The organism is Pseudoxanthomonas sp. 3HH-4 (genome assembly GCF_006716465.1).
Classification (GTDB): Bacteria; Pseudomonadota; Gammaproteobacteria; order Xanthomonadales; family Xanthomonadaceae; genus Pseudoxanthomonas_A.
This window is the reverse complement of sequence record NZ_VFPB01000001.1, coordinates 1,511,400-1,566,504: the sequence shown is the minus strand read 5'-3', so window position 1 is coordinate 1,566,504 and position 55,105 is coordinate 1,511,400. Positions and strand designations below refer to the sequence as shown.

Here is a 55,105-nt window from a genome sequence, read left to right as displayed (position 1 = left end):
GATGTAGCCGGCCGCCGGCCCTGCGAGGAAGGCGACCGCATTCGCGATGTCGGCCGGCTCGCCCAGGCGGCCCAGCGCGATCTGTTCGCCGAGCGCCTTCTTCGTTTCTTCGGGCAGGTCCTTGGTCATGTCCGTGGTGATGAAGCCGGGAGCGACCACGTTGACGGTCACGCCACGGCTGCCGATCTCCTTCGCCAGCGACTTGGAGAACGCGATGATGCCGGCCTTGGCGGCGGCGTAGTTCGCCTGCCCTGCGTTGCCGGTGACGCCGATCACCGAGGCGATGTTGATGATGCGGCCCTTGCGTGCCTTCATCATGCCTCGCATCACCGCCTTGGACGTGCGGTAGACGCTGGTGAGGTTGGTATCGAGGATGGCCTGCCAGTCCTCGTCCTTCATGCGCATCAGCAGGTTGTCGCGGGTGATGCCGGCGTTGTTGACCAGGATGGAGATGCCGCCGAATTCCTTTGCGATGGCATCGATCAGGACATCGACCGCCGCACCATCGGTGACGTTGAGTTCGCGGCCGTGGCCACCGGATGCGGCCATCCGTTCACCGATGGCCTGCGCCCCGGAGGCGGTGGTCGCGGTGCCGATGACGGTGGCGCCCTGGGCCGCCAGGGTGTCCGCGATCGCGGCGCCGATGCCGCGGCTCGCGCCGGTGACCAATGCGATTTCACCCTGCAGGGGCTTGCTCATGATGATGTCCTCGGAACGGCTCCGCGCAAGCGCGGAAGGTCAGGATAAGGGAAAGAAGCCGCGCGGGCGTCAGGCCTGCCAGTCGGCAAGCGCGCCCTGGAAGTCGCCCACGCCGCCGATAGCGCGCGCGTCCAGGCCCTTGTCGATGCGCTTCACCAACCCGGTGAGCACCTTGCCGGGGCCGCATTCGGCGATACGGGTGGAACCGTTGGATGCCAGCACCTGCACGCATTCGGTCCAGCGTACCGGCAGGTACAACTGGCGAACGAGTGCATCGCGGATGGCAGCGACATCGCCCTGCACCTTCGCATCGACGTTCTGCACGACGGGCAGCGATGGGGCGCGCCAGCCGAGACCCGCCATCACCTCGGCGAGGCGATTGGCCGCTTCGCGCATCAGCGGCGTATGCGACGGCACGCTGACCGCCAGCTTCACCACCTTGCGGATGCCGCGCTCGGTAAGCAACGCGATCGCACGATCGACCGCTTCGGCGTCGCCGCCGATCACGATCTGGCCCGGCGAGTTGAAGTTGGCGGGTACGACGACCTTGCTGTCGGAAGCCTGCGTGCAGACCTCCGCCACCATTGCATCCTCTGCGCCGAGCACGGCGGCCATCGCACCTACACCCGCCGGCGCTGCATCCTGCATCAGCTGGCCACGCAGGCGCACGAGGTGCGCGCCATCGTTCAGCGACAACGCTCCCGCCGCCACCAGCGCAGTGTACTCACCGAGGCTGTGGCCGGCGAGCTGCGACGGCTGCAGGCCGCCCTGCTGCTGCCATGCGCGCCACACAGCAATGCCGGCTGCGAGCAGCGCCGGTTGCGTGTATTCGGTCCGGTTGAGCATTTCCTCGGGGCCGCCCTGCGACAGTGCCCACAGGTCGACACCGGCACCCTCGGACGCTTCGGCGAACGTCTCGCGCACGATCGGATGCAGTTCGGACAGCTCGGCCAGCATGCCGACCGACTGCGAGCCCTGGCCCGGGAAGACGAAAGCGAGTTGCGTGGAAGTCACTCGGACACCCTGCGTGAAATCAGGCGGCGATGATACGGGCGAACCCGCTCGATTGTCTGTACCGGTGCGTATGCGCATGCGACGCCGCGTCGCACGCAGCAACGCCATGTGCAACGGAAACGCAGCGCCGGAAACGAAGAAGGCGATGCCTCCCGGCATCGCCTTCCATCGTCGCAGGGGTGCGGACCTCAATAGCGCAGCAGCACCGAGCCCCAGGTGAAGCCGCCGCCGAACGCTTCCAGCAGCAGCAACTGGCCACGTTCGACGCGGCCCGACCGGACGGCCGCATCCAACGCCAGCGGCACGGACCCGGACGATGTGTTGCCATGCTTGTCGACGGTCACGATGACCTGGTCCATCGACATGTCCAGCCGCTTGGCGGTGGCTTCGATAATGCGCAGGTTGGCCTGGTGCGGGATCAGCCAATCCAGGGCGTGCTTGTCCAGGCCGTTGGCCTCGAGCGTCTCATCGACCACGCTGTCGAGCGCCTTCACCGCATACTTGAAGACGTCGTTGCCCTTCATGTGGATGCGGATGCCGTTGTTCGGCTCGTCCGGCTTGAAGCCGGCCGACACGCCGACCGGGTTCCACAGCAGTTCCTTCTTGCTGCCATCGGCATGCAGATGGGTGCTGAGGATGCCGGTATCGCCGTCGGCCTTCAGGATGGCCGCGCCGGCACCGTCGCCAAACAGCACGCAAGTGGTGCGCTCGGTCCAGTCGACGATGCGGCTGAGCGTCTCGGTGCCGATGACCAGGGCCGTCTTCGCATCGCCGCAGCGGATGAACTTGTCGGCCACGCTGAGGGCGTAGATGAAACCCGAGCAGGCCGCATTGACGTCCAGCGCCGCGCAGCCCGCGATACCCAGCCGCGCCTGGATCAGGCAGGCGGTCGAGGGGAAGATGAGGTCGGGCGTGGTGGTGCCCACCACGATCAGGTCGATCTCGGAGGCATCGACGCCGGCTGCTTCGAGGGCGCGGAGCGCCGCCTGGTAGCCGAGGTCGCCAGCGGTTTCGCCTTCGGCAGCGATGTGCCGCTCACGGATGCCGGTGCGGGACTGGATCCATTCGTCGCTGGTATCGACCAGCTTCGACAGGTCTTCGTTGGTCAGCACCTTTTCGGGCAGATAGCTGCCCGTACCGGCGATGCGCGCGTAAATGCGCCCCTTGTTACCCGGCTCGCTCATGCACGCTCCCATTGCCGGCCCGACGAAGGGCCCTGGTTGTCATTGATCATGCGGGAAGCGCGCCCTGCGGGAGGGCGCGCCGCACGGATCAATCTTCTTCGACGGCCGTCGTTTTGGTGGCGATGACCTTCTTGCCGCGGTAGTAACCGTCGGCGGTCACATGGTGGCGCAGATGGATCTCGCCCGTGGTCGGGTCGGTCGACAGCTGCTTGGCGGTCAGCGCGTCGTGCGAACGACGCTGGCCACGACGGGACGGGGTGACGCGGGATTTCTGCACAGCCATGGGATTGCTCCAGCTCTTGTATCTGTTGGTGAACCTTGCGGTTCGTATTGCCAGACCGCCGTAGCGGCTAGTTCTTCTTCAGCGAGGCCAGCGCCGCGAACGGACTGGTCTTCGCCACCTCTTCTTCGTCAGCGGCCCACTCACGTTCGACCGCCTCTGACATCGGATCCACGGGCACCACCGGCACGGCCAGGACCAGCTCGTCCTCCACCAGGTCGGCGGGGCGAAGCATGCCGTCCTCCGGCACCAGCAGGGCCTCGTAGCCCGGTGGCAGCGCGGATTCCTCATCCTCGCTGCGCACCAGCCCCAGCCGCTGCTCGACCGTCACCGGCAGCACGAACCGCTTCAGGCTGCGCTGGCATACCAGCGGCAGTTCCGCTTCGATCCGCAACCCGATGAAAGGCACCTGCAACGCGTCGCGATCGAACTCGATCACGTAACGCACCTCGCCCTCGGTATCGACCAGAAGGCCCTGCAATCGGGTCATGGAGGACAGCGGCAGGCGGCCTTCAAAGCTGCGCCGGGCCGCGACCATGCGCCAAGCATCCAACATCTCGGGCGTATTCGCGGACATAAGCCGCTGAATGTTAAGGATGAAGGACCGAACTGTCAAACCACCCCCTCCGACGAGGATGGCTTGCCGGGCGCCCCGCCGCCCGTCAGACTCCCCCGCCCGCCCCTGCCGGTCACCCAACGCCATGCCGCTGATGCTTGCCTCGACTTCCCGCTACCGCCGCGAACTGCTGGAGCGGCTGCGCGTGCCGTTCCATATCGCGCGCCCGGAAGTGGACGAAGCGCTGCTGGACGGCGAATCCGTGCCGGCCATGGCCAGCCGCCTGGCCCGGGCCAAGGCCGATGCCATCGCCCACCAGCACCCGGGCAGCTGGATCATCGGCGCGGACCAGGCTGCCGAACTCGACGGACAGCCTCTCGGCAAACCCGGCCAGCGCGAGGCCGCCATCGCCCAACTGACCGCGATGTCGGGCCGGGAGGTCCGCTTCCACACGGCCGTGTGCCTGGTACGCGATGAACAAGTCCTGCAGGCGCAGGATGTCACCACCGTGCGCTTTCGCCACCTGGATTCTGCCGAGATCGAGCGATACGTGGACGCGGAGCAGCCCTTCGACTGCGCGGGAAGCTTCAAGTCGGAAGGGTTCGGCATCGCGTTGTTCGATGCCATCGAATCGTCGGACCCTACCGCCCTGGTCGGCCTGCCCCTGATCGCGGTGGCGCGGATGCTGCGCGAGGCCGGCTTCGAACTTCCCTGAAGCGCGTCACTGCACCACGACGGGCCGTTCCGCCCACGTTTCCACGCTGCCGTCTCCGCCGGTCACCCGCAACCCCAACCAATGCCGGCCCGTCGGCAACGTGCCGACGTCCACCTCGACATTGAACTGCACCCGCGGCATGCGCGGATCGCGCGAGGCGCCCTTCAGGAAAACGGTCAGCCAGTCATTGGCGATGGCGTCCTTGGCTTCGGCGACGACCCGGCCGTCCATCAGCACTTCCACCTTCGTCACGCCCACCACATCCTTCACGGCCCAGCCTCCCACGCTGAAGCGCCGGCCGACAGTGGCACCCGCTTCCGGCATGTCGATGTTGGCGACGACCGGCGTGATGCATTCGCCGCCCGCAGTTTGTGCGGGCAGCGCGAACAGCAGGAAACGGCGCGCGCCGTGATCGATGTTCACCGCTTTCGCCGGCGGCAACGGCCCCACCACGGCGCACAGGCGCTGGTAGTGCGCGAGCAATGCGCTGAACTTCACGTCGGTGGCGGCGACCACCAGCAAGGTGGGCGCGCTGCGCTTGCCATCGTGCTCCAGGCCCCACAACTGGAGCTGGGGTGCCCGCCCGTGCTTGCGATTCAATGGATGATCCAGGGTCGGGATATCCGCGTCACCCAGCGCGAAGCCGAGTTCGGCGCCGGTCTTGAAGCTGTCCGCGAGCAGCACGGTCCCCTCGGGCAGCCCTGCCTGGGCCTTGCGTACTTCCGCTGCCAGCGTGTCCCAGCCAGCGAAGTTCTCGGGGTAATACTTGCTGCCGGCCATCTGCGTGCGCAGTCCAGGCAGCGATACCACGACGTAGTAACCCAGCATCAGCATCGCACCGATCCCGGCGAGCCCCCAGGTCGCTTTCCGCCGCACGGGAGACCACGCACGCAACAGAAGCGGCACCACCACGACAAGGGCGAGATAGCCCGGCAACGGCCAATGGAAACTGACGCGTTCGTTGTCGGCGAAGAAGCCGATGAGGAAGAAACCAAGCGTGGAGATCGCGCCGAGCAGCGCGAAATAGCGCCAAGCGGTGCCGGCCTCTTTGCCACCGCGCAAGCCGCGCAGCGAAACGACGAGCATGGCCCAGAACAGCAACGGTGTGACCATCGCCGCCTGCACCAGCAGGAAGCGTGCGCCATCACCGTGGAAGGCCCAGGGATGGCGATCAAGCAACTGGAAACGCAGGCCGGCATCGGCGTATTCGAGGTTCCACGCGAGCAATGGCGCCCAGGCGAGCAGGCCCACCGCAAGCGCAACCCAGACCCGCGCATCACGGAGCACCTTCCGGCCCTCGGGCAACCACAGCAGGGCGACCAGACCCACGCCGATCACGCCCACGAAACGGTAGTGGCTCAGCGCGCCCAGCATCAGTCCAAACGCCAGTTCGGTCGCGGACATCGCATCGACTTCACGCAGCAGGCGTGCACCGGCATCGGCGCAGAGCACGGTTGCGACCGCCATCGGCACATCCGGCAACGCCAGCAGGCCCAACGTGCCCGACAGCGGCATCAGCACGGTCAGCAAGGCCGCCTGCCATCCCACTGCAGCACCAAACCAGTGTGCTGCGCTCCGGGCCACCAGCCATGGCAGCACCGCCGCCAACAGCAGGAAGGGCGCGCGCACCGCCAGTACGTGATGTCCGCCGAACTCGGTTCCGAGGCGCGTCAACCATGCGGTCAATCCCGGCAGGTCGGAATACGCCGCCGCCAGATGCTGGCCTTCCTGCCAGTAGAACGCTTCGTCCACGAACAACGGCAAGCGTGCGGCGATCGCGATCTTGACGACCGTCACGATTGTCCACACCGCAAGGAACCATCGGCGCGCGCGTTGTTCTTCTTCCATCTCGCTACACTTCCCTGAAACCATGATCGGAAACCGAGAGCGCGATGTCCGCCATTCCCAGCACCCGCCCTATGCTATCCGAAGGCTTGGCCGACGCCCTCAAACGCGCCCAGGCACAGGTCAACTCGCTGGTGCTGGGCAAAGTCCATGAAGTCCGCCTCGCCTTTGTGGCGCTGCTCTCCGATGGCCATCTGCTGATCGAGGACCTGCCGGGGCTCGGCAAGACCACGCTGGCGCACGCACTGGCGGCCACGCTGGGCCTGACGTTCCAGCGCGTGCAGTTCACTTCGGACCTGTTGCCGGCTGATGTCCTCGGCGTGTCGGTTTACGATGTCCAAGCGCGTGCCTTCAGCTTCCATCCGGGACCGGTCTTCACCAACGTGCTGCTGGCCGACGAGATCAACCGCGCGCCTCCGCGCACGCAAAGCGCGCTGCTGGAAGCCATGGCGGAACACCAGGTCACCCTGGATGGCGTGACCCACGCGTTGCCGGAGCCTTTCTTCGTGATCGCCACGCAGAATCCCGTGGACCTCTCCGGCACCTATCCGTTACCGGATTCGCAACTGGATCGCTTCCTGCTGCGGCTGGCCCTCGGATATCCGAATGCGGAATCCGAGCGCGCGCTGCTGGCCGGCACCGACCGGCGGATGATGATCGCGCAGGCGATGCCGCTCTTGTCGTCCGAAGAAGTGGTGGCGCTGCGGCAAGCCGTTGGCGAAGTGCATGCCAGCGATGCCCTGATCGACTACGTACAGGCGTTGCTGGCCCGCAGCCGGCAGCACCCCGGCGTGCGGGTCGGCCTGTCGCCGCGCGCGGGCATCGCCCTGCTGCGCGCTGCCCGAGCCTATGCGTTGTTGGTGGGCCGCAACCACGTGCTACCCGAGGACGTGCAGACACTGTTCCTGGCCGTGGCCTCCCACCGCATCGTCACTGAAGCCGAAACCGGTCAGGCGGTCGCGCTGACCAAGGCCATCCTGCACGCGGTGCCCGTGGACTGAGCATGGCAAGCACGCCGCGCGCACGCCTCGCCCGCCGCTTCGCCCGGCTGGCGCGACCCCGTCGACCAGAACCCCTGCCCGTGCAGCTGGACCGCCGGCGCATCTATGTGCTGCCCACGCGGTTCGGTCTTTTCTTCGCGGCGCTGGTATTCACGATGGCGCTGGGGGCGTTGAACTACAACAACAATCCGGGGTTGCTGCTGGCGCTGTTGCTGGGTGCCACGGCGATGGCCAGCCTGATCTTCGCGCACCTGCAACTGGCGGACCTGCGGATCGATGCGATCGCCGCCGACCCCGTCCCGGCAGGCACCCCGCTGCGGCTTCAAGTGGCGTTGTCTTCACGCGACGCGCGCGCGCGCCATGGCCTGCGCGTGGATGCCTGCGACAGGCACGTCTTCGCCATGCTGGCGCCATCTGACGGCGCCGTGGCGGAACTGTCACTTCCGACTCGGCAGCGCGGATGGTACGACCTCGACCGTATCCGCCTGTCCACCACCCAACCACTGGGACTCGCGCGCGCCTGGGCCTGGGTATGGCCCTCCTCCCCTCTGCTGGTCTACCCGACTCCCGAGCCGCAAGGTCCACCGCTGCCTGACATCTCGGGTGCCGGAAGCCGCACGCGCCCGCATCCCGGTGGCGAGGACGTGCACCAGTTGCGCAACTACCGTGCGGGCGATGCACGGCGTTCCATCGCATGGAAACCGTCGGCTCGGCAAGATCAGCTGCTGGTACGCGAATACGAACAGCCGCTTGGGCAGGAAGTGGAACTCGCATGGACCGCATTGCCATCGCTGCCGCACGAACACCGCATCCAGCGCCTGGCGCACTGGATCGAGCTTGCCGAACGCGAAGGTCGTCGGTACCGCCTGCTGCTGCCTGGCCAACCTCCGCTCGGTCCCGGCGCAGGCACCGCCCATCGACATCTTTGCCTGCGCGCGCTGGCGCTGATGCCCCATGCCGTCTCCTGAGCCCCTGGCGCTGGATCCGGCAAGTCGCCGATGGACGCTGGCGACGGCGGGCGTTTGCCTGTTCGCCCTGCTGATCCACCTGCCGCCCACCCTGGCGGCGGGCTTGGGCGCAACGGGCCTCATGCTCGCCTTCGTCTCATGGAAGCGTCCGCTGCCCGCACTTCTGCGTGCGCTGCTGGCCATCGCGATGGTGGTCGCCGTGATGGCCTTCGCCGGCATGCAGTTCGGCCGCGACACGGGTTGTGCGTTGCTGGCGGCGATGCTGGCCATCAAACCCACCGAAACCCGCAGCCTGCGAGACAACCGCAGCCTGCTGGGTTTCGCGCTGTTCGCACCTTTCGCTGCGTTCCTCCTCGACCAGGGACCAATGAGCATGGCCCTGGGGCTGGTCGGCGTATTGAGCGGCCTGGTCGCGCTGCATCGCCTTGCCGATGCCGAGGCGACCTCGCTCGCTGCCCCGGCGCGGCCCCTGCAGCAACTCCGCCAGGTCGGGAAACTCGTGCTGCTCGGTGTGCCGCTGGTGATGGCGGCATTCTGGCTTTTTCCGCGCTTTCCCACGCCGCTGTGGGGTGTGCCCGAGCGCGCGCTTTCCAAGCCCGGCCTGAGCGACGAAATGTCCCCCGGCGGCTGGCTGGACCTGATCGCCGACGACACCCCGGCCCTGCGCGTGCAGTTCTTCGGCGCAACGCCACCGACCTCCCAGATGTACTGGCGCGGCCCGGTGCTGGCCGACTTCGACGGGCGGACCTGGACCCGCGGCAATCCGCTGGCCGGCTGGCCGCCGGCACCAAGCACGCGTGCGCCTACTGTGTGGGACTACCAGATGGACGTGGAGCCTACCGACAATCGCGACCTGGTGATGCTGGACCTTCCAGTCGCCGCGCCGGAAGGCACCAGCCTGACACGCGACTACAGCGCGCGCACGCGACTTCCATTGAATGCGCTGAGCCGCTGGCGCGTTCAATCGTCGGCGCCGACCCGCTTCGATGTCCAACTGCCCGACGCGTTGCGCCGGCAGGCGCTGCAGCTGCCCGCCGGCTTCAACCCGAGGACGCGCGCGCTCGGCGCGCAATGGCGACGCGAGGCCGGTGGCAATGACGCCGTTCTGGTCGGGCGTGCACTGAACTGGATCCGCTCCAGCTTCGCCTACACGTTGAACACACCCTTTCCCGGGCGCGACACCGTCGATGAATTCCTCTTCGACCAGCAGGCAGGATACTGCGAGCACTTCAGTTCGGCCTTCGTCTTCCTGATGCGCTCCGGTGGCGTTCCGGCGCGCGTAGTCACTGGCTACACCGGTGGCACCTACAACCGGCTGGGCGATTACTGGATCGTCCGCAACATGGACGCGCATGCATGGGCCGAGGTCTGGCTGCCGCAGAGGGGCTGGGTTCGCGTGGACCCCACCGCTGCGGTCGCACCGGAGCGCATCTACGACACACTCGAGGACAGGCTTGGCGATGCCCGTGCCGGCGGCGCCGGATTGATCAGCATGGATGGCCTTGGCCAGGTGAGCGACTGGCTGCGCCGCGGCTGGAACGACATGGTGCTGGGGTTCGATGCCAGGCGGCAGGCGCGCATGCTGCAGCAGTTCGGTGCGCAGCGACTGGGTACATCCGGACTGGCCGCGCTGTTCGGCGTATTTGCAATGATCGCGGTGGGCTGGATGGCCTGGCTGCTGGCCCGAGGCGAGCGCCAGCGCGACCCGCTGCTGCGTGCCTGGCACCGCCTGGGGGCACGCTACGCCCGGCTGGGCCTGGGACGGGAACCACACGAGACAGCCGGCGCCTGGGCCCGCAGAGTGGCCACCCAGCGCCCCGAAGGCGCCGACTCGCTGGTTTCGCTCAGCCGGCGTTTCGCCGCAGCGCGCTACGCTGCGGATGAGGGGGACCACCGCGCACTGATCGAAGACCTGCGCCGGCACCGCCCATAACCCGCTGGAGACTGGCCATGAAACTTCGCTTCGCCGTTGTCGTCGCAGCCGCCGCGCTGCTCTCCGCCTGCGCTACGGCACCCGCGCCGCTGCAGGGCACTTTCACCCCGGTCAACCCGCGGGATTCCGTCGGTACGCCGCAGGTGGGGGCGCCGGTGCGATGGGGCGGCCGCATCATCAGTACCACCCCGGCCCAGAACGGCACCTGCTTCCAGCTTGTATCGCGTCCGCTCGCCGCCACCGGCCGGCCGCTGTCCTCGGCACCGGACGCGACCGATGGCCGCTTCATTGCGTGCCGCGCGGGTTTCTACGACCCGGCCGTGTTCTCCGAGGGTCGTGAGGTGACCTTCGTTGGCAAGATCGAGGGCTACGAAAGCACGCGCATCGGCGACTACGACTACCAGCTTCCCCGTGTCGCGGCGGACGTGGTGTATCTGTGGCCGGAAGTGCGCGAAGTGGAGGTCCGCCCCTACCCGTACTACGATCCCTTCTGGGGACCGCGCTGGGGCCGTTGGGGCTGGTGGTAATACCTCGCGCCGGGAAGGAAAAAAGCCGCTCTACGAGCGGCTTTTTTCTTGCGTGGTCGAAATGGCGGTCTTTCAGGCCTGCGTACCGAAGCGGCCCAGTGCCGCACCGGCAAGCAGATGCAGGTGGATGTGGAACACGGTCTGCCCTGCATCCTCGCGACAGTTCATGACCACCCGGTAGCCATTCCCGGCGAAGCCCTCCTGGCGTGCGTACTCCGCGGCGGCCAACGCCAGCTTGCCTATCAGGTGCGCCTGGTGCGGCTGCACGTCATCCAGCGTGGGGATGGCGTCGTTCTTCGGGATGAAAAGCACGTGCACGGGCGCCTGCGGTGCGATGTCCTTGAAGCCCAGCACCTCATCGTCCTCGTAGACGATGGCGGCGGGAATCTCGCGGCGGATGATCCTGGCGAAAATCGTGTCGGTCATGGTGCTTGCGCGTCCTCGTGTGAGTGCGGTCAGGTCATTTCACTGCGGCCGCCGAACGCGTGCGCCAGCGTGCCGCGGTCGACGTATTCCAGTTCGCCGCCCAGCGGCACGCCATGGGCAAGCCTGCTCGGACGCACGCTCTGCTGCCGCGCCAGCTGCGCCAGGTAGTGGGCCGTGGCTTCACCTTCGACGGTGGGATTGGTGGCGATGATCAGCTCGGTGACCTCGCCCTGCGCCAGCCGCGCCGACAGCGCATCCAGCCCCAGTTCGCGCGGTCCGATGCCGTCCAGGGGCGACAACCGGCCGTGCAGGACGAAGTAGACGCCGCGGTATCCCGTCGCCTGTTCGATCGCCAGGCGATCGGACGGTGACTCCACCACGCACAGCTGGTGACGGTCGCGACTGCCGCTCACGCAGAGCGTACAGACCTCACCTTCGGTGAAATCGCGGCACTGCACGCAATGACCGATATGGTCCAGCGCTTCAGCCAGCACGCCCGCCAGACGCTTGCCGCCGTCCCGCTCGCGATCGAGCAGGTGGTAGGCCATGCGCTGCGCTGTCTTTTGCCCCACTCCGGGCAGGACGCGCAGCGATTCGATGAGCTGTTCGAGCAACGGACTGGACATGATCGTCATCGGGACCGGCGATGGCGGGCGGGCCGCACAGGCCGGCCACGGTCGAACATCAGAACGGCAGTTTCATGCCCGGCGGCAATGGCATGCCGGACGTCGCTGCGCCCATGCGCGTCTTGGATTCAGCGTCGACCTTGTTGGATGCGTCATTGAACGCGGCTGCGATAAGGTCTTCGAGCATCTCCGCGTCGGACAGCAAAGAGGGGTCGATGCGTACCTTGCGGCATTCCTTGGCGCCGGTCAGGGTCACGCTGACCATGCCGCCGCCGGCATTGCCGGTCACTTCGAGCTTGGCGAGTTCTTCCTGGGCGCGCTGCAGGTTCTCTTGCATCTTCTGCGCCTGCTGCATCAGTTGGGCGATGTTTCCACGCATGTCGTGATCACTCTTCGTAAGGTCGGATGGAGTCCGGGACGAGCCTGGCGCCATGCTGCTGCATCAACTGCCGTACGTCCGGATGATTCATGAAGGTTTCTTCGGCCTCGCTCTGGCGTTCGTCGCGTTGCCGATGGCTGCGCTCCTTCAGCGTTTCGGCATCGCTCGCCGCCGTGGCGAACGCCAGGCGGGGAGCCACGCCGTAACGACTGGCGATGGCGTCGGCAAGCTCGCCGAGCGTGCGCTCGGAGCGCAGGTAATCGAAGCCACTGTCCAGCGCCAGCGTCATCGTGCCATTCGCGTAGCCCGCGAACGCGACATTGTCGACCAGTTGCTTGCCGACGCCCTTCAGCCCGCAGCTGCCCGCGAAGTGCAGCCACGCCTCGGCGTCGGTGATGCCGATGTCCGCGGGCATGGACGTGGCAGGTGACGGTTTCGTCTGCGCAGGAAGCCAAGGCGGCGCGTCCTCGGCGACAGGTGTCGCCATGCGCGGCGGAGTCGGAGCTTCTTCGCGCGCCATCTGTTGCGGCTGCGCCAGGGATTCGGGCGCAGGTGTCGTGCGAGCAGGGCTGGCAGTGGGTGCGGGGGCCGTGGTCTGGCCAGGCGCGGCCGTTGCCGTTGCCGCAGCGCGAGCATCGCCGCGCATTTCACCTGTTTGCGCTGGACGGAACGCCAGCATGCGCAGCACGCTCATCTCGAAGCCGGCGCGCCCGCTGGGCGCTAGATGCAGGTCGCGACGACCATTGATCGCCATCTGGTACCAGAGCTGGACCACTTCGGGCCGCAGCTGTCCGGCGAAAGCCTCGATATCGACCCCCTCCGCTTCCACACTGGCCGACGGCACCAGCTGTCGCACCTGGATGCGATGCAGCGCTTCGGCCACCGCATCCAGCACGCCAGCCCAGTCGGGGGAGAACTCCGCCAGCCGTGCGACCACCTGAAGCAATGCCTCGCCGTGGCCCTGCGCCAGCGCCGCCAGCATAGCGCTGACCTGGGTCCGGTCCACAGTGCCAAGCATGGTGCGCACACCATCCTCGCTGAGCGCGCCACCGGCATAGGCGATGGCCTGGTCGAGCAGCGATAGGCCATCGCGCAACGAGCCATCGGCCGCGCGTGCGAGTTGGGCGATGGCGGCGTTATCGGCTTCGATCGCTTCGGCGCCGAGGATCTTGGTCATCTGGCCGCGGATCTGTTCTTCATCGAGCCGCTTGAGGTTGAATTGCAGGCAGCGCGACAGCACGGTGACGGGCAATTTCTGAGGATCGGTGGTGGCGAGCAGGAACTTCACGTGCTCCGGCGGCTCTTCCAGCGTCTTCAGCAGCGCGTTGAACGCCGCCTTCGACAGCATGTGCACTTCGTCGATCAGGTAGACCTTGAACTTGCCGCGCGAAGGCATGTACTGCGCGTTCTCGATCACCTCGCGCACATCGTCCACGCCAGTGTTCGACGCGGCGTCGATCTCCAGCAGGTCGATGTAACGGCCGGCATCGATGTCGAGGCACGCCGCGCACTGGCCGCACGGGTCGGCGCTGGTGCCCTTCTCGCAGTTCAGCGATTTGGCGAAGATGCGCGCGATGGTGGTCTTGCCGACCCCGCGCGTACCGGTGAACAGGAAGGCATGGTGTACACGGCCGCTATCCAGCGCATTGGTGAGCGCGCGGACCACGTGTTCCTGGCCCACCAGTTCGGCAAAACGCTTGGGGCGCCACTTGCGGGCGAGGACGAGATAGGACATGCCGACATTGTGCCACGCCCCCGCCCGCCGTCTCTCCGCTCGCGGATGCTGCAAGGCTTCGCTTGTGGCCGGCCTCGGCGAAGGCTAGAATTCACGGCCCTGAAAGCGGCTCATGGCTGTGTTCAGGTCCCGGAGAGGTGTCCGAGTGGTTGAAGGAGCACGCCTGGAAAGTGTGTAAGCGTCTAAACCGCGCTTCGGGGGTTCGAATCCCCCTCTCTCCGCCAGATTCATCCATCCCGAGCCATCGGGATGAACGACGCAGCCGCGCCCGAGCGCGGTTTCGTTTTCTATGGTGGCCCCGTCGGCCCCTCGCGACGCTAGGTTGAAAACTCCGCCAGGGCCGGAAGGCAGCAACGGTATCGACTGACGCGGGCGCCGAGGCCAGCCGGCGGGGTCACCGCCTTTTCGGGCATGCGATCCCCGGGGAATCACTCCCTAATCCGCGACGATGCCCAGCGCATCCGGTTCGCGGCCGGTGACCCAGTAGTCGACCACCTGCCAGCGCTGCGTGTCGATCACCGCGATCCTGTCGCCGCCACTGATCGCGACATAGGCACGCGGGCGGTCCGCCGCGACTGCAATCCCGATCGGCAACGCAGCATTGCCCAGCATCGTGGGCTGATAGGTCATGTCCTCGCGCGACAACGACAGGGAGGCCACCGGCACCCGGGTGCGCGTGTTGAATACGGCCAGTGTCGCCGCCCGTGCATTGGTGACGAATGCCAGTGCGCCATCGGGCGAGAACACGACCCGGATGGGGAAACCCTTGCTGCTCATGCGCCGCTTGACGACCAGCGTCCGGGGGTCGTGCACGGTGATGGTGCCGTCCTCGCGATTGGTCACCCAGACTTCGGCGCCATCGGGGCGGACCGCGACACCCTCCGCGCCCTTCCCGGCAGGCCGTTCCACGGTCTTCACGCCCGTCTGTAGGTCGATGCGGCTCAGCGTGCCGGCCTGGATCTTGGTGAGATAGGCCACATGCCCGTCTGGCGACACCGCCACCATGTGCCCGGTGCCGCCGCCCACTTCGATCTCGCGCACGATCTCGCCGCTCGCCACGTCGACCACCAGCAGGCTGGCCGATCCTTCGGTGGTGACCAGCACCTGACGGCCGTCCGGCAGGAAACGGAGCCCGTGCGGGGCGCTGTGCTGTCCAAGATCGATGGAGCGCGTTGGCTTGCCGCCCCGCAGGTCCAGCACCGAAAGCGAGTTGCCAGATTCCGCGGCACCGTAATTCGTCACCACGGCGAGACGGCCATCCGGCGCCACCGCGATTTCGTGCGGCGCCGCGCCGGTGCGGAACTCGCCGATCCTGCGCCCGTCGCGCAACGACAGGCGCCAGACGGTATCCGCGGACTTGTTGCCGACAAGAAGTTCCGCCGCGCGACCGACCTGCGCGGCGAGGCAGGTGACCGCAGCCAGACCCGCAGAAAGAAGAACGGTTCGCAGGGGACTCAAGGCCCGTCTCCCATCGGATGCAGCCAGTCCGCATCACCCTCACGGTAATGCTCCCGCTTCCAGATCGGGACGCGCTGCTTCACTTCATCGATGATGTAGCGGCAGGCATCGAACGCGGCGCCGCGGTGCGCAGCGCTCACACCCACCCATACCGCCAGGTCCCCTATAGCGAGCGCGCCCACGCGATGCACGCAGCTCGACGCCACCACATCGAACCGCGTCATCGCTTCGGCCAGGATGCGCCCGCCCTCGATCTCGGCCAAGGCGGCATAGGCTTCGTAGTCGAGGCCATCCACCGCACGCCCGGCATGATGATCACGCACCCATCCCTCGAAGCTGGCATATCCGCCGGCGCGCGCATCGATGAGGGACCCGCGCAGTGTGGGCACGTCGAGTGGAACCTCGGAGAGTCGGAAACTGTGCACCCTCAGCCTCCACTCACCGGGGGAATGAAGGCGATCTCGCTGCCCTCCGTGGGTGCATCACGCCAGTGGGCGAACTCGCCATTCATCGCCACCCGCAGATGTTCGCGCGGCCAGGCGATGCCATGCCGTGCCTGCACTTCGGCATAGAGCCCGGCGAGATCATGGGCGCTGGTATCGACCGTCTCGCTGGCAGCGCCTGCGCGCTCGCGCAGGCTGGCGAAATAGAGCAATGTCACGGTGACCATCAGATCCTTCCCACGTCGTGCTTGCCGCCCCGCTTGCCCACCAGCTTCGCGGGACCCAGAACGATGGCATGCGACAACGCCTTGCACATGTCATAGACCGTCAGCGCGGCGATCGTGGCGCCGGTGAGCGCTTCCATCTCCACGCCGGTCCGGTGGACTGTGCGCACGTGGCAATCGATGCGCAGCGCGGACTCCCCGTCCCAGTCCACGGTCAACCGGCAGCCGTCGATCGGCAGCGGATGGCAGAACGGGATCAGCTCGTGGGTGCGCTTCACGGCCATCGTGCCGGCGATGATGGCGGTGTCGACAATGCCGCCCTTCGCGCTGCGCAAGCGGTTCTGCCTGAGCTGGCGTGCGACCTCCGCCGGGAAGCGTACGCGGCAGGTGGCACGCGCTTCGCGTGCGGTGGCTTCCTTGCCGGATACATCCACCATCGCGGGTCGGCCGTCGGCGTCCAGATGGGTCAGGGCTTTGCGAGGCATGCGGATCCTGATGATTCAACCGCCGATAAGATACATCTCGACACGCCGCCGGTCCCGCACTTCCGGGCTGCCGCGGAGTTCGCTGTAGCGGTCGCCGCGTGCGCTCCATAGCCCCGCGACATGCGCGGCCAGCACCTCCTCGCCCTGTCCCACCATCGCGCGCAGGTCGGCGCCTTCCGAGGCGAACAGGCAGGTGAAGAGCCGGCCATCGGCCGACACGCGTGCCCGGTGGCAGTCGCCGCAGAACGGGGTACTGACGGAGCTGACGAAACCGAGTTCACCGCCCCCGTCGTCGAAGGCATAGCGTTCGGCCACTTCGCCGCGATAATCCGCCTGCAGCGCATGCAGCGGCCAGCGCGCGCCGATCCGATCGCGCAGCACGGAGGACGGAACCATCCGGTCGCGACGCCAATCATTGCTGTCGCCGACATCCATGAACTCGATGAAACGTACCACGTGTCCCGTGCCGCGGAAGCGTTCGACCAGCGGCAGCACCTGCGCTTCGTTGACGCCACGCTGGACGACGACGTTGATCTTGAGGTGGGTGAACCCGGCCGCCGTGGCCGCCTCGATACCGGCCAGCACATCGCCTACCTGTCCGCGTCGCCCCGACATATCGGCAAACACTTCGGGGTCCAATGCATCCAGGCTGACCGTGATGCGCCGCAGGCCCGCATCGTGCAGCGCACGCGCCTGTGTCGAAAGCAACATGCCATTGGTGGTCAGCGCGATGTCTTCAAGTCCAGCGATGCCCGCCAGTCGCCGCACCAGGTCGGGCAACCGCTTGCGCAGCAGCGGCTCGCCACCGGTCAACCGGAGCTTGCGCACGCCGAGCCGTGCGAAGGCGCGGACCAGCGTTTCGATTTCGTCGAAGGAAAGCCGCTGCGAGGCGTCGGTACCGTAGTCCTCGGGCACGCGGTCGGCCGGCATGCAGTAGCCGCACCGGAAATTGCAGGCATCGATGACCGACAGGCGCAGGTCGTGCAACGGCCGTCCCAGGAGATCACGTGGCAGTGCGGAGATATTCACGGCAGCATCGTCGGGAGGGGCTGCGCCAGCGGGATCACCTCATCGGGCATCGCCACGCGATGACCACGGGCGCGCAGTGCCACACCTTCTTCCGCACTCGCGTAGTGGTACAGCACGCAGCGGGCCAGCAAGGACGCCGGGTATTCGCGTTCCAGATCGTCGATACCGCTGTGCGAAGGGTTGCCGTGCAGCGCGCAGTCGTGGGCAATCAGTTCACCGGCATCGGCGTGGCGCGCCAGCATCTCCGGGATCGGGCGCGTGTCGCCGGTCCAGACCACGCTGCCGCGCAGACGCAGTCCGAATGCCGTATCAGGCCAGTGATGGCGCACGGGAAACACCTCCAGCCGCTGGCCGTCATGCCAGAACGCGTCGCCCACCGGCACCAGGTGGAACGCATCCCAGAAGTTCGCACCGCCCTCGGCCAATACATTCGGGTAACTGGCGATGCGCTGATGCAGCAGCGGCACCAACGGTGCCGGGACATAGAGGCGGACCTTGCCCCGCCGCGCGGCGTCGAAATAGCTGGCCACGAACAGGCGTTCGAAACCGGCGACATGGTCCAGGTGCAGGTGGGTGACGAAGACCGCATCGGGCATCGCGCCATAGCGGGCCTGGTACGCCGTCAGCCCTTCGCCGCCGCAGTCGATCACCAGCCAGGGCTGCCCACCGCGTTCGAGCGAGGCCATGGCCGAACCGAGTTCGACGGCGCTGGCGTTGCCGACGCCCAGGAAGCGTAGCGCCCAGTCCATGTCAGTAGCCTCGCGACCAGGCAAGGTCGTAGGCGCGGCGCAGGTGCGCGAACTCGTGATCCACTTCGTCCGCGCTGCGTTCGCCGCGCAGCTTGAGCAGGGAGCGCTTGAGCCGCGCCAGGTTCTGCTCGCGCCAAGCCGTGGCCGGGATGCGCAACCGGCCGCGGTCGAAATCGATCAGCCAGCCATGCCCGCTCCCGTCGAAGAGGATGTTCTGTGCGTTGAGGTCGGCGTGGTCCAAGCCCGCGCGATGGAAGCGCGCCACCAGCTTGCCGGTGCTTTCCCATGGCGCATGGCCATCGGTCTGGCCCGCGATGTCGGCCAGCGTGCGCACCTCCATCACGCGCTCCAGAAGGATGGCGGCGCGATAGAACATGCCGTCGCGCACATAACTCGCGGCCACCGGGCGTGGCACCGGCAGTCCGCGCGCCAGCAGCGCGCGCGTCAGCCGGAATTCGGCGAAACTGCGTGTGCGGTCCGGGCCGTGCCAGAGGTAGCGGTCCCGGCTGAAACGCGCGGCCAGGCCGCCACGCCGATAGTGGCGCAGCACGCACTGGCTGGAGGGTGCATCGATGAACCAGGCCCCGCCCCGCCCACCACTGTCGACCGGACGGGCGCGGTCTCCCCACTTTTCCGGTGCGAACCAGTCGGGATCCGCTTGCCGCAGGTGTTTGCGGTCGAACAGAATCGCACCGTATCCGCTGCCTTCGCGGAACGGCGTCAGGGATTCCGAGGCGTCAAATCCGACCATCCAGCGAGTCTAACAACACTTGTCCACGATTCCCCAATCACTCTGCCTGCTTCGCCTGTCCGCACTCGGCGACGTGACCCATGTCGTGCCGTTGGTGCGCACCCTGCAGCGGCACTGGCCCCGGGTGAACCTGCATTGGGTGATCGACAAGGGCGGATTCAAGCTGCTTGAAGGACTGGAGGGCGTGACCTTCCACACCTACGACAAGAAGACCGGGCTGGCCGGCATGCGGGCCTTGCGCCGCGCGTTGCCTGCCGGAGGATTCGACGCATTGCTGCAGATGCAGGTAGCGCTGCGCGCCAACCTGTTGTCCGCCTTCATTCCTGCCAGGCGCCGGATCGGCTACGACCGCAGCCGCTCGAAGGACCTGCATGGCATCGTCATCAACGAACGCATCCCTGACCGGCCCGGCATCCACGTGCTCGACGCGATCGGAAGCTTCTGCGAACCCCTCGGCCTGAAACAGACCGATGTGGTGTGGGACCTACCGGTACCCGCTGACGCGCACGCCTGGGCGGCCGCGCAGTGGAGCGCCGACGGGCAACGCACGCTGGTGATTTCGCCCTGCTCCAGCCACGAACGGCGCAACTGGTACGCCGACCGCTACGCCGCAGTGGCCGACCACGCCGTCGCGCAGGGCTGGCGCGTCGTGGTGTGCGGAGGCCGCAGCGACCTGGAGCGACGCACTGCCGACGCGATCATCTCGGCCATGCGCTCGCCGGCACTGGACTTGGTAGGCAAGGACACCCTCAAGCAGCTGCCGGCCCTGCTGGCGCGCGCGGACCTGGTGATGACGCCGGATTCCGGTCCCATGCACATCGCCAACGCGATGGGTACGGCCGTGCTGGGATTGCATGCAGCCAGCAACCCGCTTCGCAGCGGCCCCTACTCCAGCATCCGCTATTGCGTGGATCGCTACGATGATGCCGCGCGCCGCTACAAGGGCCGGCCGGCCGCGGCACTGAAGTGGGGAACCAAGATCGAGCACGATGGCGTGATGGAACTGATCACCGTGGAAGACGCCATCGCCGCCTTCGAACGTCGCCGCAACGATCTTGACGGGTAGCCCGGGGTCCTGTCAGGACGTGCTGCCGCCCCGGTAGTCCTGGTACGACTTCTCTTCCACGTAGCTGGACCCCAGCGCGAGGTTGATCGCCTTCTTGATCCGCGCCCGCTCATCGTTCTCGATATAGACGCTGCGGGCCAGGCGAATGAAATCCTCGTCGAATGCCTGCGCCTTCTCCTTCAGGCGTACATCATCCTCGATCACCCACAGGCGCTCGTTGACGGCCTTCAGCTGGGCCCGCAGTTCGGCGATGTTGTGGCCGGCGACCGGATGCGCCATCCAGCTGTGTTCCAGCGCAGCCAGTTCATCGCGCACGTGGGCGAGCTTGGCGGGGTCGCTCATGCGCTCGGACTTGATCTGGAGAATGGCGATCTTGTCCAGCAGCTCACCGAAGGAAACGGGGACGAGGATTTCGGACATGACGGCTCCCGGGCAAAGAATGCCATTCTAGGCGCAGCCGCTTGCGCGGGCAGCCGCGGGGGCGCTGGATTCCACGCCCAGCAATGCAAAAGCCCCCTTGCGGGGGCTTTCTTGAAACTGGCGGAGAGGGAGGGATTCGAACCCTCGATACGCTATTAACGTATGCCTGATTTCGAGTCAGGTACATTCAACCACTCTGCCACCTCTCCGGTGGCCCCGGGCTTCCCCGGGGCCGTGAATGATACGTGGCGGACCGCATCCGGACAAGCCGACGGCCCCGATCCGCATCACCTCGTCACTCCGCCTGCACCTGGATGAACCCTTGTTGCCCTTTGGAAGCACATCAACCTTGCCCGATGTCCTGTCCGACCGGATCATTGCGTAAGACCGGATAGGCGAAATCCGTCCGAACAGACAGGGCACCATGATCGAATTCGGCCACATCTCCCACGTCGGGCTCCGGCGCGAGCTCAACGAGGACACCTACTACGGCGACAGCGAGCTCGGGCTCTGGCTGGTGGCCGATGGCATGGGAGGCCATGCCTGCGGTGAGGTGGCCAGCGCGCTTGCGCGGGAGACCATCGTGCGCGAGATCCGCGACGGCACGCCGCTGGCCCAGGCCATTCGGATCGCCGACGAGGAGATCATCCGCACGTCGCGCCGCCGCAACGACACCCTGCCGATGGGCACCACCGTGGTGGCCGCCCGCATCCAGGGCAACCGGTTCGAAGTGGCGTGGGTCGGCGACAGCCGCGCCTACCTGTGGCGGGAAGGCCAACTGGCGCAACTGAGCCAGGACCACAGCTACGTGCAGGAACTGATCGCGCAGGGCGCGCTCACCAGCGAGCAGGCCCGCACCCACCCCCACCGCAATGTCGTCACCCAGGCTTTGGGCGTCACCGACCCCAACCATCTCAACGTGGAAACCATGACCGGCGAACTCCGGCCCGGCATGCAGCTCCTGCTATGCAGCGATGGGCTGACCGAAGAAGTGGATGACCGCAGCATCGCCGCGACGTTGAAGTACGACGACTGCAGCGCCCAGGAATGCGTGGATACCCTGATCGCCGCCGCGCTGGATGGCGGCGGTTCGGACAACGTCACTGCCGTCCTGGTGCGTTGCCACTGACGCATCAAGGGCCGCTCAACCGGCCTCGAATGCGGGCGGGTCCCACAGGCACCGCCCACCCGCCTTCTTCCGCAGGGTCGCCAGGCGCGCTTCGTGCGCGGCCAGTTCGTCCGCCGTTGGCGACACGCGCGGACGCGCGCCTGCAATGGCCGAATCGAACTGATGCACGACCATCGTGGAGGTTCCGGGCGCTGCATCTTCCGCTCCCCCGAACCCGATTTCGCTCTGGCCGGCGGTGAGGTTCAGGTACACGTCGCACAACAGCTGGGCGTCCAGCAGGGCGCCGTGCAGCTGACGGTGGGTGTTGTCCACGCCCAGCCGCTTGCAGAGCGCGTCCAGCGAGTTGCGCTGGCCGGGATAGCGTTGCCGCGCCAGCAGCAGCGAATCTTCGACGGTGACGCGGTCGGCCAGGCGGCCGTAGTGCTCGCCCAATCGCGACAACTCGTAATCCAGGAAGCCCACGTCGAAGGCGGCGTTGTGGATCACCAGCTCCGCACCGTCGATGAAGGCCAGGAACTCGTCCGCGATGGCGGCGAAGAGCGGCTTGTCGGAGAGGAACTCCAGGCTGAGCCCGGTGACTTCCGCCGCTCCCTGCTCGAATTCGCGCTGCGGGTTGATGTACTGGTGGTACGTACGCCCGGTGGGTCTGCGTTCCAGCAGTTCGACGCAGCCGATTTCGACCACCCGGTTGCCTTTCCTCCATTCCAGGCCGGTGGTTTCGGTGTCGAGGATGATCTGGCGCATCAGGCGTTGGCTTCCGTAGGGACGTTCAGGTGAAACAGGTCGAGCGCATGCTCGACGTGCGGCAAGGCGACCATTCTCTCGAATTCGAATCCCAGCTTCTGCAACAGGCCGATGGAGGCTGCGTTGTCCGGATTGACGATGGCCTGCAGCCGGGAGATGCCGAGCCGGGCCCTCGTATCGGCGATCACCGCGCGCGCCGCCTCGCCTGCGTAGCCCCGGCCGCAATGATCTGGCAGCAGTGCATAGCCCAGGTCCGGCCCATCCAGACCCTCTCGCCGCACCAGCCCGCAGTTTCCGATCAGCACCCCGGTGTCCTTCAGCTGGACGGCGTACATCCCGAACCCATGTTCCGCATAGCTGCGCAGGGCGCCGTTCCGCAAGTAGTCGCGCGCCTGCTCCAGCGTGCGTACGCCACGGTCCGCGATGTTGCGGATGAAGGCGGCATCGTTGAGCAGTGCCAGCATCAGCGCTGCGTCGGCGTGCGCGTCATCGGACATGGCGTACAGGCGCAATCGGTCTGTCTGGGCGACGACCTGTCCCGGCAGGAGCGGCGCGGTCACGCCACGGCGCCGCTGCGGAAACGTACGGCCGCGTTGCGCGCAAGCACGTCCACGCGTTCGTTGTCGGGGTCGCCGTTGTGGCCCTTGACCCACTTCCAGTCGATCTTGTGGCGAGCCGTGGCCGCGTGCAGGCGCTCCCAGAGGTCGCGGTTCTTCACCGGATCGCCGCCGGCGGTCTTCCAGCCGCGCCGCACCCAGCCGGGCATCCATTCGGTGATGCCCTGGCGGACGTATTGCGAATCGATGTGCAGCGTGACTTCGCAGCCTTCCGTCAACACTTCCAGCGCAGCGATGGCAGCCATCAGCTCCATGCGGTTGTTGGTGGTCTGCGCCTCGCCGCCGACCACTTCGCGTTCCTTTTCGCCGTAGCGCAGGAGCGCTGCCCAGCCACCTGGGCCTGGATTGCCCAGGCAGGAACCATCGGTATGGATGCTGACGTGCTTCATGTGTCCTCTTGGTCGAATGTCAGGCTGCGGGCGCGGTGCGCCACGCGCGCGCCACCGGCGCGGGGGGGATCAGGCCGGCCACGCGCTTCTCCGCCTCCAGCAGGCGGGCGGCGCGGAACGGCGCAGGGCCGTTGCCGGGGGCGTCCGGCATGCCGCGCCAGACCGGGCCGTAGTACAGCACGTGCTGCGACATCGTCAGCCCCGCCGCCGTCAACTGGAGGCGCCACTGGTCCAGCGCACGCGGCTTCAACCCGCTGCCGCGCCAGCGCAAGCGGTACGGGCTCCATGGGTTGAGGACGAACAACCACAGGCGCCCCCCGGGTTCCAGCACCCGGGCACATTCCTGCAACAGCGGTTGCGGATCGCCAGCGTCCAGCGTGTGCTGCAGCACAATCACGCCCACGGCCTCGGTTGGCAGCGGCAAGGGCAACCCGCACTGGACGGGCCCGGACAGGCGGTGCGAGCCCGCTGTCGCCCTCAGCCGCAACCCGCGCGTCGCGGGGACGGTGATGGACGGGTCTGCGCCCTCCGGCAATACCCAGAGCCAGGGCTGGGGGATGCGACTGGTGAGCGCCTGGTTCACCCGAGCATGCTCCGACGCGAGGATCGGCCCGCCGCAGCCCGTCCCGAACCACGCCAGGGCATCGGGTTGACGGGTAAACGCGAAGGCAGGCATGTTCGGATTGTAGAGGACGCCGCGCCCGGCCGTCCGTTCCCGCCTGGAGCCCGTCCGCCGATGCGCCTGCTTGCCCTGCCCGCCTTCGACGACAACTATATCTGGGCGCTGGTCGACGACGACGGCGACGCGCTCGTGGTGGATCCCGGCGACGCGGCGCCTGTGCTGGCGGCCACCGGCAACGGCTTGTGGCCCGCTGCGGTGCTGATCACCCACCATCACGCCGACCATGCGGGTGGTGTTGCCGCGCTGCGGGACCGCTGGCCGACGCTGCCGGTGTTCGCGCCTGAAGACGAACGCATTCCCGATGCCACGGAGCGCGTGGGCGACGGCAGCGTGGTCGAGGTGAAGCGTTGGCGACTGTCGGTACTGTCGGTCCCCGGCCACACCCGCAGCCATATCGCGTTCCACGGGGGAGGCAGCGAGGGTCCTCCCCACCTGTTCTGCGGGGATACCCTGTTCAGCCTGGGCTGCGGTCGACTGTTCGAAGGTACGCCGGCGCAGATGCTCGCATCGCTGGAACGCCTGGCCGCCTTGCCGGGCCCGTCGCTGGTCTGTTGCGGCCATGAGTACACCCTGGCCAACGCCGCTTTCGCCGAAACCGTGGACCCGCACAACCGGGCACTGCGCCTACGCATCCAGGAAGCCCGCGCCATGCGCCATGCCGGCCGCCCCACCCTGCCCACCTCGCTAGCCAGCGAGGTGGCAACCAATCCCTTCCTGCGGGTGGACGACGAAGCCGTGCATGAGGCGGTCACGCATCGCCTTGGAAGGCCGCCTGCCGACCGGGTGGAAACGTTCGCGACACTGAGGCAATGGAAGAACGATTTTCGCGCATGAGCAGACGCAACCGAATGCACCGGGCGATCCTCGCCGCCGGCCTGGCCATCATCGCCCACCCAGTGATGGCCACCGATCCTGCGCCCTCCGTCGAGACGCAGGCGCCAATGCCAGAAGCGCCAGCGGTCGATCCGCTTGCTCCCGCGAGCCTGCCCGCCAAGCACCAGCGCAGCGGCCTGGATATCTACCAGCGCTTCCGTGATGGGCTCGCCGATCCGGAGTGCGACAGCCAGGCAACGAATGGTCGCTGGAAAAAGCACTTCAGCCATGCGCCAGGCCAGCTCGCCAGCGCACAGGAAGACCTGCTGCCGCTGTTCGGCTACGTGGTCGATGCCCTGCGCGATGCCCACCTGCCCACCGAGTTCGCGCTCATCCCGTTCGTCGAAAGTGGCTACAAGCCCGGTGCGCGCAACCCCAGCGGCCCAGCGGGGCTGTGGCAATTCATCGGCATCACGGCCCGCAACCACGGCGTCCCCATGCGCGAGGGCTACGATGGACGGCTGTCTCCGGTGGACTCCACGCAGGCGGCCATCCGCTACCTCAAGACATTGCACGGCATGTTCGGCGGCGACTGGAGGCTGGCGGTGATGGCCTACAACGCGGGGGAATACCGGGTGCTGCAATCCATGCGCCGCGCAGGCATGAACGCACGCAATGCAAAGCCGGCGGAATTGCCCGGCCTCTCCGGCATCACGTACGCCTACGTGGAGAAGCTGCACGCGCTTGCCTGCATCTTCCAGCAGGCCGACGACCGCGATGCATGGCTCCGACAGCTGGACCGCCCGGTACCACGATTGGCGGCACACACGCTGCCAGGGGATGCCACACTGGAATCCTGGGCGCGCAGCCAGCAACAACCCGCCACGCTTCTCAAACGCCTCAATCCTGCGCTTGCAGGCCGCTTCAGCCGCGGAACGAAGCCCTTGCGATTGCTCGCGCCCGCCATCACCGGCGACGACAGCGCAACCGGCGTGAGTGACACCCCTGCCGCTCCACCCGCCGTAGCCAGCGCGGACATGCCTGGCAGCGAACCCGCGCCTTCACGCACGCACGTTGTGAAAAGCGGCGAGTCGGCCTGGGCCATCGCGCGCCGGTACGGCATTCCCACCGCGCACCTGCTGCGCGTGAATGGCCTGAAAGTGGACGCCGTCCTTCGCCCCGGCATGGTGCTGAAGCTGGACGACGATCCGGCCTGATACGCGGGCCGGGCTGAAAAAAATCCCGCCGTTCGGCGGGATTCTTCATGGAGCGAGGGATGCCCGGCTCAGTCAGAGCCGCTCTTCGAACACTTCGACCTTGAAACGCTTGCGCAGCGCATCGACGTACGCCTGTGTCGCAATGCCGCCGTTCAACTGCGTCATTTGCTGCTGCATCGTCGCGCGTTCTTCGGGCGGCATGTCGGCAATCGCGCCTTCCGTCACCTTGTTGACGGTGAAGATGGCGTATGCACCATCACCCAGCGCCACCTTGCCCGCCGTCACCTTGCCCCCAGCCGGGCGCGCAGCGGCGAAGATCGCTTCGTTCGCCTCGGCCGTCGGCATCGGCATGCCACGACGCAGGCCGGGCAGCTCGTTGTAGCGAAGGCCATCGGCCGCAGCGATGGTCGCCAGCGATTCGCCCTTCTCAACACGTGCGACCAGCGCGTCCGCTGCCGTCTGGGCGGCCTTCTCGCGGCGATCGGCACGGATGGCGACCACTACGGCGTCACGCGCCTTGTCCATCGGCAGCGCCTGTTCCGGTGTGTGCTGGGTGACCCGGATGACGACGCTGTGGTTGGGCGCTATCTCGATCGGATCGCTGATGGTGCCGTCCTGGACCAGCGTGTCCGAGAAGGCGGCACGCAACACGGCCGGTACGGTCGCGATGCCCTGGGGATCGGTGCGCGAGAACGGACCGACCTTCTGCAGCGGCAGCCCCGTGGCCTGCGCGGCGGGGGCGAGCGCGGTCGGATTCTTCAGCGTTTCATTGACCACACGGCCAGCCAGGTCGTTGAACGCGCGATCACGCTCACTGTTGGCTTCTTCCGCCGCCAGTTCCTCGCGCACTTCCTCGAAGCTGCGACCGGTACCGCCCGTGACCTGCTTCAACTGCAGCACGTGGTAACCGAAGTCGCTCTTCACCGGCCCGCGAATCTCACCGGCCTGCATGGCGAACGCGGCGTCCTCGAAGGGCTTCACCATCGAACCGTCTTTCGCGAACGGCGGCAGCTCGCCCCCCAGGTCCTTCGAACCCGGGTCCTCGGAATTGGCGCGCGCCAGCGCCGCGAAGTCGGCGCCTTCACGTGCCTGCTTGGCCAGTGCAGCAGCCTTTTCTTCCGCCTTCTTCTGCGTGGCGGCATCGGCGTTAGCGTCAACCGCGATCAGGATGTGCGCGACGACGCGCTGCTCGGGCGAAACGAAACGCGACTTCTCCGCGTCGTAGCGCTTGCGCAATGCAGCCTCGTCGGCCACTGCTGCGACCGGCAGCGCGGCACCATTGATTTCCAGATACTCCAGCGAGACCTGCTCCGGCTGCTTGAAGTCGTCCTTGTGCCCGTCGTACCAAGCCTTGATATCCGCATCGCTGACGGGCGTGGCGTCTTCCGCGGCCGGCGGCAACAGGGCAATGCCTATGTCGCGCGTTTCGCCCAGCAATTTCCACATGCGCTCCTGCTCGCCCTCGGTGACGAAGTCGGAATCGCTGATCGCCTGGGGCACCAGCATCATGCGCAACCGTTCGCGTTGGTCTTCCTGGAACTTCAGCGGGGAGATCGCAGGCACCTGCGACGACAGCAGCATCTGGTACTGCTCCTGGCTGAACTTGCCATCGATCTGGAACGCGGGCTCGCTCAGGATCATTTTCTGCACGGCTGCATCGCCCACGACGATACCGGCGCGCTTGGACGCCAGCGCCAGCACCTTCTGGTCGATCAGTTGCTCGAGCACCTTGCGCTTGTTGTCGACACTCTCGAACTCGCGCGGATCGAACGCTTCACCCTGTGCCTGTCGCTGCTGCTGGCGCGCCTGCTCGAATGCGGCGCGGAATTCATCCTGGGTGACTTCCTCGCGCTGCCACAGCATCGAAGCCGGCCACCATTGTGGTGCCGACTCCCACCACGTCGGCGGCGCTTCGACCAGGGCCACGTCGCTGGCGGTGCCACCGGTCATGTACTCGTTCACGCCGACGAAGGCGAACGGAATGATCAGCAGGCCCAGGATCAGGCTGGCGACCCAGCCGGAGGTTTTGTCGCGGAGTTTCTGCAGCATGTGTGCACGGGGCTCGGATTCTTTCAGCCGCGAAGTTTAGCGTGCCGGGACAACGGCGTCTCGCCACCCGGCGGATCCCGCCGTCGGGGAGCACTTCCCCGGCCACAATGCGGCGTGACATGTACAGAAAGCAGAAAGCCCGCTTTCGCGGGCTTTCCGGGTGTAATGGCGGAGTGGACGGGACTCGAACCCGCGACCTCCGGCGTGACAGGCCAGCATTCTAACCGACTGAACTACCACTCCGCGCTGAGACAAACATTGTAAGACGATTTGCGCGGTTTCCGCTAGACCATCCTGCAAATTTTTTAACCTTGCACCGCCCCGAAGTGGTGGGTGCTGAGGGTTTCGAACCCCCGACCCTCTCCGTGTAAGGGAGACGCTCTACCGCTGAGCTAAGCACCCCAGGTGCATCACGCACCCTGCCATCGGCAGCGAGTCGGTTAGTTTACGGCATCCTTCAGGGCTTTGCCAGCCTTGAAGGCCGGGTTCTTGGACGCCTTGATCTTGATGGTGTCGCCGGTCTTCGGGTTGCGGCCCGTGCGTGCTGCACGCTTGCGGACCTGGAAGGTGCCGAAGCCGACCAGCGTCACGGTGTCGCCCTTCTTGAGGGCCTTGGTGATGCTGGAGATGACGGCGTCGACGGCGCGGCCAGCTTCGGCCTTGGACACTTCGGCTTCGTCGGCGACGGCATCGATCAATTCGGTTTTGTTCATTGAGTAACTCCCTTTGCGGCACAACCGCGGAATGAGTAACCGGAACCACGGGGCATCGCTTGCCTCACGGGAACCGGTCGTTATATCCACACGCAGTGAGGCATCGCCCCATGCGCGCGGGTGTCGTCGTTATACCAGTGCAAAAAAAGCCACGCAACCCGAAAACCTAGTAATGACGCGGGTTTCGGGGCGATTCGAGCCACCATCCGTCACATCGTTCAGTGCTTCACGTCCGGTTGTTGCGGCCCCTTGCCGCTTTCCTTCTCCGGCGTCGGCACCGTGCGCTCGCCGCCGCCATCGGCGGGCACCGGCGCCAGCGGGCGCTCCAGTGCCAGGTCCAGCACTTCGTCGATCCACTTCACCGGCACGATCTTCATACCCTCGGTGACGTTGGCGGGGATATCCGCGAGGTCTTTCTTGTTCTCGTCCGGAATGATCACGGTGGTGATGCCGCCACGCAGCGCCGCGAGCAACTTCTCCTTCAGGCCCCCGATCGCGGTGACGCGTCCCCGCAGCGTGATCTCGCCGGTCATGGCGACGTTGGCGCGAACCGGATTCTTCGTCAGCGCCGACACCAGCGCCGTTGCCATCGCGATGCCCGCGCTGGGCCCGTCCTTCGGCGTGGCGCCATCCGGCACATGCAGGTGCACGTCGTGCTTCTGCAGGAATTCAGCATCCACTCCCAGGCTGGCTGCGCGACTGCGCACTACCGACAATGCGGCGGAACCCGATTCCTTCATCACGTCGCCAAGCTGGCCGGTCAGCATCATGCCGCCCTTGCCAGGCACCAGCGCAACCTCGATCTGGAGCAGATCGCCACCGACTTCAGTCCAGGCCAGGCCAGTCACCAGGCCGATCTCGTTCTGCTCTTCCGCGCGCCCGAAATCGTAGCGGCGCACGCCGGAGTACTTTTCCAGGTTCTTCGACGCGACCTGCACCGTCGTCGCCTTCGTGGTCTTCTTCTTTGCCAGCGCCTTGGCCCCTCCCAGTGCGATCTCCTTCACCACCTTGCGGCAGATCTTGGCGACTTCGCGCTCCAGATTGCGCACGCCCGATTCGCGGGTGTAATAACGGACAAGGTCGCGGATCGCGCTTTCGGCGATCTTCAGCTCGTCCGCTTTCAGGCCGTTGGCTTTCAGCTGCTTCGGGACAAGATAACGCTGCGCGATGTTGACCTTCTCATCCTCGGTGTATCCCGGGATGCGGATCACTTCCATGCGGTCCAGCAACGGGCCGGGGATGTTCAGCGAGTTCGACGTGGCGACGAACATCACCTCGGACAGGTCCAGGTCCACTTCCAGGTAGTGATCGTTGAACGCGTTGTTCTGTTCGGGATCGAGCACCTCAAGCAACGCTGACGAAGGGTCGCCGCGGAAGTCCATCGACATCTTGTCGATCTCGTCCAGCACGAACAGTGGGTTCTTGCTGCCGGTCTTGTTGAGGTTCTGCACGATGCGGCCCGGCATCGAACCCACGTAGGTGCGGCGATGCCCGCGGATCTCGGCCTCATCGCGCACGCCACCCAGCGACATGCGGACGAACTTGCGATTGGTCGCCTTCGCGATGCTCTGGCCCAGCGAGGTCTTGCCCACGCCCGGAGGGCCGACCAGGCACAGGATCGGCCCGCGCAGCTTCTTCACCCGCGACTGCACCGCGAGATATTCGAGGATGCGCTCCTTGACCTTCTCCAGGCCGTAGTGGTCGGCGTCGAGCGTGTCCTGCGCGACCTTCAGGTCCTTGCGGACCTTGGTGCGCTTGTTCCACGGTACACCCAGCACCCAGTCCAGGTAGTTGCGCACGACGGCGGCTTCGGCCGACATCGGCGACATCTGCTTGAGCTTGTTGAGCTCGTTGCGCGCCTTGGTCTCAACCGGCTTCGGCATGCCCGCCTCGGCGATCCGTCGCGCCAGGTCCTCCAGTTCGTTGGGCGCTTCGTCGAGTTCACCCAGTTCCTTCTGGATGGCCTTCATCTGCTCGTTGAGGTAGTACTCGCGCTGGCTTTTCTCCATCTGCGACTTCACCCGGCCGCGGATGCGCTTCTCCAACTGCTGCACGTCGATCTCGCCGTCGACGAAACCGACCAGCAGTTCGAGCCGCTCACCGACTTCGATGGTCTCCAGCAAGCGCTGCTTGTCGCTGAGACGCACTCCCAAGTGTGCGGCGATGGTATCGGCCAGCCGGCTGGGTTCGTCGATGCCTGCCAGCGTCTGCAGCAGTTCGGGCGGCAGTTTGCGGTTGGTCTTCACATACTGCTCGAACAGGCCCATCAGCGAACGCGCGACCGCCTCGATCTCGCGCGGCTCGCGCCCGTCGGTGGAGTCGATCTCCTCGCCCTGCCCATACAGCGCGCCATCGCGTTCGTCCACGTGGGAAACGCTGATGCGTGCCGTGCCCTCGACCAGCACCTTGATCGTGCCGTCGGGCAACTTCAGCAACTGCAGCACCTGTGCCAGGGTACCGACCGTATACAGGTCGGCGGCAGCGGGATCGTCGGTCTCGGCGGACTTCTGCGCAAGCAGGATGATGCGTTTGTCGGCCTCCATCGCCTGTTCCAGCGCACGCATGGATTTGTCGCGCCCGACGAACAGCGGGATGACCATGTGCGGAAACACCACCACGTCGCGTAGCGGCAGGACCGGCAGGTCGAGGGTTTCAGTCTGGGGATTGCGGGGCATGGGGGCTCCAGCGAAGTGCGGAATACGGGGCATCGAAACACCAATGGGGCCGTTATGGGGCCATCGGCATCGGGATGCAATAGCGGGCTGGAAACTGCAACAAAAGCAGTGCGTTGGAATCGGCGCGCGGAAAATGAACAGGCGCCACTAGGGCGCCTGTCGTAGACCGCTTCGCGGGGCCGGTCACTCGGCCGCCGCGACCTTCGGTGCGGGCGGATTCTGGTAGATCAGGTACGGCTCGGACTTGTGCTCGATGACCGACTCGTCCACGACCACCTTGCTGACGTTTTCCAGCGACGGCAGTTCGTACATCGTGTCCAGCAGCACCGACTCGACGATAGTGCGCAGGCCACGGGCGCCGGTCTTCCGCTTGAGCGCCTTGCGGGCGATGGCGGACAGGGCGTCCGCGCGGAACTCCAGTTCCACGCCCTCCATCTCGAACAGCTTCTTGAACTGCTTGGTGATGGCGTTCTTCGGCTCGGTCAGGATCTTGACCAGCGCGGTCTCGTCCAGTTCCTCCAGCGTCGCGACCACCGGCAGGCGGCCCACGAATTCGGGAATCAGGCCGAACTTGATCAGGTCTTCCGGCTCGACCTCCGACAGCACCTTGCCGATTTCCGACTTCTTCTCGGAACTCTTCACCTTGGCGCCGAACCCGATGCCGCCGGCCTCGGTGCTGCGCTGCTGGATGATCTTGTCCAAGCCGGCGAACGCGCCCCCGCAAATGAACAGGATGTTCTTCGTATCGACCTGCAGGAACTCCTGCTGCGGATGCTTGCGCCCACCCTGCGGCGGCACGCTGGCGACGGTGCCTTCGATGAGCTTCAGCAGTGCCTGCTGCACGCCTTCACCGGACACGTCGCGGGTGATCGACGGGTTCTCGCTCTTGCGCGAGATCTTGTCGATCTCGTCGATGTACACGATGCCCTGCTGCGCCTTGTCTACGTCGTAGTCGCACTTCTGCAGGAGCTTCTGGATGATGTTCTCCACATCCTCGCCCACGTAACCGGCCTCGGTCAGCGTGGTGGCGTCGGCGATGGTGAACGGCACGTTGAGCAGGCGCGCCAGCGTCTCGGCCAGCAGGGTCTTGCCCGAACCGGTCGGACCGGCCAGCAGGATGTTCGACTTGGCCAGTTCGACCTCATCGTTCTTGCTGCGGCTCTCGATTCGCTTGTAGTGGTTATAGACCGCCACCGCCAGCGTGCGCTTGGCCCGGTTCTGGCCGATCACGTACTGATCCAGGACTTCGAGGATCTCGCGCGGCTTGGGCAGGTGGCTACGGGCCGACTGCGCCTTCTCCTCCAGCTCCTCGCGGATGATGTCGTTGCACAGCTCCACGCATTCATCGCAGATGAACACGCTGGGACCCGCGATCAGCTTGCGCACCTCGTGCTGGCTCTTGCCGCAGAACGAGCAGTACAGGATTTTGGTGCTGTCGCCGGAACGGCCCTGACGATCTTCGCTCATGCTGGTAATACTCGGTCGCTCAACCTGCCCTCGGGGGCTTGCGGTCGGAGAATAGCACACGGCCCCGGCGTGTCAGCCGGGCCCGTGAACAGGGGATTCGTGCCGTAAAAGCGGGCAATCCGGGGAATCAGGCCGACTGGATGGAGTCGTCCGGGCGACGTTCCAGCACCTGGTCGACCAATCCGTAGGCCTGGGCATCGGCCGCGCTCTTGAAGTTGTCGCGCTCGGTGTCGCGCTCGATCGTCTCCAGCGACTGCCCGGTGTGCTTGGCCAGGATTTCGTTCAGCCGGGCACGGAGGGTCAGGATCTCGCGGGCATGGATGTCGATGTCCGTCGCCTGGCCCTGGAAGCCACCCAGCGGCTGGTGGATCATCACGCGCGAGTTCGGCAGCGCATACCGCTTGCCCTTCGCGCCCGATGCCAGCAGCAGCGCGCCCATGCTGGCCGCCTGGCCCACGCAGATGGTGCTGACGTCCGGCTTGATGTACTGCATGGTGTCGTAGATCGCCATGCCCGCCGTCACCACGCCGCCCGGCGAGTTGATGTACAGGCTGATGTCCTTCTCGGGATTTTCCGCTTCGAGGAACAGCATCTGGGCCACGATGACGTTCGCCACGTGGTCGTCCACGCCGCCGACCAGGAAGATGACGCGTTCCTTCAGCAGGCGGGAATAGATGTCGTAGGCGCGCTCGCCGCGGCTGGTCTGTTCGACCACCATCGGCACCAGGTTGAGGGCTTGGGTTTGGATGCTCATTCGGTTTTCGCGCCTGTCGTTCGTGGAAAGGTCCGGCCTAGGATAGCCGGACCTTCTGCCCGGACGGGTGCCCGGCTCAGTTGCGGATGGCTTCCTGGAAGGAAAGCGTCTGCTCGGTGTGCTGGGCGCGCTCGGCGATCCAGTCGATCACCTGCTCTTCCATCACACGACCCTGCAGACTGTTCATCAGTTGGGGATCGTTGCGGTACAACTCAATGACCTGCTCCGGCTCCTCGTAGGTCGAGGCGATCAGGCGCAGCGTCTCGTTCAGGCGCTTGGGGTCCAGGCGCAGCTGGTTGCGGCGGGCCACCTCGCCCACCAGCAGGCCAACCAGCACGCGCTTGCGCGCTGCATCCAGGAAGCCTTCGTGTGCGTTGTCCGGGATCTGCACCTGCTGGCCCTGGCGGCGGGCCTGCTCGGCGGCCTGCTGGACCATCGCGCGCGCCTCGTTCTCGACCAGGCGCGGCGGCATTTCGACGTGCGAGTAGACGGCGATCAGCTGCTCGCCGACCTCGCGACGCAGGCGGGTCATCAGGGCACCCTTGAGCTCGCGCTCGAGGTTGCTGCGGATATCCGCCCGGAACTGCTCGGCGTCGCCGCTCTTCACGCCGAAGCTGCGGATGAACTCGCGGTCCACCTCGGGCAGCACCGACTCGGCCACCTCGGTGACCTTGACGTGTACGTCGACCTGCTTGCCCGCCAGCGGCGGAACGCGCCAGTCGGCGGGGAAAGTGACCGACACCGTCTTTTCGTCGCCCTTGGCCAGGCCCACGAGCGCCTGTTCGATCTCGCCGAACATCACGCCCGACCCGATCAGCGTGGCCCCCTTCTCGATGCCCTCTGCCGGCATGCGCTCGTCACCGGCCTGCGACCAGGTTTCCAGCGCCACGCGATCGCCTTCCTTCGCGCCGCGCTCGACCACCTGGAACGTGCGTCGCTGCATTCGCAGGTTGTCGACCATCTGGTCGATGTCGGCATCGGTCACTTCGGCGGCGTGGCGGATCACGGTCAGCTTGGAGACGTCGACGTCGCCGAAGTCCGGCACGACTTCGAACGTGGCCACGAAATCCAGCTCGCCCTCGCCCTGCTTCTCGATGCGCGGATTGCCGGCCAGCTGCAGTTCCTGCTCACGCACGGCGTTGTTGAACGTCTCGCGCAGCAGGCCGTCGAGGGCCTCGGCGCGGACCTGGTCGCCATAACGCTGTTCGATGACCTTGGCCGGCACCTTGCCGGGGCGGAAGCCCTTGATGCGCGCGGTGCGCGACAGTTCGCGCAGGCGACCGCCGATGTGGGTGTCCAGGCGCTCAGCCGGCAGGCTGAAGCTCATGCGGCGTTCGAGGTTGCCGACCGATTCGACCGAAACTTGCATACTCACTGACTCCTGCGGCCACGGCACAGCCGGGGCGATGTTGATAATCCGGGACGCCTGGGACATGAGCGCGAGGCCCGCCCGGCGGAACTTGCTAGTTTCGCTGATTCCGGGGCAGGCTGCCAGCGGGGCGGGCGTTTCAGTGCTGAAGACGCGGCTCGGCCGAACAGTCCCAGGTCGAGCGACGGCGCGACAGGGGCCGGCACGTGACCGCCCCTGCCTTCGGCGGGCGGCGCGTGGTGCGAAAGGAGGGACTCGAACCCTCACGGGGATTACCCGCTGGAACCTAAATCCAGTGCGTCTACCAATTCCGCCACTTTCGCAGGTCGTTGCATTGTAGCCGGCGCCCTGCTCACGCCGGCAACAAAAAAAGCGCCCGGGGTGACCGGGCGCTTCGGGTTTGGTGGGCCGTCAAGGATTCGAACCTTGGACCTATTGATTAAGAGTCAACTGCTCTACCAACTGAGCTAACGGCCCCGAAAAACTGGCTACGTAGTGTAACCGCATCTTCTTTTTCTGTGAACCCCCGCAGTGCGGAGATCCTCGATCAGTGGGGTGGCTGAGGGGACTCGAACCCCCGACATCTGGAATCACAATCCAGTACTCTAACCAGCTGAGCTACAGCCACCACTGAAACCTGCATCCTTCCGGTCCGCACCGGAAGTGGCGCGCCCGACAGGACTCGAACCTGTAACCGCCGGCTTAGAAGGCCGGTGCTCTATCCGGTTGAGCTACGGGCGCCCGGTCCGGATTGTCGCATCCCCGCCCTGCCGGAACATACTGGCAGCACATCAGACTGGTCGGGGTAGAGGGATTCGAACCCCCGACCCTCTGCTCCCAAAGCAGATGCGCTACCAGACTGCGCTATACCCCGACGAGGGTCCCGGCATGGCGTCTGGACGCCAACGAGGTCGCGTATTGTCGGAACCTGCGGCCTTGCTGTCAAACGAAACCTGATGATCCATTGCTTGCGATATGCTCAGGCACTGGGGACAGACGTCCGGCAACCACATGAGGGAACGATGATGCGCAGCGGCAATCCGGCATTGAAGGAATCCACCTTCCTCGACCTTGGCAGCGGGGCGGTTGTCTCGCGCGACGGCGGGGCGATGACGCTCAACGGCACCATCAACAAGACCGGCATCCTGTTGTTGCTGACCGTGCTGACGGCGGCTTTCTCGTGGAACCAGGCACTCGGACCCGATGGCCTGCCCGCCCCCGGCTTCGCGGTGTACATGTGGGGCGGCGCCATCGGCGGCCTGGTGCTGGCACTGATCACCGTCTTCAAGAAGACCTGGTCGCCCGTCACCGCGCCACTCTATGCGCTGGTCGAAGGCTTCTTCCTGGGCGCGATCTCCGCGGTGTACAACGCGCAGTTCGGCGGCATCGTGATGCAGGCGGTGATGCTGACCTTCGGCATCCTGTTCGCACTGTTGTTCGCCTACCGCAGCGGCCTGATCAAGGCCACCGAGAACTTCAAGCTCGGCGTGGTCGCCGCTACCGGCGGCATCGCACTGGTGTACCTGGCGAGCATCGCGCTGGGCTTCTTCGGCATCAAGATCCCGCTGATCCACGAATCCGGCCTGGTCGGCATCGGCTTCAGCCTGTTCGTCGTGGTCATCGCTTCGCTGAACCTGGTGCTGGATTTCGACTTCATCGAAACCGGCGTCGAACAGGGCGCGCCGAAATACATGGAGTGGTATGGCGCGTTCGGCCTGATGGTCACGCTGGTGTGGCTGTATCTGGAATTGCTGCGCCTGCTGTCGAAACTGCAGTCGCGCGACTGATTCCATTCCTCCCGAAAGAAAAGGGGCGCCTCGGCGCCCCTTTTTTCATGAGCCGACCGTCTCATCCTGTGGCGCTGGGTTCGCGACCGCGACCGCGGCGGCGCGGCGCGTCGACCAGGCGATGAACACCAGCGCCGACAGCGCCAGCCACCAGCAGTAGTGCACGCTGCCGGCCAGCGCCAGCGGCGACACGGCCGCCAGTGAGGCCGCCAGCAGGATCTGTGCGCCGTAGGGCAGCACGCCTTGCACCACGCAGGCGAAGATGTCGAGCATGCTCGCCGCCCGTCGTGGACTGATGCCGTGGCGCTGGGCGATATCCTTGGCAAGGCTCCCGGTGACCAAGATCGCGACGGTGTTGTTCGCCGTCAGCGCGTCGGTACCCGCCGCGAGCGCCGCGATGCTGATTTCGCCGGACCGGCGCCCCGTATGCCCCCGCGCGAATCGCGCGATGACCTGCGCCAGCCAGTCCAGGCCTCCGCTGGCCTTGATCAGGGCCGCCAGGCCACCGATGAGGATGGACAGGAGCGTGATCTCCACCATGCCCTCGAAGCCCATGTAGATATCGCCTACGTAGGACACCGCGTCGTAATCATCCGTGAGCACGAAACCGAAGACGCCCGCCGCGACCAGCCCGATGGCCAATACCAGCACCACGTCCAGCCCGGCCAGAGCCAACCCGAGTACCAGCACGTAGGGCAACACCAGCCAGGGTGACGCCGCATCGGGCGCCGCTACCGGCGCCACGTCGCCCAGCGTAGCCAGTACCGCAAGCGTTGCGATGGCGGCCGGCAACGCGATCTTGAAGTTCTCACGGAACTTGTCGCGCATCTCCGCGCCCTGGCTGCGCGTGGCGGCGATGGTGGTGTCCGAGATGATCGACAGGTTGTCGCCGAACATGGCGCCGCCCAGCACCGCGCCGACCACGAGCACCCGGTCCAGCCCTGCGGCATCGGCCACGCCCAATGCGATGGGCACTACGGCCGCCACCGTGCCCATCGAGGTACCGATCGACAGCGAGACGAATGCCGCCGCCAGGAACAATCCCGGCAGGATCAGGCTCGCCGGCAAGGCGCCCAGGCCCAGCGCCACCACGGCATCGACCGCGCCGATCGCCTTGGACACCGTAGCGAACGCACCCGCCAGCAGGAAGATCAGGCACATCAGCATGACGTTGCTGTCGCCCATGCCGGCGAGCAGTGTCTGCTGCGCGGGCAACCCACGACGACGCGCCAGCCATACGCCGAGCGCCAGCGCCGGCAGGATCGCCACGGGCGCGCGCAGCTGATAGAACCCCATCGCCTCGCCCTGCGCGGTGAAATACAGGCCCGCACCGAAGAACAAGGCAAGGAACAGCAGCAATGGGGTCAGCGCCAGGGCGCTGGGACGGACGGACATGGCGGGGTCTTCTGCGAGGACCGCGGATTGTGCGTGCCGGCATCGTACCGGCCAACCTCATGGATGGGACACCGGCCGACAAAAAGAGAACGCTGCCCCGCGCCTCTCCGTCGTTAGTCCAGGCCCGAGGCTTTGCGGTAGCGCCCGCTGCTCCACAACGTGGCCACAAGCGATGCGCCGCCCACGATGAGCAGGATTGCGCCAACCACGGGCGTTCCCAGCAACAGGGAGCCGATGCCGAACATCAGCGCGAACACGCCGGTATTGCCGGCCAGCCAGGCCAGCCCCAACCATGCGAGCGAGCGCCTGGGCGCCGCACCCGGAAGATCGCGCCACCAGCCTGGCGGACGCACGCGCCGCGTGAAAGCGGCGAGGTGTTCCCTGGGCACCGGCGGGGTGAGGAACGTCGCCAGCAGCGCGCTGGAGGTGGAGATGCCCACGATGGCCAGCAGCAGATATTCCGCCCGCACCTGCGGGAAAATACGGTACAGCACCACGGAAGACACCACGGCCGACACGATCCCCGCGATCTCGGTCCATGCGTTGGCCCGCCACCAGAACCAGCGCAGCATCGAGGGCAATCCAAGGCCCGCGCCCAACGCGATGAAGAAGCGCCATGCCTGTTCGATGCTATCGATCTGGGAGGCCACCAACACACCCATGACCGTCAGCAGCGCGACGGACACGCGACTGACCCACACCAGGCGCGCCTGGCTGGCGTCCGGATGCAGGAAGCGCCGATAAAGATCATGGGTGAGGTAACTGGCGCCCCAGTTGAGGTGCGTATCCACCGTGCTCATGAACGCGGCCAACAGCGAAGCGAACAGCAGGCCCAGCGCACCCGCCGGCAACAACTGCGCCATCAGTACCGGATACGCCATCTCGCGATCCGCAGCAACGATCGCGGCCGCGCCCTCGCCCGCCATGCCAAGCGGGAAAACCACCAGCGCCACCAGCGCCACCAATACCCATGGCCAACTCCGCACCGCGTAGTTCAGCACGGCGAACCACAGCGCGCCGCCCACGGCATGCCGCTCATCGCGCGCGGTGAATATCCGCTGCGCCAGGTAGCCGCTGCCGTCGCTGTAGTACTGCGCCCACCACTGCACCGCCACATAGACCAGGAATACCTGCACCGGCAGCCACGCGGCATCCGCTGCAGGCACGAACGCAAGCAATTGCGGCACGTCGTAGTGCCGGGCAAGACCTTCGCGCAGACCCGCGAGTCCACCCACATGGTCCACGGCCAACCATGCGAACAGCACGCCACCGGCCAGCGCCATGCCGAACTGCAGCAGATCGGTCAGGATCACGCCACGGATGCCACCCAGGCTTGAATAGGCACCGATCAGGCAGAACAGCACCACCACCGTGAGCGTGTCGCCCGGCGTGCCGATCAGCAGCGCACCCGGCCAGATCGCGGCGAACGACGCCACCGCATCCGCACTCAGCCACGCCGTCCAGTCAACGAACGGCGCCGCGATCTTCACCATCGCGCGCACCACCCAGCCCAGGATGATGGCGTTGATAAGGATCGCGAAGAACGCCGCCTTGAACCCGCGCAACCACGCGCCCGAGCGGCCGCAGTAGCGCAGCTCCAGCAGTTCCGCGTCGGTGAGGACGCGCGAGCGCCGCCACAGCGCGGCGAACACCACGGCGACCGACACGTGCGAAATGGCCCACGACCACCACAACCAGTTGCCTGCCACGCCATGTTTGGCAACCAGGCCTGAAACCACCAGCGGCGTATCGGCGGCGAAGGTGGTCGCGGCCATCGAGGTGCCCAGCCACCACCACGGCAATGCGCGGTCGGCCAGGAAGTAGGACTCGAGCGAACGCCCCGCGGACCGGGACACCCACGCTCCCACCAGCAGGGTCGCCACCAGATAGGCGGCGACGATGGTCCAGTCAATGACCGCCAGCGATCCCATCGGGCGCGACGGCAAGCGTCATGAGGAACATGGGGTCGAGGATACCCCAGGGGGGACGATCACCCAACCCGCCTCGCCGCACGCATCCGCGCGGCAAGGCGTCGTAAGCGATCAGACGCGGCTGGCGATCGCCTTGGCGAACGACATCGTGGTGCCCTCGCCGCCCAGGTCCGGGGTCAGCGAATCCTTGGCCTCCAGCGTGGCGATGATCGCGGCGCGCAGGCGCTCGGCTTTCTCCGGCTGGCCCAAGTGGTCCAGCATCTGCGCGGCGCCCAACAGCAGTGCGCAAGGATTGGCCACGCCCTTGCCGGCGATATCCGGCGCCGAACCGTGCACGGCTTCGAAGATCGCCGCGTCGACGCCGATGTTGGCGCCCGGGGCCAGGCCCAGGCCGCCCACGAGGCCTGCGCACAGGTCGGAGATGATGTCGCCGAACAGGTTGGTGGTGACGATGATGTCGAACTGCTCCGGACGCATCACCAGCTGCATGCAGGTGTTGTCCACGATCATCTCGTTGGTCTGGATCTCGGGGTACAGCGCAGCCACTTCGCGCGCCACCTTCAGGAACAGGCCCGAGGTGGTCTTCAGGATGTTCGCCTTGTGGACGATGGTGACCTTCTTGCGGCCGGTCTTGCGGGCCAGCTCGTAGGCGTAGCGCACGATGCGCTCGGAGCCCTTGCGGGTGATCTTCTGCGTCAGCAGCGCGGTTTCGCCGTCTTCCGAGATCGACTGGCCTTCACCGATATAGGCGCCTTCGGTGTTCTCGCGCACGGTGATCAGGTCCACGCCGGTCGGGAAGCGCGACTTGGTGTTCGGGAACGACTTCGCCGGACGCACGTTGGCGTACAGGTCGAAATGGCGGCGCAGGGCCACGTTGATCGAGCTGAAACCCTCGCCCACCGGCGTGGTCAGCGGGCTTTTCAGCGCCACACCGTTCCTGCGGATGGAATCCAGCGTGGCCTGGGGCAGCAGGTCGCCGTGCTTTTCCAGCGCAACCAGGCCGGCATCGGCTTCTTCGTACGTCAGGCCGACCTTCATCACGTCGAGTACGTACAGGGTGGCGTCCATGATCTCCGGGCCGATACCGTCGCCGCGGATGACCGTAATCGTCTGGGTCATTGAGTGGGGTTTCCGAACAGGGGCACGCGCCGGGCGGAGCCGCAGCGGGCGCGAAAAGGAAGATTTGTCCGCCAATTATGCCCGAACGGCCGGCAAGTCCCCTAATCGACCATGGTCGGAGATCGGCCTGCCGGGCACCGGCGGCACGCCACCGGAGTGATCATCACAGCGAACGCCGGGATCCATGTCGCTTCTGCTCATCCTTCGCAAAGCAAGACGGAAGGCAAAGATCAAGATGGGTCGCAGCCTTCGCTGGAACGACGGAGGAGTCACGGATAGGGGATGGTCCTGCGCCGCCTTCGCTGGGCTTCAGTGGTCGTGCGCCGGCGGCGCGTCAGCCTGCCCGCCTTCCAACTGGTCGAGGAAATCCACCGCCCGGCGCAGGTGCGGGATGACGATGGAGCCCCCCACCACCAGGCCCACCGAGAACGTCTCGAAGAATTCCTCGCGCGTCACTCCGGCCTCCTTGCACTGGGCGACGTGGTAGCTGATGCAGTCGTCGCAACGCAGGACCATCGAGGCCACCAGGCCCAGCAGTTCCTTCGTCTTCACGTCCAGCGCGCCTGCCTGGTAGGTCTGCGTGTCCAGTGCGAAGAAGCGGCGGACGACCTGGTTGGGCTCGTCCAGGATGCGCTTGTTCAACCGCTGCCGGAATTCGGTGAATGCCTTCACGCGGTCCTGGCTGTCGTCGGCCGCGCTCATGCCGCCTCCCCTGCGAGCAGGGCTTCGAGCTTGCCGGCACGGTGCAGCGCGATCATGTCGTCGTAGCCGCCTACATGGGTCTCGCCGACGAAGATCTGCGGCACGCTGGTGCGCCTGGCCTTGGCGATCATCTTCTCGCGTGCGTCGGCGTCAAGGTCGATGCGCACTTCGGTCCAGGTCTGGCCCTTGCTCTTGAGGAAGTTCTTGGCCGCCACGCAGTAAGGGCAGATTGCGGTGCTGTAGAGGGTGATCTCGGGCGTGGTGGCGCCTTGCGGGGTGTCGCTCAAGGGAGTTCTCCGGAACGAAAGGGACATGCTGGGGTCCCAACCAATATCGGGTCGACGGGGGCGGGTTACAGCCGGTGGCATGGAACAGTGCGGACCGGTACTGGTCCGGTTAACCACGTATTCACTCGCCCGGATCAGCGACCCGTCATCCTGCCCCGGCTACCCATTATCCGCCACGGAGCCATCGTTTGCGCCCCATCCTGCTTGCCACCGCCCTGACCCTGGCCCTCGCGGCGCCGCTGGCAGCCTCCCAGGACACCCGACTGCCTGACATCGGCTCGTCCGCGGGCGAACTGCTCACGCCGGCACGCCAGGCCGAGTACGGCGGCATGATGCTGCGCGAACTGCGCAACTACGGCTATCTGCTGGAAGACCCGCTGATCACGGACTGGCTGCAGACCGTGGGCAGCCGGCTGGGCGCCGACAGCGACAACCCGCAGCAGGCGTACACGTTCTTCATGATGCGCGACCGGCAGATCAATGCCTTCGCCACGCTGGGTGGCTACATCGGCATGAATGCCGGGCTGGTGCTGACAGCGGACCGCGAAGACGAGATGGCGGCCGTGCTCTCCCACGAAATCGCCCATGTGACCCAGCAACACGTGCTGCGCGGCGTGGAACGGGCGCAACGCGATCAGGTTCCGATCCTGCTGGGCATGCTGGGGGCCATCGTGCTGGCCCAGGCGGCGGGCGGAAGTTCCAGCGGCGATGCGTCACAGGCGGCGATCGCCTCGGCCATGGGCCTGATGCAGCAGCGCCAGATCGACTACACCCGCTCCAACGAATCCGAGGCCGACCGTGTCGGCATCCGCACCCTGTCCCGGGCCGGCTACGACATCGACGCCATGGCCGGCTTCTTCGCCAAACTCCAGCAGGCCACCCGCGCCAGCCGCGGCAGCGGGCGCGAACAGGTGCCGGACTACCTGCAGACCCACCCGGTCACCACCACGCGCATCAGCGAGGCCCGCCAGCGCGCCGACCAGTTGCGTGGCGACCAGATCACCGCGACCACCCGCGTTCCCGGTGGCGAGCACGTTGAACGCTTCGACCGGCGTGGCGTAACACTGCCGGAATCCCGCAGCGACAACCCGTTGCTGCCCATCCCTGTGACCCTGCCCACCCAGGTTTTCCAGCGCGGCGACACCGGCCAGTTCGACTGGGCGCGCGAGCGCCTGCGGGCACTCAGCGCCAGCACGCCCTCTGCCGCCGTACGGGAGTACGAAACCCTGCGCCGGCAGGCCGGCAAGCCGTTGACGGCATCCCAGCGCTACGGACTGGCCATCGCCCATCTGCAGGGCGGCGACAGCAGGACCGCGTTGACGGAGTTGCGCCGCCTGGACGACGAACATCCCGACAACCTCTGGATAACGCTGGCGTTGGGCGAGGCGGAATCGCGCACCGGCGACCCGGCGGCGGCCAATCGTCGCTTCGACGCCTTGTTGCAGCGATTGCCGCAGAACCGTCCGGCGGTCCTGACCTACGCGAAGGTGCTGAACGAACAGGGCGGGCGCGAGGCCGGGCAGCGCTCGCAAGCCATCCTGCGCCCGCTGATGGCGCGCGCGGGCGACGATCCGGTGTTCCAGCAGCACTTCGCCAGGGCCAACGAACTGGCAGGCGACACCGCCCGCGCCGGTGAAGCCTATGCCGAGGCCGCCTATCTGAATGGCCGGCCGGAACAGGCCTTGATCCAGCTCCAGAATCTCAAGAACCAGGGCGACCTGGATTTCTACGCCCGCGCCAGGATCGATGCCCGCATCGCCACCATCACCCCGGAAGTGCTGGAACTGCGTCGCCAGGGCATCCGCGACCCCGACGTCGAACGCCGCTGAGCCCGCCCCGGGGCGCCTTGTGACACTCCGACGGCATGTCATGTAAACGTCATAAAATTGTCGTCTACTGGCACGGTCCCCCTCGCCCACCGGATCCTGCGTGCAGAAGCACATCCTGATCGTCGACGACGAGCCCGCCATCCGCGACATGGTGGCGTTCGCCCTGCGCAAGGGCGAGTACGAACCCATCCATGCCGGTGACGCCCGCGAGGCCCAGAACGCCATCGCCGACCGCGTACCGGACCTGATCCTGCTGGACTGGATGCTGCCCGGCACCAGCGGGCTGGAACTGGCCCGCCGCTGGCGCAAGGACGCGATGACCCGCGACGTGCCGATCATCATGCTCACCGCTCGCGGCGAAGAGAACGATCGCGTCGGCGGCCTGGAAGCCGGCGTCGACGATTACGTGGTCAAGCCGTTCTCCGCACGTGAGCTGCTGGCCCGCATCCGCGCGGTGATGCGCCGCTCGCGCGACGACGATGAAGACGGCAGCGTCGCGGTGGGCAACCTGCGCATCGACGGTGCCGCCCACCGCGTGTTCGCCGGCGACACGCCGGTCGCCATCGGCCCCACCGAATACCGCCTGCTGCACTTCTTCATGACCCACCCCGAGCGCGTCTACTCGCGCACGCAGCTGCTGGACCATGTCTGGGGTGGCAGCGTGTACGTCGAGGAACGCACGGTCGACGTGCATATCCGGCGCCTGCGCAAGACCCTGGAGCCGCATGGCCTGGAGAACATGGTGCAGACCGTGCGCGGTTCCGGCTATCGCTTTTCGGCCTCGATGTGAGGATTCCGGCGGGTCCGGACATCCGGTGTGAACGCATCTTTTCCCATCGCTGTGGGGATGTGAGGAAGACCCGCCGCCCCACTTCCGTCGTCCCAGCGAAGGCTGGGATCCATTTTGCGTTCGCCGCTGTTCCTGATCTGGAACAACGCAAGCAGCACCAAGAGCGACATGGATCCCGGCCTTCACCGGGATGACGACGGACCCCTGCCCGCACGGCCCATCGCGCGCCGGCTGACCATCCTCCGATCCCTGTATCCATCACGCCCCCTGCAGTCCAATCCCTCCTGTCATACACATCTGCCTACAATCGCCCCATGCCCCACGACATCCGTTCCGCCTGGTTCAAGACGCTCGGCCAGCTGGCGCTGATCCTGGCGCTGGCCGTGGTCGTGGGTCTGCTGGTCGGCCACGTGTGGCCGATCGTGACCATGGCGGCGCTGGGCGTGGTCGCGTGGCACTACTGGCGCCTGCGCAAGGTGCTGCTGCGGCTGACCGCCCGCCAGCGCCTGGAGCCGGCTCAAGGCCGGGGCGTGTGGAACGAACTCGACCGCCTGCTGTTCCGCGGCCAGGCCGAGATGCGCACCCGCAAGCGCCGCCTGCTCGACATGCTTCGTGCCTACCGCGCCGCCGCCGCCGCGCTGCCGGATGCCGTCGTGGTGGTGGAACGCAACAGCCAGCGCGTGCAGTGGTTCAACAAGGCCGCCACCAGCCTGCTCGGCCTGCAGTACCCGACGGACATCGGCGCCCCGATCGGTGATCGCCTGCAGCCGTTGCCGATGTCGCACTGGCTGGCCGCCGGCCGCAACGCCGAACCGATGCTGGACGCCGCCTCGCCGGTGGACCCGAACCTGCGCCTCAACCTGCGGCTGATTCCCTACTCCGACGAATACTGGCTGCTGGTGGCGCGCGACGTCAGCAAGATGTTGCGGCTGGAGCAGATGCGCCGTGATTTCGTCGCCAACGTCTCGCATGAACTCCGCACGCCCTTGACCGTCGTGCATGGTTACCTGGACATGCTGGAGCCCACCGAATATCCGGACTGGGCGCCGATGCTGTCGGAAATGCAGAAGCAGTCGCAGCGCATGACGCAACTGGTGGAAGACCTGCTGACGCTGTCCCGGCTGGAAGCGCAGGACAGCCTGCCCGACGAGAACGTGGCCATGGCGCCGATGCTGGCCACGCTGCGGCGCGAAGCCGAGGCCCTCAGCCAGCGACGCCACACCATCGTCATGCAGGACGAGGCGAACGTCGACCTGTCCGGCTCCAACAAGGAACTGCACAGCGCGTTCTCCAACCTGGTCAGCAATGCGGTGCGCTACACACCGGTCGGCGGCACGATCACCGTGCGCTTCGCGCGCGAGGGCGACGGCGCCGTGCTGAGCGTGCGCGATACCGGCTACGGCATCCCCACCTCGCACCTGCCGCGCATCACCGAGCGCTTCTACCGCGTGTCCACCAGCCGCTCGCGCGAAAGCGGCGGCACCGGCCTCGGCCTGTCGATCGTCAAGCATGTGCTTAACCTGCACCAGGCCCGCCTCGAAATCGAAAGCGAGGTGGGCCAAGGCAGCCTGTTCTCCATCCATTTCGGTGCCGAACGCGTGGAGCCGCGGCTCGACGCCCCCACCCCCATCATCACGGACAGCCAGACCGCATGAACGCCGCCCTGGACACGACGCCTGCCCCCGCGACCGGCGAAGACGCGCTGCGCGACCCGGCGCTCTACCTCAACCGCGAACTGTCCCAGCTGGATTTCAACTTCCGCGTGCTGGCGCAGGCCCAGGATCCGTCGGTGCCGCTGCTGGAGCGCCTGCGCTTCCTGTGCATCTCGTGCACCAATCTGGACGAGTTCTTCGAGATCCGCGCGGCCACCGTGCGCCATGCGCTGGACTTCGGCCTGCCGCCAGGCGCGGACGGCATGAGCCCGGCCACCGTGCTCAACAAGATCCACGATCGCGCCGCCGAACTGGTGGATGCGCAGTACAAGTGCTGGAACGACGTGCTGCGCCCCGGCCTGGCCGAAGCCGGCGTCCGCGTGTTCGGTCGCGACAGCTGGAACGCGCGCCAGAAGCGCTGGTTGCGCGCCTACTTCCGCAACGAGATCATGCCGGTGCTGTCGCCGCTGGGCCTGGACCCGGCGCATCCCTTCCCCAAGATCCTCAACAAGTCGCTCAATATCGTGGTGGTGCTGAAGGGCAAGGATGCGTTCGGCCGTGCCGGCCACCTCGCCATCGTCCGCGCGCCGCGCTCGCTGCCGCGCATCATCCACCTGCCGCAGCGCGTGTCCGGCGGCGAGAACGATTTCGTCCTGCTGTCGTCTGTACTGTCGGTGTTCGTCGATGAGTTGTTCCCGGGCATGGAGGTCAAGGGTTCGTACCAGTTCCGCGTGACCCGCAACTCCGAGGTCGTGGTCGACGAAGAGGAAGTGGAGAACCTGGCGCTGGCCCTGCGCGACGAGCTGGTCGGCCGCGGCTACCGGCCGGCCGTGCGGCTGGAGATCGCGCATGATTGCCCCAAGCCCATCGTGCGTCAGCTGCTGCAGAACTTCGCCCTGCCGGAACATGCGGTTTACCCGATCAACGGCCCGGTCAACCTCAACCGCGTGATCCAGGTCTATGACCTGGTGCAGCGTCCGGAGCTGAAGTACCCGGCATTCACCCCGCGCACGCTGCGCGACAGCGATGCGATTTTCGAGAAGGTCGCCGACGGCGACGTGCTGCTGCACCACCCGTTCGATTCGTTCGCGGCCGTGCTGGAAGTGATCAAGCAGGCCGCCGTCGATCCTGATGTGCTGGCTATCAAGCAGACGCTGTACCGTACCGGCAAGGACTCGGCCCTGGTCGAGGCCCTGGTGCAGGCCGCGCGCAACGGCAAGGACGTCACCGTGGTGGTGGAACTGCGCGCACGCTTCGACGAGGACGCCAACCTCGGCGTGGCGGACAAGCTGCAGGAAGCCGGTGCGCAGGTCGTCTATGGCGTGGTGGGCTACAAGACCCACGCCAAGATGCTGCTGATCGTGCGCCGGGAAGGCCGCAAGCTGCGCCGTTACGTGCACCTGGGCACAGGCAACTACCACAGCGGCACGGCGCGTGCGTATACCGACATCGGCCTGCTGACCAGCGACCCGGATATCGGCACCGATGTGCACCTGCTGTTCCAGCAGCTGTCGGGCCTGGCCCCCACCACCAAGCTCAAGCGCCTGCTGCAATCACCCTTCACCCTGCACCCGGGCCTGATCAAGAAGATCGAACGCGAAGCCAAGCTCGCGAAGGCCGGCAAGCCTGCGCGCATCATCGCCAAGATCAATGCCATCAACGAACCCCGCATCATCCGCGCCCTGTATGCAGCGTCGCAGGCAGGCGTGCAGATCGACCTGATCGTGCGCGGCGCGTGTGCCCTGCGCCCCGGCGTGCCCGGCATCTCCGACAACATCCGCGTGCGGTCCATCGTCGGGCGCTTCCTCGAGCACAGCCGCATCTACTGGTTCGGCAACGACGGCTCGCCCGAACTGTATTGCGCCAGCGCCGACTGGCTGGAACGCAACCTGCTGCACCGCGTGGAGACCTGCTTCCCGATCCTCGACAAGGAGCTCGCCGCGCGCGTGTTCAAGGATGGCCTGCAGAACTACCTGGACGACAACTGCAACGCGTGGGAACTGCAAGTGGACGGAAGCTACGTCAAGCTGACGCCGGGCGATGACGCGCCGCACTCGGCCCAGGGTACGCTGCTGGCGAAGGTGTGATGCGACAACGCGACCCAGCGTCGCACCATCGCGCCGACACATTGCATGCCCGCACCCGTTAAACTGATCGCATGGCGCCCCTGACCTCTTCCACCTCCCCGCCGCTCCAGGACGGGGACCTGCTGGCCGCGATCGACCTGGGGTCCAACAGCTTCCACATGGTGGTGGCGCGCTCACTGCTGGGGCAGCTGCGCGTGGTTGACCGGCTGCGCGAGACCGTGCGCATGGCCGACGGCCTGGATGGCAAGGGCGGACTCTCCGCCGCTGCCCGCCAGCGTGCCCTCGATTGCCTGTCGCGCTTCGGCCAGCGCATCCGCGACATCCCCGCCGCGCGCGTGCGCGCGCTGGCCACCAATACCGTGCGGCAACTGCGCGACCCGCAGGATTTCCTGGTCGCTGCGGAAGCTGCACTCGGCAAACCCGTCGAAGTGGTCTCGGGCCGTGAAGAAGCGCGCCTGATCTACCTTGGCGTCGCGCACGCGCAGCCGCCGAAATCCAGCCAGCGCCGGCTGGTGATCGACATCGGCGGCGGCTCGACGGAATTCATCATCGGCCGTGGCTTCGAAACGCTGGAACGCGAAAGCCTGCAGGCGGGCTGCATCGCCAGCACACGGCGCTTCTTCCCCGGCGGCAAGCTCTCGCGCAAGCGCTGGAAGGAAGCGCTCACCGAGATCGGCGCCGAGTTCCAGCAGTTTGCCGGCCTGTACCGCAACCTGGGCTGGCAGGAAGCCATCGGCTCATCCGGCACCAACAAGGCCATCGGCGACATCTGCGCGGCGATGAAGCTGACCAAAGGCGCGGTGACCGCCGAAGCGCTGCCACAGGTGCGCGACAAACTGCTGCAGGCCGATCGCATCGAAGACATCGACCTGCCCGGCCTGTCCAGCGACCGCCGCCCGATCATCGCCGGCGGCGTGCTGGTGCTGGAGGCGGCCTTCGAGGCGTTGGGACTGCAGCGCCTCATGGTCAGCAAGGCCGCCATGCGCGAAGGCATCCTGTTCGACATGCTCGGGCGCGGCAGCGACAACGATCCGCGCGATCTTTCCACGGCGGCGCTGATGCAGCGTTACGGCATCGACGAATTCCAGGCCGCGCGCGTGGAAGCCACCGCGATGCGCCTGTTCGAACAGGTGGAGCAGAGCTGGAGCCTGGACGACGACGACGCAAGGATGCTCGGCTGGGCCGCGCGCCTGCACGAGATCGGCCTGGCCATCGCGCACAGCCAGTACCACGTGCACGGAGCCTACCTGCTGGAGCATTCCGACATAGAAGGCTTCTCGCGCCAGGAGCAGCAGGTGTTGTCCGCGCTGGTGCGCACCCACCGGCGTGGCGTGCCGAAAATGGCCTTCGACGCCCTGCCCGACCGTCTGCTGCTGAGCGCCAAGCGCAAGGCCGCGCTGCTGCGTCTGGCGGTGCTGCTGCACCGCTCGCACGATGCCGAAGCCATCCCGCGCCTGGACCTGACCGCGAACGGCGACCGTCTCGACCTGGTGGTCAGCAAGAAATGGATCGACGCACGCCCGCTGCTGCGCTCGGACCTCGTCGGCGAACCCGAAGACATGCAGGGCCTGGGCGTGGCGTTCAAGCCCTTCGTGGCGTGAACGGCCGACGCACCGCTGAAGTGTGACTTGAGGTTACACTCGGACCCGCCCCGGATTCGCGGCGTGGCCCATCCCTTTTCTCCCACGCCATCCTTCCCGTCCGCCCTTGCGGCGGGAGCCCTTCCGACGGCCATGATTCGTCGCGTACGTGCATTCAGGAGGAAGCCGTGATCGATCGAAGCAGTTCCGACGCAGCCTTGTCCGACGCCTGGCTGGAAGGAGGCCCGGGGGCCGTGTCCATCAGCCGCAACGTGGACCGCCTGCTGGATGCCGTCCGCCGCCATCTCGACATGGACGTGGCCTTCGTAAGCGAGTTCCACGGCCGTCATCGCGTATTCCGCCATGTCGCCACGCGGCTCGACCGCGCGCCCATCCTGCCCGGCGACTCCAGCCCCCTCGACGAGGGCTACTGCATGCGAGTGGTCGAAGGCAGCATCCCGCAGCTGATTCCCGACACCGCCGCCATTCCATTGCTGGAGCGCGTGCCCGAAACGCGCGACCTCCCGATCGGCGCACACATCAGCGTTCCCATCCAGCTGCGCGACGGACGCGTCTACGGCACCTTCTGCTGCTTCAGCCTGTCGCCCAACCTCTCGCTGGGCCAGCGTGACCTGCACATGATGCGCGCCTTCGCCGACCTGCTGGCCTACCAGATCGACGGCGACCTGGATGCCGTGCAGGAACACGAGGAGAAGGTGGAGCGCATCACCTCGGTGCTGGAACTGGGCCAGCCGCACATGGTGTACCAGCCCATCTACCGCAGCAGCGAGCGCCGAATCATCGGCGTGGAGTGCCTGTCGCGCTTCGACCTGGAACCGCGCCGCCCGCCGGATGTGTGGTTCGCCGAAGCCAGCGAGATCGGCCTGGGCGTGCGCCTGGAACTCAACGCCATCCTGTCGGCACTGGATGGCCTCCGCCATGTCCATGGCGACTTCTACGTGGCGTTGAACGTTTCGCCGCAGACGATCATCAGTGGTGGCATCGACGGCTACATCGACGACCTGGACCCGCATCGCGTGGTGCTGGAAATAACCGAACATTCGCTGGTCGACGACTACACGCTGCTCAACGAACGCCTGGTACCGCTCCGCGAGGCCGGTGTGCGCGTGGCAGTGGACGATGCCGGCGCCGGCTACGCCAGCATGCGGCACGTGCTGGCCATCCATCCGGACATCATCAAGCTCGACCTCAGCCTCACCCGCGACATCGACACCGATTCACCACGGCGTGCGCTGGCCGCGGCACTGATCGAGTTCGCCCGCCAGACCCAGTCCCGCGTGGTCGCCGAAGGCGTGGAGACCGCCTCGGAACTGGCCGCATTGCAGGCGCTCGGCGTGGATGATGTGCAGGGCTATCACCTGGCGCGGCCACTGGAGGTCGAGGCACTGGCGCAGAAACTCGTGGCCGAGCGCCAGCGCAACTGACGCGCGACGACGCTCTGGCATGATGCCGCCTCGCCCCTCCGCACGCACATGATGAAGACCTTTCTCCTCGCCCAAGACCTGCCGGTATCCCGCATCGGCTACGGCTGCATGCAGCTGAGCCGCGCGTGGGACGGCACGCCAGTGACCACCGACGAACGCCGCTTGGCACAGCGTCTGGTCGAAACTGCACTGGCCCATGGCATCACCCTGTTCGACCATGCCGACATCTACGCCCGCGGCAAGTCCGAACAGGTGTTCGGCGACGTACTGCGTGCCTCACCCGGCCTGCGCCAGCACATGGTGCTGCAGTCGAAGTGCGGCATCCGCTTCGCCGACGATCCGCCGGGCACGCCGGGACGCTACGACTTCAGTCATGCGCACATCGTCGCATCCGCCCATGGCAGCCTCACGCGACTGGGCGTGGAGCACCTGGATGTCCTGCTCCTGCACCGTCCGGATGCGCTGGTCGAGCCCGAAGAGGTCGCACGCGCGTTCGATGACCTGCATGCTGCCGGCAAGGTGCGTCATTTCGGTGTGAGCAACCACACGGCCGGACAGATCGCGCTGCTGCGCAAGCATGTGCGGCAGCCGCTGGTTGCCAACCAGGTGGAGGTCAGCCTGCTGCACCATCACTTGATCGACGACGGCGTGCTGGCCAACACCACCGGCCATGCCTACGCGGCAGCGGCCGGCACGCTGGACTACTGTCGCCTGCACGATATCCGAGTGCAGGCGTGGTCACCCCTGGCAGGCGGCAAGTTCGCGACCGCTTCGGAGTTCGCCGATCCGGTGGTCCGCAACACCTCGACGCTGCTTCGCCAACTGGCGGAAGAAAAAAATGTCACCCCGGAGGCCATCCAGCTCGCCTGGCTGCTGCGCCACCCCGCCGGCATCCAACCCATCGTCGGCACCACCGACCCGGTTCGCCTGGCAACGTGTTGCGCGGCCGACGGCATCGAGCTGAGTCGGGAAGATTGGTACGCATTGTTCACCGCGGCGCGCGGCGAACGCATGCCCTGAAGCAGTCCCTGGTCCCACCTGTCTACCCGCGGCAGTCCGCGCTTATGATGCCGCATCACGGCGGATCCGCCGGCCAGCCGACAAAGAGAGCGCAGCGGTGATCACTCAGCGGACCGTCAAGGGAACCTGCCATTGCAAGGCGGTCGAGTTCGAGGTTGACCTGATCAACGGCCACGAGAACATACGCCGTTGCAACTGCTCCATGTGCAGTCGCCGGGGCGCCATCATGGCGGGCGTCACCGTGGACCGGTTGCGCGTCACTCGCGGTGAGGACAAGCTAAGCGTGTACCAGTGGAACACGAAGATCGCCAGGCATTATTTCTGCAGCGTCTGCGGCATCTACACGCATCACCAACGCCGCAGCGTCCCGACGGAATACGGCTACAACCTTGCGTGCATCGAGGGGATCGATCTCGCGACCATCGGCGAGATAGGCGCCAGCAATGGTGCCGCGCAATCGCTGGTTTCACCCTGACGTTGCTCCAGATCCTCGCCGGAAAGCAGTCCATGACGTGACCGAGATGTTCGGCATCCGTGGCAGATCGATACGCATGCATCATTTGATGGGTTGCCGGGGATCGGATGCTGGAAGGACCTGGACACGCGAGACGAAGAACCTCGATCCTCTTACCGACGTACGCCGTCTAGCATCCGACACCACCACAGGCAGACCGCATGGCTGACCCCTACAACTCCCCGGCAGCGCGCCCGACGGCTTCACCTCTGAATGACACGATGGTCACCACGGCACTGGAACTGCCGGGCTACCGCATCATCCGCAATCTGGGCTTGGTGCGGGGCATCACGGTACGGTCGCGCTCGATCGTCGGGAATTTCCTGGGCGGACTGCAGTCGCTGTTCGGCGGCAACATCACCATCTATACCGAACTGTGCGAGCAAGCGCGCGACGAGACTTACCGCGACATGCTGCAGCACGCGCGTCAGTTGGGCGCCAACGCGATCATCGCCGTCCGCTACGATGCCACCGACGTAATGGCCGGCCTGACCGAAGTGCTGTGCTACGGCACGGCGGTGGTGGTTGAGCCACATGACATTTGATGCTGCGGCGCCTTCTGTAATGCCCATGCCACCGTTGAAACGAAAACGTCGGTGGCGGACCGGGCTAGTACTGCTCGTACTGCTCATGGTGGCCTACCCTGCCTTCGTCCTGACCTACACCTGGTCCCACGTCCTGCAAAGCCCGCTCCCGGGTGGTCGGCATGGGCCGCTGGACGCGTACCGGCACACCCTGGCCAGCGCCGTCGTGGCCTATACCCTTGATGCGCGTGCCGTCCACCTCGTCAATGGCGTCATGGAGCGGCGGGGAAAGCGCTCCAACAGCATGGACATCCACAACAACCTGATCGGCGCCGGGATCGGCGCGCGCGCGATGCGGTTCTCGGACATCGAACCGATGGTGGCGCGCAGCGTGGCGTCAGGCAGCATCGACGCTGCATCGACGGACCAGACGACGTGGTTACCGCAAAGCGAGTGGAAGGAAGGGTTCGCGTGGTGACCCCGTGGCGCGTCCCGGGGGACACCAACACCCATGTCCGACAGCGTGTCTGTCGACCGGCGCGGGCCCGGCTATAGTCGCCCCAAGTCACGGCCGGCCCCACACCGACGGGCAGTCCCTCGCATCCTTGCAGGAGGTTGTCATGCAGCGCGTGTTCCGCTTGATCCTTGCCGTCATCGCCGGCCTGTTCGTCGGCAGCATCGCCAACATGGCGCTGGTCATGCTCAGTGGCCATGTCATCCCGCCGCCGGCCGGCGTGGACACCACCACTGCGGAAGGCCTGAAGGCGGCGATGCCGCTGTTCGGACCGAAGCATTTCCTGTTCCCCTTCCTGGCCCACGCGGTCGGCACGCTGGTGGGCGCCTTCGTCGCCACGCTGGCGACGCCCGGCCGGACCAGCGGCCCCGCGTGGGTGATCGGTGCCTGCTTCCTGATCGGCGGCATCGCCGCCATCACCATGCTGCCCTCGCCGCTCTGGTTCACCGTAGTGGACCTGGTGTTCGGCTACCTGCCGATGGCGTGGCTGGGGCACCGGATGGCGGCGCGAGGGCAACGCGCGACCTGAAGGCAGCCGCCTTCACCCACGATGAAATCAGGCTGTGAGCTTCGCGACGACCCGACGGACCCAGGGCGCCACCAGCGTGACGGCGACAAAGGCCACCGGCCACGTCGTGGCGCAGCTGCGCGCCCAGGTTGCCAGGAAGTCCGCATGCAGTCCCTGGTTGACCAGCAGCACGAACGCGGACACCAACGACACCATGATGGCGGAAAGCAGCGCACCGAACAGCAAGGGCGCGAAACGGGCGGGAATACGCATACAAGACTCCTGTTGGA

At 66.4% G+C, this 55,105-nt stretch carries 55 protein-coding genes, 9 tRNA genes and 1 other RNA gene (1 of these 65 running past the window's edge); 23 read left to right on the top strand and 42 right to left on the bottom strand.

What is annotated here, in order from left to right:
* The 5 genes from fabG to FB548_RS07205 all read right to left on the bottom strand — a co-directional run.
* Positions 1-699 carry the 5' portion of a 3-oxoacyl-ACP reductase FabG gene (gene fabG, locus FB548_RS07225; RefSeq protein WP_142124011.1) on the bottom strand. Its footprint begins 45 nt before the window's first position, so the window shows 699 of its 744 coding nt (coding positions 1-699); it begins with the start codon at positions 697-699; its stop codon lies off the left edge, out of view.
* A gap of 69 nt (positions 700-768) precedes the next feature.
* Positions 769-1,713, bottom strand: a complete 945-nt coding sequence (fabD, locus tag FB548_RS07220; protein ID WP_142124010.1) for an ACP S-malonyltransferase — start codon at positions 1,711-1,713, stop codon at positions 769-771.
* A 188-nt stretch (positions 1,714-1,901) separates the two neighbouring features.
* On the bottom strand, positions 1,902-2,897 hold the full coding sequence (locus FB548_RS07215; RefSeq protein WP_142124009.1) for a beta-ketoacyl-ACP synthase III: 996 nt from the start codon (positions 2,895-2,897) through the stop codon (positions 1,902-1,904).
* A gap of 88 nt (positions 2,898-2,985) precedes the next feature.
* Complete coding sequence (rpmF, locus tag FB548_RS07210; RefSeq protein ID WP_055942113.1) at positions 2,986-3,180, bottom strand: 50S ribosomal protein L32; 195 nt, start codon at positions 3,178-3,180, stop codon at positions 2,986-2,988.
* A 67-nt stretch (positions 3,181-3,247) separates the two neighbouring features.
* On the bottom strand, positions 3,248-3,754 hold the full coding sequence (locus FB548_RS07205; RefSeq protein ID WP_142124008.1) for a YceD family protein: 507 nt from the start codon (positions 3,752-3,754) through the stop codon (positions 3,248-3,250).
* 124 nt (positions 3,755-3,878) lie between these two features.
* Between FB548_RS07205 and FB548_RS07200 the strand changes: the two genes are divergently transcribed.
* Positions 3,879-4,448 carry a Maf family nucleotide pyrophosphatase gene (locus tag FB548_RS07200; RefSeq protein WP_142124007.1) on the top strand — a complete coding sequence of 190 codons (570 nt, stop codon included), beginning with the start codon at positions 3,879-3,881 and terminating at the stop codon, positions 4,446-4,448.
* A gap of 6 nt (positions 4,449-4,454) precedes the next feature.
* On the opposite strand, the gene FB548_RS07195 is transcribed toward FB548_RS07200, so the two are convergent.
* On the bottom strand, positions 4,455-6,296 hold the full coding sequence (locus FB548_RS07195; RefSeq protein WP_142124006.1) for a glycosyltransferase family 39 protein: 1,842 nt from the start codon (positions 6,294-6,296) through the stop codon (positions 4,455-4,457).
* A 44-nt stretch (positions 6,297-6,340) separates the two neighbouring features.
* Between FB548_RS07195 and FB548_RS07190 the strand changes: the two genes are divergently transcribed.
* From FB548_RS07190 to FB548_RS07175, 4 genes are read left to right on the top strand one after another with little or no spacing between them, the layout of a single operon-like run.
* Entirely contained in the window at positions 6,341-7,294 is a 954-nt protein-coding gene (locus FB548_RS07190) for an AAA family ATPase (protein WP_255470363.1), read from the top strand.
* Positions 7,295-7,296: 2 nt separating this feature from the next.
* Positions 7,297-8,262 carry a DUF58 domain-containing protein gene (locus tag FB548_RS07185; RefSeq protein WP_142124004.1) on the top strand — a complete coding sequence of 322 codons (966 nt, stop codon included), beginning with the start codon at positions 7,297-7,299 and terminating at the stop codon, positions 8,260-8,262.
* Positions 8,249-10,195 (top strand): DUF3488 and transglutaminase-like domain-containing protein, encoded by a 1,947-nt coding sequence (locus FB548_RS07180; RefSeq protein WP_142124003.1) that lies wholly within the window; start codon positions 8,249-8,251, stop codon positions 10,193-10,195. Before FB548_RS07185 ends, FB548_RS07180 begins: the two co-directional genes overlap by 14 nt.
* 17 nt (positions 10,196-10,212) lie before the next feature.
* Positions 10,213-10,722, top strand: coding sequence for a Slp family lipoprotein (locus tag FB548_RS07175; protein WP_142124002.1), 510 nt, complete (start codon positions 10,213-10,215; stop codon positions 10,720-10,722).
* 72 nt (positions 10,723-10,794) lie between these two features.
* Here the strand turns inward: FB548_RS07175 and FB548_RS07170 are convergent, their stop codons facing one another.
* The 4 genes from FB548_RS07170 to dnaX are packed head-to-tail and all read right to left on the bottom strand — an operon-like array spanning position 10,795 to position 13,888.
* Positions 10,795-11,148 carry a histidine triad nucleotide-binding protein gene (locus FB548_RS07170; protein WP_142124001.1) on the bottom strand — a complete coding sequence of 118 codons (354 nt, stop codon included), beginning with the start codon at positions 11,146-11,148 and terminating at the stop codon, positions 10,795-10,797.
* A 29-nt stretch (positions 11,149-11,177) separates the two neighbouring features.
* Entirely contained in the window at positions 11,178-11,774 is a 597-nt protein-coding gene (recR, locus tag FB548_RS07165) for a recombination mediator RecR (RefSeq protein ID WP_142124000.1), read from the bottom strand.
* Positions 11,775-11,832: 58 nt separating this feature from the next.
* Positions 11,833-12,153 carry a YbaB/EbfC family nucleoid-associated protein gene (locus tag FB548_RS07160; protein WP_142123999.1) on the bottom strand — a complete coding sequence of 107 codons (321 nt, stop codon included), beginning with the start codon at positions 12,151-12,153 and terminating at the stop codon, positions 11,833-11,835.
* A 7-nt stretch (positions 12,154-12,160) separates the two neighbouring features.
* The gene (dnaX, locus tag FB548_RS07155; RefSeq protein WP_142123998.1) at positions 12,161-13,888 is read right to left on the bottom strand and encodes a DNA polymerase III subunit gamma/tau; all 1,728 of its coding nucleotides are present in this window, start codon (positions 13,886-13,888) and stop codon (positions 12,161-12,163) included.
* Positions 13,889-14,019: 131 nt separating this feature from the next.
* On the opposite strand from dnaX, the gene FB548_RS07150 reads away from it, so the two are divergent.
* Positions 14,020-14,112: transfer RNA gene (locus FB548_RS07150), tRNA-Ser, on the top strand.
* A gap of 74 nt (positions 14,113-14,186) precedes the next feature.
* Positions 14,187-14,283: signal recognition particle sRNA small type (ffs, locus tag FB548_RS07145), an RNA gene on the top strand.
* 40 nt (positions 14,284-14,323) lie between these two features.
* Here the strand turns inward: ffs and FB548_RS07140 are convergent.
* The 7 genes from FB548_RS07140 to FB548_RS07110 are packed head-to-tail and all read right to left on the bottom strand — an operon-like array spanning position 14,324 to position 19,027.
* Positions 14,324-15,346, bottom strand: a complete 1,023-nt coding sequence (locus FB548_RS07140; RefSeq protein ID WP_142123997.1) for a beta-propeller fold lactonase family protein — start codon at positions 15,344-15,346, stop codon at positions 14,324-14,326.
* Positions 15,343-15,771, bottom strand: a complete 429-nt coding sequence (locus FB548_RS07135) for a molybdenum cofactor biosynthesis protein MoaE (RefSeq protein ID WP_255470359.1) — start codon at positions 15,769-15,771, stop codon at positions 15,343-15,345. Before FB548_RS07135 ends, FB548_RS07140 begins: the two co-directional genes overlap by 4 nt.
* 2 nt (positions 15,772-15,773) lie before the next feature.
* Complete coding sequence (moaD, locus tag FB548_RS07130; RefSeq protein WP_185742021.1) at positions 15,774-16,019, bottom strand: molybdopterin converting factor subunit 1; 246 nt, start codon at positions 16,017-16,019, stop codon at positions 15,774-15,776.
* Positions 16,016-16,498: a cyclic pyranopterin monophosphate synthase MoaC gene (gene moaC, locus FB548_RS07125; RefSeq protein WP_142123994.1), complete on the bottom strand. Its 483-nt coding sequence runs from the start codon at positions 16,496-16,498 to the stop codon at positions 16,016-16,018. Before moaC ends, moaD begins: the two co-directional genes overlap by 4 nt.
* Positions 16,499-16,513: 15 nt before the next feature.
* Complete coding sequence (gene moaA / locus FB548_RS07120; protein WP_255470358.1) at positions 16,514-17,527, bottom strand: GTP 3',8-cyclase MoaA; 1,014 nt, start codon at positions 17,525-17,527, stop codon at positions 16,514-16,516.
* Positions 17,524-18,276 (bottom strand): MBL fold metallo-hydrolase, encoded by a 753-nt coding sequence (locus FB548_RS07115; protein ID WP_142123993.1) that lies wholly within the window; start codon positions 18,274-18,276, stop codon positions 17,524-17,526. Before FB548_RS07115 ends, moaA begins: the two co-directional genes overlap by 4 nt.
* Before the next feature lies 1 nt (position 18,277).
* Positions 18,278-19,027: a 3-deoxy-D-manno-octulosonic acid kinase gene (locus tag FB548_RS07110; protein WP_142123992.1), complete on the bottom strand. Its 750-nt coding sequence runs from the start codon at positions 19,025-19,027 to the stop codon at positions 18,278-18,280.
* Positions 19,028-19,046: 19 nt separating this feature from the next.
* Here FB548_RS07110 and FB548_RS07105 point away from each other — a divergent pair, with 19 nt between their 5' ends.
* Positions 19,047-20,093, top strand: a complete 1,047-nt coding sequence (locus FB548_RS07105; RefSeq protein ID WP_142123991.1) for a glycosyltransferase family 9 protein — start codon at positions 19,047-19,049, stop codon at positions 20,091-20,093.
* Between the two features lie 12 nt (positions 20,094-20,105).
* On the opposite strand, the gene FB548_RS07100 is transcribed toward FB548_RS07105, so the two are convergent.
* Entirely contained in the window at positions 20,106-20,513 is a 408-nt protein-coding gene (locus tag FB548_RS07100; protein WP_142123990.1) for a DUF6165 family protein, read from the bottom strand.
* Positions 20,514-20,631: 118 nt separating this feature from the next.
* Positions 20,632-20,722: transfer RNA gene (locus tag FB548_RS07095), tRNA-Ser, on the bottom strand.
* 215 nt (positions 20,723-20,937) lie between these two features.
* Here FB548_RS07095 and FB548_RS07090 point away from each other — a divergent pair.
* The gene (locus FB548_RS07090) at positions 20,938-21,642 is read left to right on the top strand and encodes a PP2C family serine/threonine-protein phosphatase (RefSeq protein WP_142123989.1); all 705 of its coding nucleotides are present in this window, start codon (positions 20,938-20,940) and stop codon (positions 21,640-21,642) included.
* A gap of 15 nt (positions 21,643-21,657) precedes the next feature.
* On the opposite strand, the gene dnaQ is transcribed toward FB548_RS07090, so the two are convergent.
* The 4 genes from dnaQ to FB548_RS07070 are packed head-to-tail and all read right to left on the bottom strand — an operon-like array spanning position 21,658 to position 24,068.
* Complete coding sequence (dnaQ, locus tag FB548_RS07085) at positions 21,658-22,386, bottom strand: DNA polymerase III subunit epsilon (RefSeq protein ID WP_142123988.1); 729 nt, start codon at positions 22,384-22,386, stop codon at positions 21,658-21,660.
* A complete protein-coding gene (locus FB548_RS07080) occupies positions 22,386-22,946 on the bottom strand; it encodes a GNAT family N-acetyltransferase (protein ID WP_255470353.1) in 561 nt (186 codons plus the stop codon). The genes dnaQ and FB548_RS07080 overlap by 1 nt, the downstream gene beginning before the upstream one ends.
* Entirely contained in the window at positions 22,943-23,392 is a 450-nt protein-coding gene (rnhA, locus tag FB548_RS07075; RefSeq protein WP_142123987.1) for a ribonuclease HI, read from the bottom strand. Before rnhA ends, FB548_RS07080 begins: the two co-directional genes overlap by 4 nt.
* Before the next feature lie 19 nt (positions 23,393-23,411).
* A complete protein-coding gene (locus tag FB548_RS07070; protein WP_142123986.1) occupies positions 23,412-24,068 on the bottom strand; it encodes a methyltransferase domain-containing protein in 657 nt (218 codons plus the stop codon).
* Positions 24,069-24,128: 60 nt separating this feature from the next.
* On the opposite strand from FB548_RS07070, the gene gloB reads away from it, so the two are divergent.
* On the top strand, positions 24,129-24,908 hold the full coding sequence (gene gloB, locus FB548_RS07065; RefSeq protein WP_142123985.1) for a hydroxyacylglutathione hydrolase: 780 nt from the start codon (positions 24,129-24,131) through the stop codon (positions 24,906-24,908).
* A gap of 107 nt (positions 24,909-25,015) precedes the next feature.
* On the top strand, positions 25,016-26,104 hold the full coding sequence (locus tag FB548_RS07060) for a lytic transglycosylase domain-containing protein (protein WP_255470407.1): 1,089 nt from the start codon (positions 25,016-25,018) through the stop codon (positions 26,102-26,104).
* A gap of 72 nt (positions 26,105-26,176) precedes the next feature.
* Here FB548_RS07060 and FB548_RS07055 read toward each other — a convergent pair whose 3' ends face one another.
* From FB548_RS07055 to FB548_RS06995, 13 genes are all read right to left on the bottom strand, one after another.
* On the bottom strand, positions 26,177-28,153 hold the full coding sequence (locus FB548_RS07055; RefSeq protein WP_142123984.1) for a peptidyl-prolyl cis-trans isomerase: 1,977 nt from the start codon (positions 28,151-28,153) through the stop codon (positions 26,177-26,179).
* A 166-nt stretch (positions 28,154-28,319) separates the two neighbouring features.
* A tRNA-Asp gene (locus FB548_RS07050) sits at positions 28,320-28,396 on the bottom strand.
* 84 nt (positions 28,397-28,480) lie between these two features.
* A tRNA-Val gene (locus FB548_RS07045) sits at positions 28,481-28,555 on the bottom strand.
* 38 nt (positions 28,556-28,593) lie between these two features.
* Entirely contained in the window at positions 28,594-28,890 is a 297-nt protein-coding gene (locus tag FB548_RS07040; RefSeq protein WP_225590824.1) for an HU family DNA-binding protein, read from the bottom strand.
* A gap of 194 nt (positions 28,891-29,084) precedes the next feature.
* Complete coding sequence (gene lon, locus FB548_RS07035) at positions 29,085-31,541, bottom strand: endopeptidase La (protein ID WP_142123982.1); 2,457 nt, start codon at positions 31,539-31,541, stop codon at positions 29,085-29,087.
* Between the two features lie 183 nt (positions 31,542-31,724).
* Positions 31,725-33,008: an ATP-dependent Clp protease ATP-binding subunit ClpX gene (gene clpX / locus FB548_RS07030; protein ID WP_142123981.1), complete on the bottom strand. Its 1,284-nt coding sequence runs from the start codon at positions 33,006-33,008 to the stop codon at positions 31,725-31,727.
* Positions 33,009-33,135: 127 nt separating this feature from the next.
* Positions 33,136-33,762, bottom strand: a complete 627-nt coding sequence (gene clpP, locus FB548_RS07025; RefSeq protein WP_142123980.1) for an ATP-dependent Clp endopeptidase proteolytic subunit ClpP — start codon at positions 33,760-33,762, stop codon at positions 33,136-33,138.
* A gap of 76 nt (positions 33,763-33,838) precedes the next feature.
* The gene (gene tig, locus FB548_RS07020; RefSeq protein WP_142123979.1) at positions 33,839-35,131 is read right to left on the bottom strand and encodes a trigger factor; all 1,293 of its coding nucleotides are present in this window, start codon (positions 35,129-35,131) and stop codon (positions 33,839-33,841) included.
* A gap of 237 nt (positions 35,132-35,368) precedes the next feature.
* Positions 35,369-35,454: transfer RNA gene (locus FB548_RS07015), tRNA-Leu, on the bottom strand.
* A 78-nt stretch (positions 35,455-35,532) separates the two neighbouring features.
* Positions 35,533-35,608, bottom strand: a tRNA-Lys gene (locus tag FB548_RS07010).
* Positions 35,609-35,682: 74 nt separating this feature from the next.
* Positions 35,683-35,759, bottom strand: a tRNA-His gene (locus tag FB548_RS07005).
* A 36-nt stretch (positions 35,760-35,795) separates the two neighbouring features.
* Positions 35,796-35,872 (bottom strand) — tRNA-Arg (locus FB548_RS07000).
* Between the two features lie 56 nt (positions 35,873-35,928).
* Positions 35,929-36,005, bottom strand: a tRNA-Pro gene (locus FB548_RS06995).
* Positions 36,006-36,153: 148 nt separating this feature from the next.
* On the opposite strand from FB548_RS06995, the gene FB548_RS06990 reads away from it, so the two are divergent.
* Positions 36,154-36,918: a Bax inhibitor-1/YccA family protein gene (locus FB548_RS06990; RefSeq protein ID WP_304654050.1), complete on the top strand. Its 765-nt coding sequence runs from the start codon at positions 36,154-36,156 to the stop codon at positions 36,916-36,918.
* Positions 36,919-36,963: 45 nt separating this feature from the next.
* Here FB548_RS06990 and FB548_RS06985 read toward each other — a convergent pair whose 3' ends face one another.
* From FB548_RS06985 to grxC, 5 genes are all read right to left on the bottom strand, one after another.
* Positions 36,964-38,313 carry a Na+/H+ antiporter NhaC family protein gene (locus FB548_RS06985; RefSeq protein WP_142123978.1) on the bottom strand — a complete coding sequence of 450 codons (1,350 nt, stop codon included), beginning with the start codon at positions 38,311-38,313 and terminating at the stop codon, positions 36,964-36,966.
* A gap of 113 nt (positions 38,314-38,426) precedes the next feature.
* On the bottom strand, positions 38,427-40,244 hold the full coding sequence (locus tag FB548_RS06980; protein ID WP_221625916.1) for a sodium:solute symporter family protein: 1,818 nt from the start codon (positions 40,242-40,244) through the stop codon (positions 38,427-38,429).
* Positions 40,245-40,355: 111 nt separating this feature from the next.
* A complete protein-coding gene (locus FB548_RS06975; RefSeq protein ID WP_142123976.1) occupies positions 40,356-41,363 on the bottom strand; it encodes an isocitrate dehydrogenase in 1,008 nt (335 codons plus the stop codon).
* A 309-nt stretch (positions 41,364-41,672) separates the two neighbouring features.
* Complete coding sequence (locus tag FB548_RS06970; RefSeq protein WP_142123975.1) at positions 41,673-42,065, bottom strand: carboxymuconolactone decarboxylase family protein; 393 nt, start codon at positions 42,063-42,065, stop codon at positions 41,673-41,675.
* A complete protein-coding gene (grxC, locus tag FB548_RS06965; protein WP_255470346.1) occupies positions 42,062-42,352 on the bottom strand; it encodes a glutaredoxin 3 in 291 nt (96 codons plus the stop codon). The genes FB548_RS06970 and grxC overlap by 4 nt, the downstream gene beginning before the upstream one ends.
* A 188-nt stretch (positions 42,353-42,540) precedes the next feature.
* On the opposite strand from grxC, the gene FB548_RS06960 reads away from it, so the two are divergent.
* The 11 genes from FB548_RS06960 (at position 42,541) to FB548_RS06910 (ending at position 54,836) form a co-directional block, all read left to right on the top strand.
* On the top strand, positions 42,541-44,181 hold the full coding sequence (locus tag FB548_RS06960; protein WP_142123973.1) for a M48 family metalloprotease: 1,641 nt from the start codon (positions 42,541-42,543) through the stop codon (positions 44,179-44,181).
* A 100-nt stretch (positions 44,182-44,281) separates the two neighbouring features.
* Positions 44,282-44,971, top strand: a complete 690-nt coding sequence (gene phoB, locus FB548_RS06955; protein ID WP_142123972.1) for a phosphate regulon transcriptional regulator PhoB — start codon at positions 44,282-44,284, stop codon at positions 44,969-44,971.
* A 314-nt stretch (positions 44,972-45,285) separates the two neighbouring features.
* The gene (phoR, locus tag FB548_RS06950) at positions 45,286-46,626 is read left to right on the top strand and encodes a phosphate regulon sensor histidine kinase PhoR (protein WP_142123971.1); all 1,341 of its coding nucleotides are present in this window, start codon (positions 45,286-45,288) and stop codon (positions 46,624-46,626) included.
* A complete protein-coding gene (gene ppk1 / locus FB548_RS06945) occupies positions 46,623-48,710 on the top strand; it encodes a polyphosphate kinase 1 (protein ID WP_142123970.1) in 2,088 nt (695 codons plus the stop codon). The genes phoR and ppk1 overlap by 4 nt, the downstream gene beginning before the upstream one ends.
* Positions 48,711-48,781: 71 nt before the next feature.
* On the top strand, positions 48,782-50,311 hold the full coding sequence (gene ppx / locus FB548_RS06940) for an exopolyphosphatase (RefSeq protein ID WP_142123969.1): 1,530 nt from the start codon (positions 48,782-48,784) through the stop codon (positions 50,309-50,311).
* A gap of 167 nt (positions 50,312-50,478) precedes the next feature.
* Positions 50,479-51,735 (top strand): EAL domain-containing protein, encoded by a 1,257-nt coding sequence (locus tag FB548_RS06935; protein WP_142123968.1) that lies wholly within the window; start codon positions 50,479-50,481, stop codon positions 51,733-51,735.
* A gap of 51 nt (positions 51,736-51,786) precedes the next feature.
* Positions 51,787-52,755, top strand: a complete 969-nt coding sequence (locus FB548_RS06930; RefSeq protein ID WP_142123967.1) for an aldo/keto reductase — start codon at positions 51,787-51,789, stop codon at positions 52,753-52,755.
* Positions 52,756-52,957: 202 nt separating this feature from the next.
* Entirely contained in the window at positions 52,958-53,230 is a 273-nt protein-coding gene (locus tag FB548_RS06925; RefSeq protein WP_142123966.1) for a hypothetical protein, read from the top strand.
* 200 nt (positions 53,231-53,430) lie between these two features.
* A complete protein-coding gene (locus FB548_RS06920; RefSeq protein WP_142123965.1) occupies positions 53,431-53,814 on the top strand; it encodes a YbjQ family protein in 384 nt (127 codons plus the stop codon).
* Between the two features lie 25 nt (positions 53,815-53,839).
* Complete coding sequence (locus tag FB548_RS06915; protein WP_142123964.1) at positions 53,840-54,271, top strand: hypothetical protein; 432 nt, start codon at positions 53,840-53,842, stop codon at positions 54,269-54,271.
* A 142-nt stretch (positions 54,272-54,413) separates the two neighbouring features.
* Positions 54,414-54,836 carry a hypothetical protein gene (locus tag FB548_RS06910; protein ID WP_142123963.1) on the top strand — a complete coding sequence of 141 codons (423 nt, stop codon included), beginning with the start codon at positions 54,414-54,416 and terminating at the stop codon, positions 54,834-54,836.
* A 27-nt stretch (positions 54,837-54,863) separates the two neighbouring features.
* On the opposite strand, the gene FB548_RS06905 is transcribed toward FB548_RS06910, so the two are convergent.
* Entirely contained in the window at positions 54,864-55,088 is a 225-nt protein-coding gene (locus tag FB548_RS06905; RefSeq protein ID WP_185742002.1) for a DUF2798 domain-containing protein, read from the bottom strand.
* Between the last annotated feature and the right edge of the window lie 17 nt (positions 55,089-55,105).

Excerpts from the sequence above, each read along its gene's own strand:
- FB548_RS06970 (WP_142123975.1), bottom strand. The coding sequence starts at position 42,065 with ATGAGCGCGGCCGACGACAGCCAGGACCGCGTGAAGGCATTCACCGAA.
- FB548_RS07160 (WP_142123999.1), bottom strand. The coding sequence starts at position 12,153 with ATGCGTGGAAACATCGCCCAACTGATGCAGCAGGCGCAGAAGATGCAA.
- dnaX (WP_142123998.1), bottom strand. The coding sequence starts at position 13,888 with ATGTCCTATCTCGTCCTCGCCCGCAAGTGGCGCCCCAAGCGTTTTGCC.
- dnaQ (WP_142123988.1), bottom strand. The coding sequence starts at position 22,386 with ATGCGCCAGATCATCCTCGACACCGAAACCACCGGCCTGGAATGGAGG.
- FB548_RS06930 (WP_142123967.1), top strand. The coding sequence starts at position 51,787 with ATGAAGACCTTTCTCCTCGCCCAAGACCTGCCGGTATCCCGCATCGGC.
- ppx (WP_142123969.1), top strand. The coding sequence starts at position 48,782 with ATGGCGCCCCTGACCTCTTCCACCTCCCCGCCGCTCCAGGACGGGGAC.
- FB548_RS06915 (WP_142123964.1), top strand. The coding sequence starts at position 53,840 with ATGCCACCGTTGAAACGAAAACGTCGGTGGCGGACCGGGCTAGTACTG.
- FB548_RS07185 (WP_142124004.1), top strand. The coding sequence starts at position 7,297 with ATGGCAAGCACGCCGCGCGCACGCCTCGCCCGCCGCTTCGCCCGGCTG.
- rnhA (WP_142123987.1), bottom strand. The coding sequence starts at position 23,392 with ATGAAGCACGTCAGCATCCATACCGATGGTTCCTGCCTGGGCAATCCA.
- FB548_RS06985 (WP_142123978.1), bottom strand. The coding sequence starts at position 38,313 with ATGTCCGTCCGTCCCAGCGCCCTGGCGCTGACCCCATTGCTGCTGTTC.
- tig (WP_142123979.1), bottom strand. The coding sequence starts at position 35,131 with ATGCAAGTTTCGGTCGAATCGGTCGGCAACCTCGAACGCCGCATGAGC.
- FB548_RS06980 (WP_221625916.1), bottom strand. The coding sequence starts at position 40,244 with ATGGGATCGCTGGCGGTCATTGACTGGACCATCGTCGCCGCCTATCTG.
- FB548_RS07205 (WP_142124008.1), bottom strand. The coding sequence starts at position 3,754 with ATGTCCGCGAATACGCCCGAGATGTTGGATGCTTGGCGCATGGTCGCG.
- FB548_RS07215 (WP_142124009.1), bottom strand. The coding sequence starts at position 2,897 with ATGAGCGAGCCGGGTAACAAGGGGCGCATTTACGCGCGCATCGCCGGT.
- FB548_RS06990 (WP_304654050.1), top strand. The coding sequence starts at position 36,154 with ATGATGCGCAGCGGCAATCCGGCATTGAAGGAATCCACCTTCCTCGAC.
- FB548_RS06975 (WP_142123976.1), bottom strand. The coding sequence starts at position 41,363 with ATGACCCAGACGATTACGGTCATCCGCGGCGACGGTATCGGCCCGGAG.
- moaC (WP_142123994.1), bottom strand. The coding sequence starts at position 16,498 with ATGCCTCGCAAAGCCCTGACCCATCTGGACGCCGACGGCCGACCCGCG.
- phoR (WP_142123971.1), top strand. The coding sequence starts at position 45,286 with ATGCCCCACGACATCCGTTCCGCCTGGTTCAAGACGCTCGGCCAGCTG.
- FB548_RS06905 (WP_185742002.1), bottom strand. The coding sequence starts at position 55,088 with ATGCGTATTCCCGCCCGTTTCGCGCCCTTGCTGTTCGGTGCGCTGCTT.
- rpmF (WP_055942113.1), bottom strand. The coding sequence starts at position 3,180 with ATGGCTGTGCAGAAATCCCGCGTCACCCCGTCCCGTCGTGGCCAGCGT.
- FB548_RS07115 (WP_142123993.1), bottom strand. The coding sequence starts at position 18,276 with ATGGACTGGGCGCTACGCTTCCTGGGCGTCGGCAACGCCAGCGCCGTC.
- gloB (WP_142123985.1), top strand. The coding sequence starts at position 24,129 with ATGCGCCTGCTTGCCCTGCCCGCCTTCGACGACAACTATATCTGGGCG.
- FB548_RS07200 (WP_142124007.1), top strand. The coding sequence starts at position 3,879 with ATGCCGCTGATGCTTGCCTCGACTTCCCGCTACCGCCGCGAACTGCTG.
- lon (WP_142123982.1), bottom strand. The coding sequence starts at position 31,541 with ATGCCCCGCAATCCCCAGACTGAAACCCTCGACCTGCCGGTCCTGCCG.
- FB548_RS07090 (WP_142123989.1), top strand. The coding sequence starts at position 20,938 with ATGATCGAATTCGGCCACATCTCCCACGTCGGGCTCCGGCGCGAGCTC.
- recR (WP_142124000.1), bottom strand. The coding sequence starts at position 11,774 with ATGTCCAGTCCGTTGCTCGAACAGCTCATCGAATCGCTGCGCGTCCTG.
- FB548_RS07110 (WP_142123992.1), bottom strand. The coding sequence starts at position 19,027 with ATGGTCGGATTTGACGCCTCGGAATCCCTGACGCCGTTCCGCGAAGGC.
- FB548_RS07170 (WP_142124001.1), bottom strand. The coding sequence starts at position 11,148 with ATGACCGACACGATTTTCGCCAGGATCATCCGCCGCGAGATTCCCGCC.
- ppk1 (WP_142123970.1), top strand. The coding sequence starts at position 46,623 with ATGAACGCCGCCCTGGACACGACGCCTGCCCCCGCGACCGGCGAAGAC.
- FB548_RS06920 (WP_142123965.1), top strand. The coding sequence starts at position 53,431 with ATGGCTGACCCCTACAACTCCCCGGCAGCGCGCCCGACGGCTTCACCT.
- FB548_RS07060 (WP_255470407.1), top strand. The coding sequence starts at position 25,016 with ATGCCAGAAGCGCCAGCGGTCGATCCGCTTGCTCCCGCGAGCCTGCCC.
- FB548_RS07180 (WP_142124003.1), top strand. The coding sequence starts at position 8,249 with ATGCCGTCTCCTGAGCCCCTGGCGCTGGATCCGGCAAGTCGCCGATGG.
- FB548_RS07190 (WP_255470363.1), top strand. The coding sequence starts at position 6,341 with ATGTCCGCCATTCCCAGCACCCGCCCTATGCTATCCGAAGGCTTGGCC.
- FB548_RS06925 (WP_142123966.1), top strand. The coding sequence starts at position 52,958 with ATGTGCAGTCGCCGGGGCGCCATCATGGCGGGCGTCACCGTGGACCGG.
- FB548_RS07055 (WP_142123984.1), bottom strand. The coding sequence starts at position 28,153 with ATGCTGCAGAAACTCCGCGACAAAACCTCCGGCTGGGTCGCCAGCCTG.
- FB548_RS07070 (WP_142123986.1), bottom strand. The coding sequence starts at position 24,068 with ATGCCTGCCTTCGCGTTTACCCGTCAACCCGATGCCCTGGCGTGGTTC.
- FB548_RS07100 (WP_142123990.1), bottom strand. The coding sequence starts at position 20,513 with ATGTCCGAAATCCTCGTCCCCGTTTCCTTCGGTGAGCTGCTGGACAAG.
- clpP (WP_142123980.1), bottom strand. The coding sequence starts at position 33,762 with ATGAGCATCCAAACCCAAGCCCTCAACCTGGTGCCGATGGTGGTCGAA.
- FB548_RS07175 (WP_142124002.1), top strand. The coding sequence starts at position 10,213 with ATGAAACTTCGCTTCGCCGTTGTCGTCGCAGCCGCCGCGCTGCTCTCC.
- FB548_RS07195 (WP_142124006.1), bottom strand. The coding sequence starts at position 6,296 with ATGGAAGAAGAACAACGCGCGCGCCGATGGTTCCTTGCGGTGTGGACA.
- clpX (WP_142123981.1), bottom strand. The coding sequence starts at position 33,008 with ATGAGCGAAGATCGTCAGGGCCGTTCCGGCGACAGCACCAAAATCCTG.
- FB548_RS06910 (WP_142123963.1), top strand. The coding sequence starts at position 54,414 with ATGCAGCGCGTGTTCCGCTTGATCCTTGCCGTCATCGCCGGCCTGTTC.